Raw genomic sequence first — 57,671 nt, forward strand, 5'->3', positions numbered from 1 at the left:
TTCACTAACCTTGTAATTGATTTCGCATAATGTATATTATGTTAAATTAAATATATAAATTATGTCACAAATCAATATGGGTGACTATCCTATTTCATGCACTACTTAAAATAAGGTGAGTTTTGGTTTATGGATAAGAAGAAATAAATGGATGTCTTTGTGATGGAATAATTAAATTAGAATGAAATTTTGAGATAACGCTACGTGAATTCTGAATACAATTGCATACATCAATTCAGCAGATTTCATCATTCTTGATCTGATAATGAGAATTTATTTTACACATGTCACATAAATGAGAATAATTAACATTGTTTTTTCTTTTATTATTAGTGACTTATAAAAATAATTTTAAAAAAACACTTGACCATTCTCATTTGCGAGATTAGAATGCACACCGATGACAAGTTAAGCAGTCTTGTTTTTATTTTTAATCTCTACTTAATAAGGAAAGGAGTTAGTTATGCTTAATAAAGCAATCGCAGATAAGTTAAATGAACAAATCAATTTAGAGTTCTACTCTTCTAATGTTTATTTACAAATGAGTTCTTGGTGTAGCAAACACGGTTATGAAGGTGCTGCAGCATTTTTACTTCGTCATGCTGATGAAGAATTAGAACACATGCAAAAATTATTCAAATATGTGAGTGAAACAAGTGGTATGCCACTTTTAGGTAAAATTGATGCGCCTAAGAATGACTACAAATCACTTAAAGAAGTATTTGAAACCACACTTGAACATGAAAAACTCGTTACTTCTAAAATTAATGAATTAGTTGAAGTGACTTTTGCAAACAAAGACTATTCTACTTTTAACTTCTTACAATGGTACGTTGCAGAACAACACGAAGAAGAAAAATTATTCAATAGCATTATTGATAAATTTAACTTGGTGGGTGAAGACGGTCATTCGCTTTACTTTATCGATCGTGATTTAGCAACATTATAATTTTAGAAGGAGAATACAAAATGTTATCAGCAAACGTAATCAAATTATTAAATGATCAAATGAACCTTGAGTTCTACTCTTCAAACCTTTACTTACAGATGAGTGCATGGTGCGAACAAAATGGTTTTGAAGGTGCAGCTAAATTCTTATCAGAACACGCTGCAGAAGAAATGCAACACATGCGTAAATTATTCACTTATTTAAATGAAACTGGTGCATTAGCGGTAATCACTGCAATTGAAGCACCAGCGCATGAGTACAAATCATTAAAAGAAATCATTGAATTAACTTACAAACACGAGAAATTAATCACAAGTAAAATCAATGAATTAGTGGGTAAAACTTTTGAAGAAAAAGACTACTCTGCATTCAATTTCTTACAATGGTATGTTGCAGAACAACACGAAGAAGAGAAATTATTCAGCGGTATTTTAGACAAATTAAATCTTCTTGGCGAAGATGGCAAAGGCTTATTCTTAATCGATAAAGATTTAGGAAACCTTGCTGGTCAAACCGCTTAATTAGATAATCATAAAGCTTAGTAGAAATACTAAGCTTTTATTTTACTCATAAATTGTGACAGCGTATCAAAATATTTTAAACTTCCCTTTTATCTTTGAATGCAAGTTGATGAAATTTAAAACAACTACACGTTTTTAATGAAATTTTACTTGCAACGAAGTAAGATAAACGTATAATTCAGAACAACCCAAATGCCTGGGTGGCGAAATTGGTAGACGCAGCGGATTCAAAATCCGCCGGTGAATAACCGTGTCGGTTCGAGTCCGACCCTAGGCACCACAGAATTTATAAGCTCTGAAGTTATTCAGGGCTTTTTTATTAGCTAAAGTAAATCAATATGACAGAACAAAACCAAGATAAAAAACAGACTTATAATTTCAATAAATTGCAAAAACGCCTTCGCCGTAATGTAGGCAATGCAATTGCTGATTTTGGCATGATTGAAGATGGTGATAAAGTAATGGTTTGTCTTTCTGGTGGTAAAGACAGCTATACACTTCTTGATATTTTGTTGAATTTACAACAAAGCGCACCGATTAAATTTGATATTGTAGCCGTCAATTTAGACCAAAAACAACCTGGTTTTCCGGAGCATGTTTTACCTGAATATCTGCAAAGTATTGGTGTGGATTATAAAATCGTTGAAGAAAATACTTATGGCATCGTAAAAGAGAAAATTCCAGAAGGCAAAACAACGTGCTCTCTCTGCTCTCGCCTACGCCGTGGTATTTTATACCGTACAGCAACTGAACTTGGCGCAACAAAAATTGCACTTGGACACCATCGTGATGATATGCTGGCTACCCTGTTTCTGAATATGTTCTACGGTGGAAAATTAAAATCGATGCCACCGAAATTAATTTCAGATGATGGCAAGCAAATCGTGATTCGTCCATTGGCTTATTGTAAAGAAAAAGATATTGAAAAATATGCCGTAGCGAAAGAATTTCCAATTATCCCTTGTAATTTATGTGGTTCTCAACCTAATTTGCAACGTCAAGTGGTGAAAGAAATGTTGAATATTTGGGACCGTCAATATCCTGGACGCTTAGAAACCATGTTCAGTGCAATGCAAAACATTACGTTGTCACATCTATGTGACCCAAAACTCTTCGATTTCAAAGGCATTAAACATGGTCAATCACTTGATGGCATTGAAGGGGACACCGCATTTGATGAAGAGCGTATCGAGCCAATGACATTTGATGATGAAGATGCGTCAGATTATTCCGATAATGAAATGATCAGCTTTAAAGAAGTGAATTAATATGATTACTGTGCAAGGAAAACAAATTGAAACTGACACCTCTGGCTATTTACTTAATATTGCTGATTGGAATGAAGAGGTGGCAAAATACATCGCTCAGCTAGAAGGTGTAGAATTGACCGACGCTCACTGGGAAGTGATTTATTTTGTGCGTGATTTCTATCAAGAATATAACACTTCCCCTGCGATTCGGATGCTAGTAAAAGCAATGTCAGAAAAGTTAGGTGAAGATAAAGGTAATAGCCGCTATTTACAACGACTCTTCCCTGATGGACCAGCTAAACAAGCAACTAAACTGGCTGGTCTGCCAAAACCGGCTAAATGCTTATAGAATAATATAACCGCGCGATAAAGTGCGGTTATTTTTTTACTCAATTTTCGCTATATACAAAAAAATACAATCGCTATATACTTATAAAAACAACGAATTTTAAGTATATGAAGAAATCCTCTCTTACCTTTCCCCTTTTACTTTGCCTACTTATTGGACTCATTTTATGTTCACTCTCTTGGGGGCGTTTTGCGATTCCGCTTGAGAATGTCGTACAAAGTCTTATTGGTAATAATGTCAATGATGTGCAAAACAACATTATTTTTAATCTTCGTTTACCTCGTGTGATTGCAGCCATACTTGTCGGTGCTTCATTAGCTATTGCGGGTGTGGTGTATCAAGGTATTTTCCGCAATCCTTTGGTTTCACCTGATATTTTAGGCGTGTCTAATGGTGCTTGTGTCGGTGCTGCATTGGCGATTTTAATCGGTTCGGGGATGCTGGGCATTCAAGCCTTTGCCTTTGTCGGTGGTTTGATTGCCGTCTTGCTCACCATGAATTTACCACGTTTAATTCAGCGAGACTCCACCATTGTTTTAGTGCTTTCTGGCATTATTGTTTCAGGCTTTATGATGGCGACATTAGGCCTCTTGAAATACCTTGCTGATCCCGAAACCCAGTTGGCTGACATTGTTTATTGGCAATTAGGTAGCCTAACCAAATCTAACTACGACAACTTGCTTATCCTTTCTCCTATCATTTTGCTCACTACCCTTGGCTTATTTTTAATGCGTTGGCGTATTAATGTGCTTTCATTAGGTGATCGTGAGGCAAAATTAATCGGAGCCAATATCCGATTAGAACGAGGTTTAATGGTGGTTTGTGCCACATTGCTGACGGCTTCATCGGTTTGCTTAAGCGGGAACAATTGGTTGGCTAGGTTTAGTGATTCCGCATTTAGCGCGTCTTTTCATTGGTGATAACAATGTTAAAAGTTTACCGCTAGCCGGACTTATCGGCGCGATTTTCTTGCTCGTTATCGATACCCTCGCCCGTAATTTATACATTCAAGAAATTCCACTCGGCATTCTCACCGGCTTTATTGGTGCGCCATTCTTTGCTTGGGTTATGATTAAACAAAAGGTAGTGGACTAATGCTGAAAATTGACAATCTTTATTATTGGCATAATGTTGAACATTCGCTACTCAATGGTATTGATCTAACCTTACAAAAAGGCGAATTGCTGACTATTCTTGGTGCAAATGGTCGTGGTAAATCAACGTTATTAAACTGTATCGCGGGGCTTTTGAAACCAAAGAGCGGTCAGATTTTGCTGGATAATTGCAAATTAAGCGAAATGAGCAGTAAGCAAATTGCTCAGAAAATTGCTTATGTCTCGCAACACAGCCCACAAACCTATCAATATCGCGTGCGTGATTATGTGGTATTAGGACGGGCTTCACATCTTGGTGTTTTTGATAAGCCAGGTGAAGCTGATTTTGCATTAGTTGACGAAGCCTTAAAGAAACTCGGCATTAGCCATTTTGCTGACCGAATTTATATGCAAATGAGTGGCGGCGAAAAGCAGTTGGTCAATCTTGCGCGTATTTTGGTGCAACAGCCTCAACTGATTTTGTTTGATGAACCCACTTCGGCATTAGATTACGGTAATGTGTTTAAAACCTTAAGCCTAATAAAAGAGCTCTCACTACAAGGCTTTACCATTATCATGACAACACATAATCCCGATCATCCCATGTTGTTACATAGCGCACTGCCTCACAGCCGAGTAAGCATCTTAAACGAGCATGGCAAGTTACAAACAGGTTTGACACCGGAAATCATTACCGAAGCCAACTTAAAAGCACTTTATCAAACGGATTTGCGCTTAGTTGATGTACCTGCGTTACAACGTCAAATTTGTGCAATTACCCATTTATAAACCCACTAGAAGGAAATTCATATGTTGAAACATTCTCTAAAAAAAGGCTTGATTGCCCTTTCTCTTGCAGCCTGTTTTGCCCTACCGCTACAAGCGAAAGTTATCACGGATGTTGAAGGAAATAAAATTGAACTGCCAGACAACGTTCAACGCGTTGCGGATCTTTGGCATGCGAATAACCAAATTGTTTTGTTACTAGGTGGTGCGAATAAATTAGTCGGTACCACTACGACCATCGCCGCAAACCCTTGGTATAGCGCAGTATATCCAAATATCAAAAATGTACCGGTATTAACCAACGGTGAAACCATTCAAACGGAAGAACTGTTAAGTCATAAACCAGATGCGGTATTGCTCTCGAAAAAATCCATGTTAACTGAAGTGGAGCAAGCAGGCTTGAAAGGCGTGCGTGTAAGCTTCCAAGATTTTGATGGTTTGAAGAAAACCGTACGCATTACCGCTGAAGTTTTAGGTGATAAAGCCCCTGAAATCGCAGAAAACTATATCAAAGAATTAGAAGGCAATATTCAATTTGTAGAAAGTCGTCTTAAAGGCTTAAAAGATGAACAACGCCCAACGGTGTTACATATCACTAAAGGCTCTGATTTGTTGATGATTGATGGTGGAAAATCCATGATCGGCGAATGGATTAAATTAGCAGGCGGTAAAAGCGTGTTACCCGATGAAGCCAATATGGTGACCGTCACCGTAGAAAGCATTATTCAAGCGAATCCAGATGTCATTATTATCGGCAGCAGCGGTAATAAAGCGCAAGCAGCAATCGAAAAAATCAAAGCTGACCCAGCATGGCAATCAATAAGTGCGGTCAAAAATAATCGTATTTATGCTAATCCAACCGGCACATTCCCATGGGATCGCTACAGTGCAGAAGAAGCTTTACAAATTCTTTGGGCGGCTCAGCTCTTCCATCCTGAACAATTTAAAGATTTGAATATGGTGGAAAAAACACAAGCTTTCTATAAAAAATATTATGGTTATGCGTTAAGCAAAGAAAATGCTGAGCAAATCTTAAAAGGGTTATCACCTATTAAGTAGTATTTTCAATTTATATATTTATCTATATAATACCCACTCTTTTTTAACTTAAACATAAGGAAATGCTAAATGAAAATTAGTGCAAGAAACCAACTTAAAGGTACTGTAAAATCAATCGAAACTGGTTCTGTGAACGCAATCGTACACATTGATATCGGTAACGGTAACATCATTTCTTCTACCATCTCTATCGATGCAGTAAAAGAATTAGGTTTAGCTGTTGGTAAAGAAGCATATGCGATTATCAAAGCAACTTCTGTAATGGTTGGTGTTGAATAATCTCAACTGAACTGTTCAGAATTCTATATAACCGCGCTTTAAAGTGCGGTTATTTTTTTGTCTTTTTTCTCTCTAATCTCTTTATTCCCCTTCTAATAAAATGCATTTTATCCTTAACCAAAATGAAACAATCTTTGCTACATCTTGTTATTTATTGACTTTTAATTAATTATATTATATAATTTTCACATATTATCAATTTTTAGTTAATAATCTAGTTTCGGATTATTCTGTTAAACTTAGGAGAGCAAATGACAAATCAACGTTTTATTACTATTTTAGGCTATGTCGCAACATTTACTTCTGTTTGCATGTATGTCTCTTATTTACAACAAATCGGTCTAAATCTATCAGGTCAAAAAGGTGGCTGGCTACAACCTTTTGCCACGACTATCAACTGTAGTTTATGGGTGGCTTACGGCTTACTAAAAGAAAAACGCGATCTGCCTATTTCATTAGCAAATGCGCCTGGTGTCATACTTGGTTTGATTACTTTCGTTACCGCCTTATAACACTATAAAATCTCATATAAAAAAGACCGCACTTTTTAAAAATCTTAAAGTGCGGCCTTTTTATTTATTAATTTAATTCATTTAAAACCTGAAAATTATGATATTGTCTAATTATAAATTCTATTGCATTCTATATATGAACAGACGTTTAGACGTCTAAACCAAATAAAAACAATAGAAGGATTCATTATGACAACATTTCATTTAGCAGGATTTCCGCGCGTAGGCGCAAAACGTGAACTTAAATTTGCTCAAGAGCGTTATTGGCGTGGCGAAATTGCAGAAGCGGATTTATTAGATATCGCCAAAAGATTACGTGAACTAAACTGGCAACACCAAGCCAAGGCAAATGCTGATTTTGTCGCGGTGGCTGATTTCACACTTTACGATCATATTTTAGATTTACAAGTGGCAACAGGTGCGATTCCAGCTCGCTTTGGTTTCTATAGTCAAAACTTAACGCTCGATCAATATTTCCAGTTGGCTCGTGGGAATAAAACACAATTTGCGATTGAAATGACAAAATGGTTCGATACCAACTACCATTATCTTGTACCAGAATTCCATAAAGAGGCACAATTTAAAGCCAATCCCGCACATTATGTGACACAAATCCGCGAAGCTAAAGCGCTTGGGTATCAAGTTAAACCAACAATCGTTGGTCCACTCACCTTCCTTTGGTTAGGTAAAGAAAAAGGCGCTGCATTTAATCGCTTTGATTTATTAGCAAAACTCGTGCCAGTTTATGTTGAAATTTTAAATGCGTTAGCTGCAGAAGGTGTGGAATACATTCAAATTGATGAACCCGCTCTCACCTTAGATTTACCGGCAGAGTGGATTGCCGCTTATAAAACGGTTTACGCCACTTTTGCTGAACAAGTGAAAGCGAAATTATTGCTTGCGACTTATTTTGGTTCTGTGGCAGAACATGCTGATTTGTTAAAAGCCTTACCTGTTGCAGGTTTACATATTGATTTAGTACGTGCACCTGAACAACTTTCTGCCTTTGCGGATTATGACAAAATCTTATCTGTGGGCATCATTGATGGTCGTAATATTTGGCGTGCAAACTTAAATCAAGTGTTAGATGTGGTTGAGCCATTAAAAGCGAAATTAGGCGATCGTTTATGGATTGCGCCAAGCTGCTCTCTCCTTCATACACCTTATGATTTAGAAGTCGAAACACAGCTACAAGCCAATAAGCCTGAGCTTTATCAATGGTTGGCTTTCACGTTACAAAAAATTCAAGAATTACGCATTATTAAGACTGCGCTAGAGCAAGGCCGTGAAGCGGTTCAAGCTGAATTAGCAGCTTCTCAAGCTGCTGCGGATGCACGCAAAAACTCGCGTGAAATTCACCGCACTTGTGTCGCAGAACGATTAGCAAATCTACCAAAAAATGCTGACCAACGTAAATCGCCATTTGCGGAACGCATTAAATTACAAAATGCGTGGTTAAATTTACCACTTCTACCAACCACAAATATTGGTTCTTTCCCACAAACGACCGCTATTCGTCATGCCCGTGCCGCCTTCAAAAAAGGCGAACTCAGCCTAGCTGATTACGAAGCTGCAATGAAAAAAGAAATTGAATTTGTTGTACGTGAGCAAGAAAAATTAGACTTAGATGTATTGGTACACGGCGAAGCTGAACGTAATGACATGGTGGAATACTTCGGCGAACTACTTGATGGTTTTGCTTTCACCAAATTTGGTTGGGTACAAAGTTATGGTTCACGTTGTGTGAAACCACCTGTGATTTACGGTGATGTTACTCGTCCAGAACCAATGACGGTACGTTGGTCGCAATATGCCCAAAGCCTTACCAATAAAGTGATTAAAGGCATGCTGACTGGTCCGGTGACGATCTTACAATGGTCTTTCGTGCGTAACGATATTTCTCGTGAAACGGTCTGTAAACAAATTGCGGTAGCGCTTTCTGATGAAGTATTAGATTTAGAAAAGGCAGGCATCAAAGTGATTCAAATTGATGAGCCAGCTATTCGTGAAGGTTTACCGTTAAAACGTGCAGATTGGGATGCTTATTTAAAATGGGCAGGCGAAGCCTTCCGTTTGAGCTCAATGGGTTGCCAAGATGATACTCAAATTCATACACACATGTGTTATTCCGAATTTAACGATATTCTACCGGCTATTGCCGCCTTAGATGCCGATGTCATTACTATCGAAACCTCGCGTTCTGACATGGAATTACTCACCGCATTTGGTGATTTCAAATACCCGAATGATATTGGCCCAGGTGTATATGATATTCACAGTCCACGCGTGCCTGCAGCAGAAGAAATTGAACATCTTCTTCGTAAAGCATTACAAGTGGTGCCGAAAGAACGTTTATGGGTAAACCCAGACTGTGGTTTGAAAACACGCGGTTGGCCAGAAACGATTGCAGCATTAAAAGTGATGGTTGATGTCACGAAAAAATTACGTGCTGAATTAGCATAAAATCAGTAAAAAGAAAGGCGAACATGAGAGATTATCTCTGTTCGCCTTTTTCTTTTACTTCAAAAACACATTCATTTTTAACCTCACTTACAGGCTAATATATTCCATTTTCACCTTGCAGAGGCTCTTCAATAACTGCTCTGCCATCTTGCGATGACTTAGACGCAACGGTTTCTCTGCAAATACTACACGCTCAATTTTTGATACATCTAATTGATTTAAATAAGCAAAATTAATGGCGGTTTGCATAGCCGGTAGGCTTGGGTTAAATGCCGCATTTTCTGCATATCGACCACAAATCATTTCTCCATTTTTAAATAAAATGCCTACACCATGAGGGCTTTTAGAATAAGGTGAATGAGCTCGGTTTGCCCCTAAAATGGCTTTATTTGCCACTTCATCTTCTGTTGTTAATGTAAAACCTTGTTCTTCTTTGTTTAATAGAAGCAAATCAACCCCTAAATCTTTTGGGCCAAAGCTATCGGGTAAATATTGGGGAAGTGGATTATTTTGGCTATGTGGCAAATGGATTTTCAAATCTTTCGCTTGATAAAGCTCATTCATAAATTGACGACAGTGACCACAAGGCGTGTAATTCACCACGATATCCGTGATGCGAGGTTCATTGCGTAACCATGCATGGCTAATCGCACTTTGTTCAGCATGGATGGTTTGAGCCATGCTACTACCCTGAAATTCTTGGTTCGCACCAAAGTAAAAATCACCACTTTCACCAATCGCAATCGCTCCAACATGAAATTCTGAAATGGGTGTATGGCTATAACAAGCCGCTACGGGCAAAAGCGTCAAACCTAATTGAACAGGCGTAAGCTTAAATTCATCACAAATTGACCGCACTTTTTCAGCTGGTAAAAAACCTTTCCATTCTTGTTCTTCTAATGCAGAAAGAATTGCATTTGAAAGTGGTGAATCGGCTAATGCTTGTTGAATTTTTTGTTGCATATTAAATCTCCTTATTTTTATATGCCCATTCTACGCTATTTGAGAAAAAACCTAAACGCTAAAAGCATTTCGGAATATGTTTCCAATCATTTATCAACATTAAAAATAAACAAAAAAATAACCGCACTTTTACAGTGCGGTCATAAATTAAGATGTTTTATTCACTTGTTTTATAACAACGATGGTGCAACACCAAGTAATTTTCGGGTGTAATCCACTGTTGGGTGGTTGAAAATATCTTCAGTGCTACCTGTTTCCAAAATTTGACCGCCGTACATCACGACAATGCGATCAGATACTTGGCGTACGGTTTGGATATCGTGAGAGATAAACACCATGGCAAGATTGAGTTCTTTTTTCAAATCCGCCAATAAGTTTAGCACTTGAGCACGAACAGATACGTCTAATGCAGAAGTCGGTTCATCCGCAACAATCAGTTTTGGATTCAGCGCTAAAGCACGTGCAATCGCCACACGTTGTTTTTGCCCGCCCGATAAACGAGTTGGCTCAACTTGTGCCGCAGAACGAGGTAAACCGACGCGAGAAAGTAAGTCATATACACGTTTTTCCCGTTCGTGTGGTTGTAACACATTGTGAATATCCATTGGGTCACGCAAAATATCCAACACTTTCATACGAGGATTCAGTGCGGTTGCAGGGTCTTGGAAAATGACCGACACTTGGCGACCGAATTGTTTTCTCGCTTCTGAGCTGCCATATTGCATTTGTAAACCGTTGAATTTCACTAAACCTGATGTCGGTTTAAGCAGTCCAATAATCACGTTGGCTAAGGTAGATTTCCCACAGCCAGACTCCCCAACTAACCCAATGGTTTCCCCTGCTTTAATACCAAGACTCACATTGTTCACCGCAGTGAATTTTTTACGACCAAACAATGAACCGTCGCGAGAAGGAAATTGCACCACGATATTTTCTAAATCGATGATGTTTTGTTCTTTAATGACTTTAATACTACTGCTCATATTATGCTCCTTTCACTTCCGTTACAGGCTTAGCTAGATGAGAAGCCCACAAGTGAGACGGCTCGCCTTCCACGGCGGTTAATATCAATTTTTGGTCCGGATTTGCATCTGGTCGTAATGAACGACTTGCGAAACGGTCACCCACAGCAAAATCGTAAGGTGATGGTACGCTGCCCGGAATTTGATATAAACGTTTCGCACGGACTTCAGTTGAAAGTACAGAGCCCAATAAGCCACGGGTATATTCATGAGTTGGATTAGCAAGCAATAAGGATGTTGGTGCCATTTCAACCACTTGTCCTGCATACATTACCGTAATGTGGTGAGCTAACTGTGCAACCAATGCTAAATCGTGGCTGACAAACACCATCGCAAACCCAAGCTTTTCACGTAGTTCATTCAATAATTTCACCACTTCTGCTTGAACTGTTACGTCTAATGCGGTTGTTGGTTCATCGGCGATTAATAATTTCGGCTCACGAGTTAATGCCATTGCAATCACCACACGTTGACGTTGACCACCAGAAAGTTCATGCGGATAACGGTTCAATACTTTTTCAGGATCAAGGTGTACCCATTCTAACAATTTTTCTGCGGTATGGTGACTGCCACGTTTAATGAGCTGTGCCATTTGATCTTTGATACGCATTGAAGGGTTTAATGCACTTAAAGAGTCTTGGTAAATCATCGCAATTTCAGAACCACGCAATTCACTTAAATTGTTAGAATTAAGTAAGCTGTGTTGTTTACCACTGCGGTCGGTGAAAAGCACTTCCCCAGTGATTTTGGCTGTTTTTGGTAACAAGCCCATGATAGAGAATGCCGTAATAGATTTACCACAACCAGACTCACCTACTAACCCCATGGTTTCCCCTTCATTTACGGTGAAGCTGATATTATCGACCAATGGAATGTCACCATAACGATTTGGGAAACGAATAGATAAGTTTTTCACTTGTAAAATCGGTTTTGCATTAGGATCTAATTGCATACGATTTGTACGCGTGATTTCTTTTTCATGTAATTTGAGTAAGTAACGTTTTAATGCAAGGCCTTCAGAAAGTGCTTCTTGTACGTCGGTAGAGAGACGTTCATCTGATTTGCCTTCTGGTTTTTTACCGCCTTTCAAACGAGGGTTAACCAAGGCATCAGTAAGACCTTCCGCCAAAATATTTAAGGCTAATACAGTTAAAAGAATCATCACACCGGCAAAGGTTGTTGCCCACCATGCACCGTTTAATACGATGTTACGCCCTTCAGAAAGAATGTTACCCCATGAAGGATGTGGTGGTTGTACACCTGCGCCTAAGAAAGAAAGCGAGGCTTCGAATACAATGGCATCTGCCACCATTACAGTTGCGAATACTAAAACTGGTGCGGCAGTATTGCGCACAACGTGTTTGAGAAGAATATAAGTACGGCTACCACCAATAACACGTTCAGCACGCACATAGTCTTCATCCCATTGTGATACCACATTCGCACGAACTACACGAGCAAGTTGCGGAGTATAAACCACGGCAATGGTGATAATAATAACCGGCACAGAGTTACCAAAGGTTGCTAATAACACAGCCGCTAATGCGATACCTGGGAACGCCATTAAAATATCCATTAAGCGCATGATAATTTCATTGCCCCATTTCTCGGATGTGGCTGCAGTTGCACCTAAAACACTACCGAAAATAATGGCACAAGCTACCGCACCTAAACCGATAAATAAGGACGTTTGGGCACCGTAAACAATACGAGAGAAAATATCACGACCAAGTCGATCAGTCCCAAACCAATATTCCGCACTTGGAGCACGCATACGTGCGATCACTTCTAATGGATCATGTGTTGCCACCCAAGGGGCAAACACCGCCACTAAAGCAACGAAAACTAAGAATAATAATGAAATTTTTGATGCGGTGGAAAGTGCTCGGAATCTCGCACCGCTTGCAGCTAATCGATCTGCTAAACCTTGACGAAACATTATAGACTCCGAATTTTAGGGTTAATCAATACATAGAGAATATCAACGATAATATTCACTAAAACGAAGGTAAAGGCGATTGTCAGAACCACACCTTGTACTAAGTGTAAGTCGTGATTGACGATACCGTTAAAGATCAATTTACCCATACCTGGTAAGTCAAAGATTTGTTCGATAACTACCGCACCACCAAGTAAGTAACCTACACGTAAACCTAATACAGTGACTGGCGTGATTAAGGCATTACGTAATACGTTGTGACGAATAACAGTTGCATAAGGTACACCATTACCAATCGCCGTTCTCACATAGTCTTTATCCATTTCTTCAACCATGGTTGTACGCACCACACGAATTAATGACGCACATACTGGCACGGCAAGCGCAAGAGATGGCAAAATCATGGAATTGATATACCCTATTGGGCTTTCGCTGAATGGTACAAAACCACCAGAAGGCAACCAATCTAATTCCAAAGAGAACCATTGAATAAGTAAGATACCTAACCAGAATGAGGGGGTTGCAACCGCAGCAACAGAGATTAAACGAATCACTTGGTCTACCCAGCTATCACGATAAAGCGCGGCTAGTACACCTAATGAGAAAGACACGACTGCCGCAAACACCACACCAATTAGGGTAAGCTGTAAAGTGATTGGGAAAGATTTCGCTAGCATGCTACTGATGGGTAATTCTGGTGGCATCGTTACACCAAAATCCAACACAAGTAAGTTGCCTAAGAAACGAAAATATTGAACAAAGAGTGGATCATTTAAGCCATGTGATTCGCGGTAAAGTTGTTTTGCCGCTTCACTAGCACTTTCGCCTAATGCCACTGTAGCAGGATCACCTGGCGTGAATTGAAGCACTACAAAGACGAGTGCTGTTACACCCAGTATCATGACTGGCAAAGCCATCAACCGGCGTAACAATAATCGAAGTATCATTTCCATCTGACCTCTCCTATTCTATTTTGAGAAATTCATTAAATTAAAAATGAAGTGAAATAATCAAATTAAAAAACAAAATGATTTATACAAATCATAATGTCAGCTCTATACCCTGTCAATCCAAGTAACTAGGGCAAAGTTCAAATCTGTGATCGGCTTCACAAAGATTTTTTTGAAATAAAATAGAGAGCAGAAATGATTGAAAAACAGAGGAAAAAATGACCGCACTTTGGTGTTAAAAAGAAAGAAAAAAGGCTGTTGATTGCTCAACAGCCCAAACATTTAAAAAGTACTTTTATTTGCGGCCCACACCGAGGAAAGATAAACCGGTTGTCGCCAATGGTTGATAGCCTTCAAGACTACTATCATCCCATGCGGAAGGAAGTTTACGATGAACAATCGGATAAAGTGGTACTTCAGCCGCAATAATGTTAATCGCTTCTTCCCATGATTTTTTCGCTTCAGCGTGATCTTTTGCTCTCACTGCAGCATTGAGCAATTCAGTCACTTTCGCAAATTCAGGGGTATTGCTCCAGCGGAAACGACGTTTCGGCCATACATCACCACGATACCACCAGCTTAAAAGCAAGTCTAAGTCATTACCAAACACGGATGGGTCACCCGGCGCGATTGCCACTTCATACACACCTGGGTCTACGTTGTTACTGTATAACGCACCTGATTGTAAGTGTTGTAAAGTCACTTTCACACCTGGAATCTTGTTCCAAGATTCTAAAATTAACGGTGCAGATTCTTTCACCCAGTCGTGGTCGGTTGCGAGCAATTCAAATTTAAGCTCAGTCACACCAGCTTCTTTTAATAATGCTGCTGCTTTTTCCGGATCATAAGGATATTGAGTTGATGCCTTAATATAATCTGGGTGAGTGGTTTGTAAGTATGATGTTGCAGCTTCCGCATTACCATCAAATACAATATCAACAAGTTTGTCTGTGTTTAAACCATAGTGCAACGCTTGACGTACTTTTGGATTGTTAAACGGAGCTTTCTCACAGTTAAACATTAAGAATAGCAAGCCGAAAGATTGAACGGATTGCACTTGTTGTTTTTTATTTTTCAAACGGCTAATGTCTAAATAAGGCACACTTTCCATTGCTTGAGTACGTTTAGACTCTTGTGCAGTTACACGAGCTGCGGCATCAGAAAGTAATAACCAAGACATTTTTTCAACTTGTGCTGGATATTTACCATTGTAAGGTTCATAAGCTTCAAAGACGATTTTGTCATCTTTCACTGCTGAAACAAATTTGAATGGACCAGAACCAATTGGGTGTGCATCAAATGCAGATTGTCCCACTTTATCGATCACATGTTTCGGTACAATTTTCACACAAGTTAAGCGGTTAGCGAATAAAGCAAATGGATATTTCAATTTGAATTCCACCACTTTATCATCCACAGCTTTCACACTTTCAATGAAATCAATAAACATCACGAATAAAGATTTATTGGCTGGATCCATAATACGATTGAAAGAATACACAACGTCTTCAGTCGTGACCGGTGCGCCATCATGGAAAGTTGCGCCTTCACGTAAAGTAATACGCCATGTTGTTTCATCAACTTGCTCAGGCTCTTTTCCTGCTAAAGCAAGATAAGGTTCACGAGTTGCAGGATGCAAATCCACCAAACCTTCAAAAATATGCAAGTTTGCGGCATAAGGTGAAGCACCGCTTGATGTCATTGGGTCAAAACCGGTAGAAAGTGGATAAGCAATCCCCGCTTCAATGGTTTTACCTTTAATATCTGCAGCAAAGGCTTTTGGTGCAAATGTGCCTAATGTGCCACTAAATGCAATACCTGCCCCCACGCCAGCCATAAGCTTCATAAAATGACGACGAGATTCATTTGTTTCAAAGGAAAAATGCTTTGTCATACTAAACTCCTGATGAGTAATAAAATCATATTTTGGTTTTTTAAACCTAGCCAAACATTTCATTCGAAAATGAAGTAAAGCAATCAAATCTTAGAATAAAATGATTTGTATCAATCATAATCATCTTCGATTCATTCTGTCAAAGGGGAAATATTGAATGTGTGATCTACTTCACAGAGTTTTTTGCAACTTGAGATAAAAGATTTTAACTATGTATAATTTATTATGAATAGATTTTAACTATTAAATCGTTAGATAATATGAAATAGCCATCAGAAAAAACGATGCTTATAATGACCGCACTTCCCAAGCAAGGGAACAACATTTTAATCAACAATAAAGAGGAAAATACTATGTCAAAAACATCAATCGGTTTAGATAAAAAAGCATCTGAAAAATTAGCAGCAAAATTAAACGAATTATTAGCAACCTATCAAGTCTTCTATACTAACGTGCGTGGTTACCACTGGAACATCAAAGGCGTAAACTTTTTTGAATTACACGCAAAATTTGAAGAAATCTACACAGATTTAGTAGAAAAAGTTGATGAAATCGCAGAACGTATCTTAACTTTAGGTTACACACCACATAACGGCTATTCACAATATTTCAAAGACTCACGTATTAAAGAAGAGTTAGGTGTATCTGATGCACACTCTTGCTTAAAAGGTACATTAGATGGATTAAAAGTATTACTTGAACAACAACGCGAAATTCTTGAATTAGCAGGTGAATCTGATGATGAAGGTACCGCTTCTCAAATGAGCGACTACATCAAAGAACAAGAAAAACTTATTTGGATGTTCCAAGCCGCTTGCCAAACTTGCCATGCTTAATTAAATATAGATTAAATGCGAAAGCCGACTGATGTCGGCTTTTTTATTATCTACACGACCGGTTTTTGTCGATAGAACAATAGCCCTGGTAAAGCTAAGCCCAAAACAAGGGCTCCCAAAATAAAGCTGGTATTGATAAAAGAGCTGATCATTTGCTCAAATAATGTATCGGAAAAGCCATAATGATGAATTTGTACGATAGCAATCATCGCTTTATAAGCATGAACCCCCGGAATCATTGGAATAATTGCCGCAACGGTAAAGACTTTTGGATGGGCTAAATAGCGATGAGATAAATGCACACCAATAAAACCAATCACACAAGTGGCAAAAAAAGTGGCAAAAACAATCGGGACTCCAAAGTGTAATAATAAAGTTCTCGTGACATGCCCAAGCGCGCCTAAAATAGCACAATACTTTAAGGCTTTAGGCGGAACATTAAATACTAAAGCAAATCCTACTGCTGGAATGGCGGCAAAAAGCATATCGTCGAGTAAATTCAGTAAAAACATCCTATTACCCCACCCACGAAACAATATTTAAAAGATCTAATGCAAAGACAATACCTAAACAAGCACCAAAAGTGAGAACCGTAGCGATGGTCCATCGTCCTATTCCCATATTGACATACCCTTTTAAAATATCTGCAAGTGAATTAATTAATGGGAATCCTGGGACAAGTAATAAAACGCTAGAAGCTAATGCGATATGAGGATCATTGCCTAAACTATATTTCAAACTGACACCGGAAATCAGTGAGGCAACAAAAGCGGTAATGGCAAAAACGATGAGTGGATTGTAATGACGTTTAGAAATTTCTTGTCGAACAAACATGGCAATGGCAGAGGCAATAAAGGTGATTGCACAAATTGTGATATCTCCGCCAGAAAGGTGAGCAAAAGAGGCACAAGATAAACCAATCATAAACACCACCAAATAACGGTTATATTTTAGTGGTTTTAATTTATCCAGTTTCTTTTGAGCCATGGACAAATCATACAAGTGATGCTCTACGGCAACCACAATGTGCTGAACATCCGTAACGATTTGCATATTAATGCCTTTATCGACATTCTTCCGCACGGTGGTAATACAATGTTGCTTAGAAAGTGTGGTCAACAAGACGGCATTTGCCGTTAAAGCACACTCTACGCTTTCAATGCCTAAAGCTACACCTAATCGCTGTGCCATTTGTACGACGACAGCACTTTCTGCTCCATGCTGTAACAATAACAAAGCGGTTTCCACACAAATACGGGTAACCGCTCGTTGGTATTCCTGATCCATATATCTGTGCTCTTATTAAAGTAAACGTTAGATATTATAGATCGATGAATAAAAAATACTGAAAAAATGACCGCACCTATGATCCAAGTCAAAACTTCAGTATTTCCAAACCCTATTAATCAGCTGAGATTAAATAGCTTTATCAAAATACAATGGCACATCGCTTAACTTAACCATATTCGTGATATAAGCTAAAACCGCTGGTGGGAATTCGATTCCTTTCACACAAGTCAGATTTCGTAATACCGGGAAGACGATAATATCTTCAAGAGAAAGTTTTCCGTTTAATGCATTTTCAGATTGAATTAATACCGCCAATTTCTCTAAATCGCCTTTTAAGCGAGCGAGATAGGTTTCGGTCTTCGCAATATTTTCAGCAAAATCACCAATAAATTCCGTTTTCTTTTTAGTGAAATAATCGACCGCACTTTGGGTTTCAAATTCAGCTAAACCAATTTGCGTAAAGCGTGCAGTCGTAAGATGGCCATAATAACTGCCGACTTCTTTTAACCATGCTTCAATTTCAGGACGAACGTGTTCAGATAAGATTTTTTCACCAAAATGCTCATCTACATAATGCACGATATCCAAACTTTCCGGCATCGCAGTACCATCTTCTTTGACAAGAATTGGCACAACCTTTTTACCCACTAAACCAATTGGCGTTGCTTCATCATCATTTGCCAGCACTACAAGTTCTACTGGTAAATTTTTTAAACCAAAAATCATGCGAGCTCGCACACAAAACGGGCAATGATCGTAAACATATAATTTCATTTCTTACTCCTCTTTTTCCTGTAATAACTTTCCTAAACCACTTTGTCTTTTTACCGTATTTCTGACCGCACTTTGCCAGATTTTTTCATTAGCAAATACGGAAAGTTGATTTTTCGCACGGGTAACACCGGTAAATACCAGCTCTCGTGAAAGCACTGGATTGGGTTCTGTTGGTAATACCATGACGGTATGATCAAATTCTGAACCTTGGGATTTATGAATCGTCATCATAAATGCAGGCTCGTGAGCGGGAATACGACTGGTCGAAACTTCTCGATTGCCGAACCACACTTTGCCTTTAGCTAAACACAAGCCAATATCACCGTTATACAGTTTCACATTATGATCATTTTCCGTAATCATAATTGGTTTACCAATATACCAATCGTCCTCTTGACGGAACCAAAGTAATTTCTCAGCACGCAATGCCAAAGCAATTTCTCGATTTAACTCTTCTACACCTAATGCCGAAGCACGAAGTGCGGTCAAAAATCTCACCGAATTAAAACGGTCTAAAATTGCTTCTGAATAAGTTTTTTCGTTGCCCTTTTCATCTATAAATTTTGCATTGAGATCTTTCTTCTGAGCAAAATAAGTTTGAAGCTGGGTTAAATAAACACGGTAATTATCGACCGCACTTTTCACCACTTGGCGAACAGATTCTTTAACGTCTTGTTCTTCATTAAAATGATGGAAATGCAACTCTTGTGGATATTCCGCAAAGGTTGCTACACTGCCCTCACCTTTTCCTTGTTGAATTTGCTCAGCAAGTTGTTTAATGCCCGAATCATCTCGGAAACGACGACTAAAGGTTAAATGGCAAATGGCATCACGCAACGGACTATGTTCATCTGAAGTTGGAACGGTATAGCCTGTTGTTGCATGGATATAATCGGCTTGAGCAGGGCTATAATCTTGCGTTAAAAACTGTGCTATTTCCCCTAATACCGCTCCCGCTTCCACTGAGGCTAATTGAGCTTGGTCACCCAATAAAATCAAACGTGTTTCGGGTTTCAACGCTTGCACCAGTTTCGCCATCATCGGCAAATCAATCATCGAGGTTTCATCCACTACTAATACATCAATTTGCAGTGGATTATGAGCATGATATTTCACGTTATCGGTAAAAGGTCGAACGCCTAGTAAGCGATGCAGCGTTTCTGCGGTTTTAGGAATCGATGCACGTAACTCATCTGAAATCGGCATTTGTGCCAAGGCATTTTCAATGGATTCCGTTAAACGAGCCGCGGCTTTCCCCGTTGGTGCAACCAATTTAATATGAAGTTTTCCACCAAATAATTCCTGTAATACACATAACAAGCGAGTAACAGTCGTGGTTTTCCCTGTTCCCGGTCCACCTGTAATCACAGAAAATGGACTTTTTACCGCCGTTGCGACGGCTACTTTTTGCCAATCAACTTGCGCTTGTTGCTGAGGGAAATAACGATCCAATAAGGTTCGAATTTGTTGCGGTTCTACTGATAAAGTGCGGTTATTTTTCAAGGCATTTTTAATATATTGCGCCACGCGGAATTCATCTTGCCAAGCTCGATAGAAATAAATAGCCCCAAATTGAAATGCGAGAGGCGCAATCTGATTTTCAGGATCTTGTGTAAAAGCAATATGCCCCGCTAAGGCTGATTGCCATTTTGATACAGGAAGCGAACCAATCTTTTCATTGATAAGCGACAAAAAATCCGTTTCAGTATGACGATAAGCCAAACCAAATAAATTACGTTCTAAGAAACGATCTAACACACAACAAGTATTGCCTTGTGTATAGCTCCAGTTGCAAAGTGCGGCTAATAAAATCGCTAAATTTTGTACGGGTTCGGCATAGCCTTTATCTTTTTGTTTATCAGCAATTAATTGAGCAAAATAATAATCGCCTTGAGTAATCACACCTTGTTCTTGCAAGGATTTTAATAGGCTTAACATTAAAATAATTCCTCTAATTGTTGGATTAATTGCCAATCTGGTTTATCAAAAAAGATGCCCGATTGTGGCGAACCATTCATTCCTCGTAAAAATGCATAGACCACACCACCAAAATCTCGGTTGTAATCGTAGTGAGGTAAACGTGTTTTTAAATAACGGTGTAATGCCACCACATACAACAAGTATTGCCAATCATAGTGATGCTCTAACATGGCTTTTTTCAATGCAGCTTGATCGTAATCCTTTAATGTCTCACCCAAGAAATTCGATTTGTAATCAAGCAAATAATATTTACCTTGATGGCAGAAAACTAAGTCCATTGTGCCTCGCACCATGCCTTGAATATCATCAAACTGTAACGGTTCTGATGGCAAATGATGTAAGGTTGCTAACGCTCGGTTAAAACCTGCGACATCAAAATGGCTTGTGATATTGAGATAAAACGCCAACTCTTTTAAGCATTGTTTTTCGTTAATTTGAGCAAGGGTAAAATCATCGCTTGGCAAAATTGGCGTGCTGAGTATTTGTGCAAACCACTGTTGAACTGCTACAAATTGCTCTTCTGCAAGATTTAAATCCTGACATAATTTTTCAATGTTTTCTTTCTCAGAAAGTTGAGCAAAAGGCACCTTTTCAAAATAACGATGCAATAACGTACCGATTTGCGTTCCCCGTGGAAAATCTAGAACCATTTCATCGTGATCATGAGCAAGTGCGGTCAGATTTTCAGGGATATTTTCTGTTGAAATCGATGCATCATAATCTTTCGCATCATCAAAAATGAGCGATTTTTTCACCGCACTTTCATTCAAATAAGCTTTGCGTTGATGTGTTTGTTCGATGCCACTAAAGCTGGTCACTCGCCAATCTTGTTCAATTTCACCTTGGAAAATTTCCGCACTTAAATTTTCTTGAGAAAGATTTAAGGTAAGTGGTTCACTGGCTTGTAACACATCGGTTAATTCAATCGCTACATCATTGGGTAAAAGCTGCTTAAACTTTTCCAATAATGGCTGCGTGTCCCAATTATTTGGCAAATCGAGTTTTCGACCAATTTCACCTTGCGTTAAAACATACAATAAAGCATTCCATTTTTTATCAAAGGCTTTCGGTAACACAAAGGCCATTTGATATTTTGCTCGGGTTAATGCTACATAAAGCAAACGCAATTCTTCCGCAAAAACTTCTTCTGTTAAATCATCCAAGTGTTGATCTTGCATATCCCACAAGATTTTCTCTTCGTCACTGTCATAATATAAATTAAACAGTTTCTTCTGATTGCCTGATTTTGTTGGGTCTTTTGCTTCATTACCTAAAAATGGCAACCAAACCAAATCATATTCCAAGCCTTTGGATTTATGGATAGTCACAATCTTCACTAACTGACGTTCGCTTTCTAAACGAATTTGTGCTTCTTGACGACCTTCATCTTGAATTTGCTTTTCAAACCAGCGCAATAATGCCGCTTCACTTTCATTTAATGCCGCTGCTTGCTGTAAAATTTCAGCTAAATGTAACAAATCCGTCAGTTTTCGCTCGCCATCAGGCCGAGATAAGAGTTTTTCTGTGATATTTTCAGCTAAAAGTAAATGATGCAACATCGGCAAGACGCCTTGGCGTTGCCAAATTTGTTGATATTCTGCAAATTTTTCAGCCCAACGTTGCCACTGAATTTCATCATGATGAATTTGGTGAATTTCAGCTGCATTTAAGCCGAAAAGTGCGGTCGCAATTGCATTTAAAATTGGACGTTCCGTCACACTCAAACAGGCTTGCAAAATCAGGGCCAGTTCTTTTGCTGTGTTACTCTCAAAGACATTTCCTCTATCCGAAAGGTAAACCGAAGCAATACCGAGTGCTTGCAATTCTTTTTTCACTAGATCCGCTTCGGTATAACCACGCACCAAAACGGCAATATTTTCTGCTCGCAATGTTTGATTTTCCGCTTTACTTTCATTTGGAAAAACAACCGGATTTTCAGCCGCACTTTTTAACCATTGCTGAATCGATGTTGCGCAAGCTTTCGCATAATCTTGCTGGGTGGATTCGTCTTTATCATTAATGTAAAAACGGAAGGCTGGCTCAGGCTGATTATTTAGCTGAAAAACAAGATTTTTCTTGGCTGCGCCTACATTTAAAAATTCTATATTTTCATAAATAAAGGGATCATTTTTAAAATCAAATAATCGATTTACCCCTTCCACTAAAGGTTGAGAAGAACGATAATTTATGCCTAAATTAAAACGTTCATTGGCTTCTTTTGCTGCTTTTAAATATGTAAAAATATCGGCACCACGGAAGCGATAAATCGCCTGTTTTGGATCCCCGATCATCATAAAGCCAACATTGCCAGACGCGGTTTCATTACGATAAATTTTAGAGAAAATTTGATACTGCAACGCATCCGTATCTTGGAACTCGTCAATCATGGCAAAAGGATATTGAAAACGAATTAATTCCGCTAACTGTTCTCCGCCCTCACCATGTAATGCCTCTTTCAATAAGCGTAATAAATCATCAAAGGATTTTTCAGGGTGATTTGCTTTGTATTCAAGAAGTTTCTTTTGAATACCTTGACGATAGTGATAAAGAATGATTTTTTTTAATAAATCACTTGGTTGATGTTTTTCAACCAATTCTTCAAGTTCCGCAAAAATTGGAGCATAAAACGGTATAGCCGCTTTTTTATTTTTCGTTTTTTCTGTCGGCTTTTCGTATTTTTGTTCAATCGAAGATTGTAAAAAATACTTCCTTAATATTTCATGAATTTCATAGTCTAGTGGATTATTTGCCCATTCATTAATCTGTTCAATCCATGTTTTAAGACGTTCTTTTTGGTAGCTTCTACGACTGAGAGATGTGAGCTGATCTTTTGGATAATCTTTTGTTATTTCCTCCATGATAATGGAGGAAATTTTATCTACATTTTTTAACCAAAAAACTTTTAAAGCTTCAACAGCTTTTAATCGCTCTCCCACACTTTTCTGTAAAAATTCATCAATTGACAACGACAAGCTTTGTTGGTTGTCCGTCGCTACCGATACATCTTTGTTTAAATCCGATTCTAAAATACTTAGCACATCATCAGGCGAACCTAACTCTTTCGAGATAAAATTAGCAATCTCGAAAGGTTGGGAATAAAAATGCTCCCGCCAAAATTCATTTGCAAATTGTTTGAGTAAATCAGACTGATCTTTGAGAAGTTTTAAATTGAAATGTACGCCTGAATTAAAAGCATGTTGCATCAGCATTCGGCGACAAAAACCGTGAATGGTATAAATAGAGGCTAAATCTAAATTTTGTTCGGCCAGCTTTAAGCGGCGAAGTGCAGTGGGAACATCCTCTAAATAAGGCAACAACTCCGCTAAAAATTGATGTTCCCCAGTAAAAATCGCCTTATCTTGCTTTTCATAATATTCAGAAAAAACCAAAATTGCCGCCGTTAAACGTTCCCGAATTTTGCGTTTTAAATCTTCCGTCGCCATTTCAGTAAAGGTTACGACCAAAATCTCTTCCACATTCAACGGACGAGAAAAACAATTCTCACCAGCCTGTAAAAGTAAACGAAGATAGATAGAACCGATGGTATAGGTTTTCCCTGTACCGGCAGAGGCTTCAATTAAATTGACTTGATTTAAGGGTAATGAAATGGCATTAAGTGCGGTTGATTTTGGGCTCATTTTTTATTTTTCTGTAAACATTAGAGTGCCCCTATTGTAGGGATTTAGCTGAGGGATTTCCATAAAAAATGCGGTGAAATTTCACCGCACTTTAATCTTTATCTTATTATTTTAGAACGTTAAAACTTTATCCGCCCATAATGTCCACTCGGATACATCATCTAAGGTACCAAGGGTCACGCCGTCAATTAATTTAGCGTCTAATAAACCACGTGCTTTTACGCAGCTGGTGCATAATTTAATTTCAGCACCTTGTGCCGCTAAGATGTCGATAAGCTGTTGGATATTGAAACCTTCATTTGGGTTTTGCCCAGCAATACCGCATAAAATCGCATCAGAAAAGCAGAATAATTTAATATTCACATCCTTGCTGTGCTCTTCTTTCATATTAATGGCGAAACGAACAGCATTAAACGTTTTTTCTCCGCTATATGTGGAATCATTGACGATAAAAAGAATATTTTGCATGACGCACTCCTTGTTACAATGCTATAAGAATGAAGGCGTAATAAATTACGCCTTTATGAAATCAGCCAACCCAAACGAACTTGGCTACAAATAATAAAGACACCACCCACACAGGGGCATTGATCTCGCGTATTCTACCTGTACAGGCCTTCATGACGCAATAGCTAATAAAACCAAATGCGATACCTTCAGTAATAGAATAAGTAAATGGCATCATCGCTGCAGTGATAAAAGCAGGTGTTGCTTCAGTTAAATCATCCCAGTGTACACGAATAAGACTGGATGCCATTAAAATCCCTACATAGACTAATGCCCCTGCGGTTGCATAAGCCGGCACGACACTAGCAAGCGGCGAGAAGAAAATAGTAAGTAAGAATAAAATACCAACTGTTACTGCCGTTAAACCTGTTCTACCACCGACTGAAACCCCTGCGCCACTTTCAATATAGGTACTGATAGCTGAGGTTCCGATATAAGAACCAACCACAGCACTCACGCTATCCACATAAAGGGCTTGTTTCATTTTCGGGAAACGACCTTTTTCATCACTGAAACCTGCTTTATCGGTTACGCCTAATAAGGTGCCTGATGAGTCAAATAGGTTTACTAAAAGGAAAGAGAAAATAATGCCGAGCAAAGCCGTATCTAAAGCACCAGCAATATCGACTTTTCCTACAACCGCACCTAAGCTTGGTGGCATAGAAACAATGCCGTGGAAGGTAACTTGGTCATCAATTAAAAGCGCTAAACCAGTGACTACCGCAATAGAAATTAAAACCCCAGAGAAAATATTACGTGCAGCTAAAACTACGATAATAAAGAAACCTAATACGCCAAGCAGAATTTTCGGATCATGTAAATTGCCTAATGCCACTAAGGTTGCAGGATTCGCGACAATCAATCCCATATTTTTAAACCCAATTAAGGCAATAAAAAAGCCGATTCCTGCACCAATTCCTACGCGCAGTGAAAGCGGAATCGAAGCCATTAACCAATAACGGATTTGGAATAAGGTGAGAACAAATAAACCAATCGATCCCCAGAAAATGGTACCCATGCCCACTTCCCATGAATAACCGAGTTTACCGACTACCACATAGGCGAAAAACGCATTTAATCCCATAGCAGGTGCAAGGGCGATAGGTAAATTACTGAATAATCCCATCGCAATGGTACCCAGTGCAGCAATTAAACACGTGGTAACGAAAACAACTTGTTTATCCATTCCCGCATCACCCAATACGGATGGGTTTATAAACACGATATACACCATGGTAAAGAATGTTGTGATACCAGCGATAATTTCGGTTTTGGTGGTACTGCCCTTTTCTTTAATCGAAAAAAGGCGTTCAAGTAAAGATTGTTGCATTGTTTCCCCCTTAATAGCCTTGGTGATAAATCGATTCAAGTAGCTTCACTCCTAACAAGGCAATATTGAAACGTTGTTCATCGGCAACTGTCCAAAATTCGACGCCATTTTCAACCGCACTTTGTTGGCTGATATGCAATTTTACGCTTTCTTCACCATTTTCGTTTTCACCATTAATCACGGGCGTAATAAGGCTATCGTGTAATTCAATTAATTCGCTTTGTTGTGGTTGGAAATCAAATTCATAATCTGAAAGTGCCGTCACTTTTTGTGCCATGCCGTAGAAGACAGGCACTTGAATTTGATGGAAAATGACATTGTCTAACTGCGGGAAGATTTTTTGTAATTGCAGATTTAAATTAGCCGCTTGTTGTGGAAACACATCAAAGGCAAAACGGGTTTCACCTTCTTCTAATGGCATACCATTCAGTAAACGAGCAGTTTGTCCAGCAAGTTTATTCACGGTTTCACCATCTGTATAAGAAGCTGGTAAAAGTGACGTTGCAAAGACTTGAGTTAAATTTGTTTGTTGAACGATTGGTAATAGAGATAAAGCTAATTGACTCACTTGTGGATCGGGTAAACTCACAATGTTACGTTGTCTTAATTCAGTCAGATTTTCTTCATTGATTGTTGGGACAACAACAGGAACATCAGATAATGCAGAGCAAATCCCTTTTAAATCAATCACCACACAGCCACTTTCTGCGGCTTGAGCTAATAAGGGGGCTTGGTCAATTTGGCCTGCGAAGAAAAGATAATTAATGCTATCCCACTCAATCTCATCAGTGGCTAATTGAGCAACGGCTTTATTGCGAAAACGCACCGCTTGCTCTTCTTCAAAAGGATAAATTTCTACGATAGAAATTTTGCCTACATCTAGCTCACTTTGTTCAAGTGCTTCGGCAATTTTTTCACATAGATCAAATTCTGCTGCAATAGCAATATTTAGGCTTGCGTCCATTTTTCTCTCCGCTGTAAAATGTTCTGAACCGATTCATTCTACAGAAAAAAGACGCATAAATACATAAGGAAATCAGATGACACCAGCAATTGATTTACTAAAGAAAAATAAAATTCCTTTTACTCTCCATACTTACGATCATGACCCTAACAATACGCATTTTGGCGATGAAGCTGCTGAAAAACTTGGACTTGATCCGCACCAATCCTTTAAAACACTTTTAGTCGCCGAAAATGGTGATCAGAAAAAATTGGCGTGTTTTGTGCTTTCCACGGCAAATATGTTGAGTTTAAAGAAAGCCGCAAAATCAATTGGTGTGAAAAAAGTTGAAATGGCCGATAAAGATGCCGCACAAAAAAGTACGGGATATTTAGTCGGTGGCATTAGCCCATTAGGTCAAAAAAAACGGGTAAAAACAGTGATAAACTCGACCGCACTTGAGTTTGATACGATTTTTGTTTCAGGCGGGAAACGTGGATTAAGCGTTGAATTATCCCCACAGGATTTAGCCAAATTACTGAATGCTGAATTTGTCGATATTATTGACGAAGAATAGAAAAAGAAAAGCCCGATTAACTCGGGCTATTTTTATATGATGTTGTGTTTATTTGAATTAGAAGCTTGATGTATCTTGGAATAAACCAACTTTTAAATCAGTTGCGGTGTAGATAACGCGACCATCTACTTCCACTTCACCGTCAGCCATTCCCATTACTAATTTGCGATTAATTACGCGTTTCATATTGATGCGATAAACCACTTTTTTCGCGGTTGGTAAGATTTGTCCAGTAAATTTCACTTCACCTACGCCTAATGCACGGCCTTTACCTTTACCGCCTACCCAGCCAAGGAAGAAACCCACTAATTGCCACATCGCATCTAAACCTAAGCAGCCTGGCATGACTGGGTCACCGATAAAGTGGCAACCGAAAAACGGTAAATCTGGATGAATATCTAATTCCGCTTCAATATACCCTTTACCAAACGCACCGCCATCTTCGGTCATTTTCACAATGCGATCCATCATCAACATCGTTGGTGCTGGAAGTTGCGGGCCTTCTTTACCAAATAATTCACCACGACCAGAAGCTAATAAATCTTCATAGGTGTAGCTGCTTTTAATGTTTGGTGTACAGGTGTTTTCCATTTTTCATTTCCTTGTATATGTAGTTTTGCTTGGTTACAAACAATAAGTGCAGATTCTATGGGGATTTATAAGAAATGTAAACAGCGAACACTTGTTAGCTCAACTTGTCGGATCAGTCAGTAAAATTAAGATAAAAGAAAAGCGAACTCAAGGTTCGCTTTAAGAAATTAAGATTTAAAGAAATCTAACCAGTTTTTTTTCGGCGTTTCCGAACGGAAAGCAATTCTATTTTGAATTAAACGTGCAATAGGCTCTTTGCCCTTCGCATATTCTTCTTTCTCTTCCAATAAATCGCGGCCAAATAGAATTTTGGCTGTTTGATAAATATCCTCGACTTGATAGATAAAGAACTGCTCATTTTTCACCGCTTCAACCACTTCATCAGATAAGCTTAGTTGTTGAATCGTCGTCGCAGGAATAATCACACCTTGTTTACCCGTCAAACCGCGACGTTGGCAAATGGTGAAAAAGCCTTCAATTTTATCATTCACTCCACCTACCGCATGCACCAAACCAAATTGGTCAATGGTACCGGTAATGGCAATATTTTGTGGCAACGGCAAATCAGATAACGCGCTGACTAATACGGAGAAAATAGCTAGAGACGCACTGTCACCATCAATTTCACCATAAGATTGCTCAAACACTAAAGACGCAGAAAATGGTAACTGTGATGGCAACTCTAAGATACTAGCCAAGCAAGCTTCAGAAATCATCATGCCTTTTCCGTGAAGGTTACCCGCTAATTCGTTTTTACGTTCCACATCCACGACTTCACCATCACCAAACTGCACTAAGCAACTGATACGAGAAGGTTCACCGAAACAAACGGGGGTGCCTGGATATTCAATCACAGACAAGCCATTAATCTGCCCAACAATTTCACCGTTGGTTTCTACATAAATTTGTTCGTTCAGGATATCCGCATAAGTACGTTCACGTAAAAAACCGTGCTGTTCGTTCTTTTGTTTAAAAGCTTGCTCAAAATCAACCGCACTTAAGGTTTGTTTTTGTGACAACGTCGCAGCGTTGAGTAACATTTCTGTTGTTTTTAACGGTGAAATGTTAATTAAAAAGCGATCTTCACTCTCACGCACCAGTAACTGATAGAATTTATTTAATGCAGTTAAATCTAAATCGAGCTCATATTTTGAGGCTAATGCCAACACATAATTGGCCCAATTTTCTTGTTCTTTAGGTTGTGCAACAGAATAATAGCTTTCAATTTCCGCGTAATCAGCCAAGCTATAAAGATCTTCTTCTAACTCACCTAAGGTCGCAATTTCAGTGCGATTGCCTAAAATCACTACTTTTAAATTAAGTGGATAACTTGGAATATCGCAAGGCAAGGTTTTAAATGGATGGGCTGAATACCAATCAAAAGTTTGTGTTTGTAAAATATGTTTTAAGCGTTGCCATAAATCAAATTGGTTTAGCATCGTTGCTGCACTTAAAATCAAAACGCCACCATTGGCTTGATGCACTAAACCTGGTGTAAGCAAAATATCTTGCGAACTTGGATGAACACGTACACTACCAAAAAGGCTAAATTGATCAGCGTGTAATGCCTTCAACACATCACCTTGTGCGGCGAAATTATCAGCAAGAGATTGAGCTGGCTCGGTATAAATACGAGGGAAAGAAAAAGAATCTCCTTGCTCAACCACATAATTTACCCCAAAAACTGACCGCTCTTTTGGCTGTTCTTTTCGAATAAGTTCTGCCAATAAATCTGCATATTCTGCTTGATCATCGGCTTTTAAAATCAACAAAGAACGACGAGGTTGTTTTAAGAATAAAGAAATCGCTTTTGTGGCATGTTTTTGTAATGACCAAAAATCAGCCTTTTCAGCTGAAAGTTCAGTAATCGATAATTCTGGTTGTAAGGCTTGCCAATTTAAGGCTTGTTCCGAAGATGTTGAAGTCACGACATATCTCGCTTTAATTAAATTGGCGGTATTATCGCACACTTCACACTGAGTGAAAATCCGTTATAAAAATCTACTGGAAAATTTTGTTTAAAGCGCGTATATTTATGAGGTTACCACGTCACTAAAAAGCATAATAAAACGATGAAATATCAAAAATTAGAAAACCAAGAAGCAAACTGGAAATGGATTTATCTCATTCGCAAACATCGCGAAGGGGAAAAAATTACCCGTTACGAAGAAAAAAGCTTAGAAGAAAGCAAAGTTCAAGAATTAATAGAATGTCAGAATTATCCTGAAAAAATCGAGGAATGGATTAAAAATCACCTTTCTCTTGATTTACCTATTAAGCTTGATCAGGCTATTCGTGCAAGACGTAAACGCTTTTTTAATGCAGAAAAACAATCAACGAAGAAAAAATCTATTGATTTAGAATATGGCGTTTGGCTTCGTTTGTCTAAATATTCAAGAAAAATGAAAATGACACTTTCTGAAACCATCACTTATATGATTGATGAACGTGAAAGCAAAGCATTATATGAAAGCCAAATGACAGCAATGAAAGCCGGTTTGAAAAACTTACTCAATAAATAAGATGAAAAAAAAGCCAAGGCCGAAACCTTGGCTTTTGATTATGCTAAATAGAGAAGATTTTGAAACGTTTTAGCGTTTCGCTTATTCCGCAATCGGAATTATTTTTGTGGCGTGAGATCCTTTGTCGCCGTGAATCACTTCAAATTGCACGCGTTGTCCCGCTTTCAATGAACGGTAACCATCCATTTCAATTGCTGAATAATGTGCAAAGATGTCTGTATCCACGCCTTCTGCAGAAATAAATCCAAATCCTTTTGCGTTATTAAACCATTTTACTACACCAATTTCCATAGTAGACCTCTATTAGGCTTCGCCCTTAATACTTAAAAACAATAAGACTCATGCCTTATCACCTCAATTGGAAATATATTCAAACATTTTATTTTTTTATGCAACAAGGAAACTTTAAAAATGATACATTGATCACAAAAATTTTTATTTATTCACTGTCAGAAGCCTCTTTCTCACCTTTTTGATGAATTTCACGCAATGCTTTTGCCACAATTTGAATGGCCTCACCGCTGCTCATTCCTTGTGCCATTAATTCCTGAATTTGCTCTACTGCTTTTTGTTGCTGTTCGTGGGTTAAATTAATATCTAACATTATTTCTTCTCGTTAAATAGACCAATTAAATAATTCCATCACTTTCATCCATTGTTCATCTAAATTAGCTTTAATTTCTATTTTTATTGAATGAATAGGATGTTCAAAAATAAGTGTATCTGCGTGTAAAAATAAACGCTGGCAGCCTGAATGTTCCGTCAATGCACGATTTTGATGTAAATCACCATATTGCGTATCCCCTAAAATAGGATGAAAGATATGTTTCATGTGACGTCGTAACTGATGTTTTCTGCCTGTTTGGGGGGTTAGCTTCACTAAGGAGTATCTCGTGGTTTGATAACGCCCTACCGCATAAGGCATTTCCACAATGTTTAAGCCCTCATAATCCGTCACTGCCTCTTGAGGCGCTTTATCTTCTTGCGCAAACTTATCCGCAATCTTATCTAATTGAATTTTAAGTGGATAATCAATTTGTCCTTTGCCTTGCAAATACCCTCGCACAATCGCTAAATAAGATTTTTGCACTGTTTTCTGTTCAAATTGCTGACACATTAAATTTGCTATTTCACTATTTAAAGCAAACAGCAAAACACCTGATGTAGGTCGGTCTAATCGATGAATCGGAAAAACATGCTGCCCGATTTGATCGCGCAAGGTTTGCATCACAAATTGCGTTTCATGAGTATCAAGCCAGCTACGATGTACCAATATGCCTGCAGGCTTATTAACGGCGACAAGATATTCGTCTTGATATAAGATTTCTAACATTTATTGATTTTGTAATAAGGCTTCTAATTCACGTAACGGTGTTAATAATTCAACTAAAAAATCTTCTTCTGCTTCTTTAAATGCTTCCTCTAAATAAGGTGACACCGCAATTTTTGAAGGTAATTCAGCACCACTTTCAAGTAAGGCAAACATTCTTGGAATAAAAATCCATTGCAACCATTCTTCTGGTGACATAGTATCAATAGCAAAAGGCTCTTCACTTAAAAAGGCATCTTGTGAAGGTGGAACCGCTTGCCATAAATCAAGTTTTTGCATAGCAAGTTGTAATTGTTGAAGATGAAGTTTTGTTTGATTACGCATGATTTTTCCTATCTATAAATAAGCGGCGTATTCTACGAGCATCAATTCACACTGTAAAGTGCGGTCAGTTTTAACGATGAATAATCGAAAAGTCAGGATATCGTTTATCTTCAATATTATCGACTAAGACCCGTTCAACACTTGCGGTTCTTGGCCCGACGTTTAACCAATCATAAAAGTGTTGCAGTTGGTCATCATTGCCTTCCGCAATGATTTCGACACTGCCGTCTGTACAATTTCTTACCGTGCCTTTAATACCAATTTTCTCTGCTTCTTTCCATGTAAAATAGCGAAACCCGACACCTTGAACTCGACCATATACGACAAATCGTTTTGCCATGATTTGCTCCTTTGTTACAAAAACTTTTTAAAAATTAACCGCACTTTCCTATTCCCATTTTTTAAAATTTAGCATAGCATTACAATCATCTAATTTCATTCAAAAAATAAAAGGAGTAATTATGAAATTATGTCAGTTTGCATTAGGTGTTGTTGCCTTTGCAGTCAGTGCGAGCAGTTTAGCCGGTACGGTCACCACGTCATCAAACCTTGAGTTTCTTGCAATCAACGGCCAAAAAGCCAGCAAATCCCTTCTAAAAGAAAAAAAATCATTCAATGCTGAAGCTGACCAAACACAACAAGTTGTGGTACGTTTAGGTGAAATCGTCGGTACTGGTTCTAGCCAAGGACTTTTTGAGTCTAATCCTATTATTGTGACCTTCAAAGGTACGGCTGATGATGTTGTGTTATCTGCAGAAAAAATTCGTTCGCAAGAAGATGGCGAAAAATTTAATGCACAACCACAAATTACCGTTAAAACTAAATCAGGTAATGTGATTGATGCTAAAGTGGATACCTTAAAACAAGAAGGTTTATTCCCATCAGCGAATATTGTTAATGACCTCGCTGAGTATAATGCATCTAATGCACCCGCAGCGGTTTCAGCTTTAGCAGTACCTGCAGTAGGTATGATGCCTGCAGCATCAGGAAAAGCAGCGAAAGGCAAAGTTGTTGTGCAAGGTGAAAACGTTGCTGAACAACAATTACAATACTGGTTCCAACAAGCCGATAAAGAAACCCAAACTCGTTTCTTAAACTGGGCAAAAAAACAAAAATAATCGTTTTTTTAACCGCACTTTGATAAAGAAGTGAGCCTTCCCGCTCACTTTTTTGTCATTCATTTTTTAGTCATTTAAATAATAAGCAAGGATATCAACATGAACCAATGGCTTAATGCAAAAGTAATCGCTTCAATACCTATTTTTATTGCAGTGAATATCGCAGCGTTCGGCGTCTGGTTTTTTGATATTTCCACGCAATCTATGCCCTTAATTTTAGGGATTATTGCAGGCGGTTTAGTGGATTTAGATAATCGTCTTACCGGACGATTAAAAAATATTTTTTACACATTAATTGCCTTTTCTATTTCAACCTTCATCGTTCAACTCAATATTGGTAAACCCATTCAATACGTATTGCTGATGACCATCATCACCTTTTTATTTACGATGGTTGGCGCCGTAGGTGAACGTTATCGCACCATTGCTTTTGGTACGCTGGTGGTAGCCATTTATACCACCCTCACTTATACACCGGATAATTCTGCGAGTTGGTTTATCAATCCTGTAATGATTTTATTAGGTACTTTGCTCTACAGTATTGTGACCATCATCGTCTATCTCTTTTTTCCAAATCGTCCTGTACAAGAAAGTGTGGCAAAAGCGTTTTGTGCCTTAGGCAATTATCTAGATGCAAAATCAGAATTTTTTGATCCTGATGAGATTGATGAAATCGAGAAAAAACACCTTAATTTTGCGATGAAAAACACCAATGTGGTGGATGCCTTCAATCAAGCGAGAACAGCTCTTTTCTATCGTATTCGTGGGCAACATCGCCATGCTCGCACACAACGCATGATCCGCTATTATTTTGCTGCGCAAGACATTCATGAGCGTGCAAATTCGACACATTTTGATTATCGACAAATTGCAGAACAACTCAAAAATACAGATTTAATTTTCCGTATTCAGCGCTTGCTCGAATTACAAGCGCAAGCCTGTCACGATATTACGGCTTGCCTGCGTCAAAATACGCCTTATCACTATAATATTCGCGTAGAAAAAGCATTAATGGGGACAATTCAATCCCTTGAGCTTTATAGTAAAGAACATACCAATCAAAACAATGTGTTGCTTGCCCTTCAAACACTTATTGATAACCTGCAAAGCATTAACTGGCAGTTACGTCAGCTTGAGCAAGAAACTACTGAAAATGAGCAAACTGCACAGATCCATACCGAACAAATTACGGGCTTAAAAAATATTCTTTCTGTTATTGGAAGTAACTTCACTTTTGAGTCACCACTTTTCCGTCATGCTGTACGTTTGTCTATCGTGGTATTTTTGTGTTGCGCAATTGTTGAATTTTTCCAATTTAATTTGGGGTACTGGATTTTACTTACTGCAGTCTTTGTGTGTCAGCCAAACTATTCTGCAACCAAAGTACGATTACGCCAGCGTATTATTGGCACGATTTTAGGGGTAATTATTGGCTCCTTATTGCCATATCTCAACCCAACATTAGAGATGAAACTAGGCTTAATGGTGGTGACCAGTACGCTCTTTTTCTTCTTCCGAAGTAATAATTACAGTTTCTCCACGTTCTTTATTACCTTGCAAGTATTGATCAGTTTCGATGTAATGGGATTTGACACACAATCAGCGCTCTTCCCTCGCCTCATTGATACTGTATTAGGTTCAGCCATTGCATGGTTTGCCGTTTCTTATCTATGGCCGGATTGGAAATATCTGCAACTCGATAAAGTGAGCCGTCAAGCGATTCAAAGTGATGCACAATATTTCTTGCACATTATTAGCCAACTGCAATTTGGTAAAAGCGATAATTTAAAATACCGTATTGCACGCCGTAATGCCCATCAATATGCGGCAGCATTAAGTACCACACTTTCCAATATGAACAACGAACCGAAGAAATATCAGGCTTATTTGCAGGAAGGTTTTGACTTGTTAAAAATGAATTATTCCTTATTGAGCTATATTTCTGCTTTAGGGGCCTATCGCAATAAAATGGCGCAATTAGAACAAACTACCGAATTTTTGTCAGATTTTTATCCTGTTGCGAAAAAGGTTTTATATGCACTGGAAAATATTGAAAAGCTTCGTCCAGAAATCTTTGAAAAGCTCCAAAATAGTATTGAACAGAGCCTAAAAAAAATTCAATGGGATGAAACGCAAACTAAAAACAATGCGGTCTTTGCGTTACCATATCAGCAGCTTAATTTGATTTCTCAATTGCTACCGCAGCTATATCGCTATTTCCAACATAGTCAGAAAGAATCGATTACCAAATAAAAAACAAAGGAAAAACTGACCGCACTACCCCAAATTTTTTATTGTTCTCAGTGCGATAAATAGAGATAATACGCCACTTATGTAAAATAAATTTAGACGCAATGACACATTACATTCTACTCATTATCAGCACCGCATTAATCAATAACTTTGTTTTGGTCAAATTCTTAGGACTTTGTCCATTTATGGGCGTATCCAAAAAGATTGAAACGGCGATTGGTATGGGGCTTGCTACGACGTTCGTATTAACCGTAGCTTCATTGTGTTCTTATTTAGTCGATAATTATATTTTAATGCCACTAAATGCCACCTTCTTGCGCACATTAGTGTTCATTTTAGTAATTGCCGTCGTGGTTCAATTTACTGAAATGGTAATCAATAAAACGAGTCCATCACTTTATCGCTTACTAGGGATTTTCTTACCACTGATTACCACAAACTGTGCGGTACTCGGTGTGGCATTATTAAACGTCAATTTGGCACACAATTTAACCGAATCCGTTATTTATGGTTTTGGCGCCTCTTTAGGTTTTGCGCTGGTTTTAGTTTTATTTGCCGCATTGCGTGAACGCCTTGTTGCTGCAGATGTGCCTATTACATTTCGTGGCTCGTCTATCGCATTAATTACGGCCGGTTTGATGTCTCTCGCCTTTATGGGCTTCGCCGGATTAGTAAAATGATTTATCTCTTAATGTTTATTACTGTAACAGTGATTTTTCTCGGATTATTTTGGAATAACACTAAAAAATAATGTTTATCTTAATTTCAGTAACCGTTCTCGCTTTAATTTTTGGTGCGATTTTAGGTGTTGCTTCGATTAAATTAAAAGTCGAAGCTGATCCTATCGTCGAAAAAATTGATGCCATCTTACCGCAAAGCCAATGTGGGCAATGCGGCTATCCTGGCTGTAAGCCTTATGCTGAAGCGATTGCTAATGGTGACGTTATCACAAAATGCGTGCCTGGTGGTCGTCCAACAGTCGTAAAAATTGCCGAAATCATGGGCGTTGATGTGCCTGCAATGGATGATGTCGCTGAACCAGAAGAAATGGTTGCCTTTATTGATGAAAATATGTGTATTGGCTGTACCAAATGTATTCAAGCCTGCCCTGTTGATGCCATTATTGGTACAAACAAAGCCATGCATACTATTATTCCCGATCTCTGTACAGGCTGTGAACTTTGCGTCGCACCTTGTCCAACAGATTGTATTTCCATGATTAAAGTGAAAAAAGATATTGATAATTGGAACTGGAAGTTTGATCCTAAATTAGTCATTCCGGTTGTAAACACCACAGAAATCGAGAAAAAATTAGTGGTTGGGGAGTCGGAATAATATGGCTGATGTATTAACAAGATTTAACTCCGGCAAAATTTGGGATTTTAAAGGCGGGATTCATCCACCTGAAATGAAATCTCAATCAAACCAATCCCCTATTCAGCAATCAGAACTGGCTCATGATTTTTATGTACCAATTAAACAGCATGCTGGTTCAGCGGGTAATGTATTAGTCAAAGAAGGCGATTATGTGCTTAAAGGCCAACCTTTAACACAAGGTGATGGCTTAAGAACCTTGCCTGTTCACGCCCCAACTTCTGGTATCGTAAAATTTATCGGGAAACATGTCGCACCCCATCCTTCTGGTTTAACCGAGGATATGATTCATATTCAAGCGGATGGTTTAGATAAATGGCGTGAGCAATTTCCACTTGAAGAATTTTTCACACAACCTGTTGAACAACTCATTGATCGTATTTATCAAGCAGGTGTTGCCGGCTTAGGTGGTGCGGTATTCCCGACTGCCGCCAAAATCCAATCAGCTGAAAAGAAAGTTAAACTCTTAATTATTAACGGCGCGGAATGCGAACCTTATATTACCTGTGATGACCGCTTAATGCGTGATTACACCGATGAAATGATCGAAGGGATTCGCATCTTACGTTATATCTTACGCCCTGAAAAAGTGGTGATTGCGGTTGAAGATAATAAACCTGAAGCCATTCAAGCTATTCAACAATCACTGCATGGCGCAAATGACATTGAATTGCGCGTTATTCCGACTAAATATCCATCTGGCGCAGCCAAACAGCTTATTTATTTACTGACTGGTATGGAAGTACCAAGTGGCGGACGTTCTTACGATATTGGCGTATTAATGCATAATGTCGGTACAGCTTTTGCGGTAAAAAGAGCGGTCATTAATGACGAACCTTTAATCGAGCGTGTCGTCACGCTTACGGGCGATAAAATTTCAGAGAAAGGTAACTACTGGGTACGATTAGGTACACCGGTTGACCACATCTTGGCACAAGTTGGCTATCAATATGACGAACGCTTCCCGGTTTTCGCCGGTGGACCAATGATGGGATTACAACTTTCTGATCTCAACGCCCCCGTCACAAAATTAATTAACTGTTTATTAGCACCCGATCATTTTGAATATGGTGAACCCGAACCGGAACAATCTTGTATCCGCTGTTCAGCTTGTTCTGATGCTTGCCCTGTCAATTTAATGCCACAGCAACTTTATTGGTATGCTCGCAGTGAGGATCACCAAAAATCAGAAGAATATTGCTTAAAAGATTGTATTGAATGTGGCGTGTGTGCTTATGTTTGCCCAAGCCATATTCCGCTTATCCAATATTTCCGTCAGGAAAAAGCCAAAATTTGGGAAATTAAAGAAAAAGCGAAAAAAGCCGAAGAGGCTAAAATCCGTTTTGAAGCCAAACAAGCTCGAATGGAACGTGAAGAGCAAGAACGTAAAGCACGTTCACAACGTGCGGCAGAAGCTCGTCGAGAAGAACTTGCAAAACAAAAAGGTGAAGACCCGGTTAAAGCGGCGTTAGAACGCTTAAAAGCTAAACAAGCAAACTCATCAGTAACCAAAGAAACAAAAACTATCGTATCTGAGAAAGGCGAAATCTTACCGGATAACCATGACCTTATGGAGCAACGTAAAGCTCGCCGTCTTGCTAAACAACAAGCGCAAGTAGATACAGGCACTGTGACGGATACAACACCGTCACAAACTGATGAAAAAGAGGCGAAGAAAGCCGCTGTTGCTGCTGCTCTAGCAAGAGTGAAAGCTAAGAAAGCAGCTCAAGGTGAAACAGTTGCGACAAATGCAACTGAACGTGCGGTAGAAAAAACAGATGAAAACTCAACCGCACTTGATCCGAAAAAAGCCGCAGTAGCTGCAGCCATTGCAAGAGCTAAAGCGAAGAAAGCTGCCGCTCAAGGTGAAACAGTTACCACAAATGAAACTGAAAGTGCGGTTGAAAAAACAGATGAAAATCCAACCGCACTTGACCCGAAAAAAGCAGCAATAGCTGCAGCTATTGCAAGAGCTAAAGCGAAAAAAGCCGCCGCTCAAAGTGAAACAGTTGCAACAAATGAAACTGAAAGTACGGTTGAAAAAATAGATGAAAATCCAACCGCACTAGATCCGAAAAAAGCCGCAGTAGCTGCAGCCATCGCGAGAGCTAAATCCAAGAAAGCCGCGGCTCAAGGTGAAACAGTTACGACAAATGCAACTGAAAGTGCAGTCGAAAAAACAGATGAAAACCCAACCGCACTAGATCCGAAAAAAGCCGCCATCGCAGCAGCTATAGCAAGAGCTAAAGCAAAAAAAAGCAGCTGCTGAAGCTGCCAAAGAAACAGAATAACGCAGGAAAAGATTATGTTTAAGAAAATGGTGAGTTCGCCTCATACTCATTCAGGCAAATTAACCGCCCGTATTATGTTATGGGTGATTGCAGCCATGCTGCCTGCTCTGCTCACACAGATTTATTATTTTGGAATGGGGGTTCTGGTGCAATCCGCTTTAGCTATTTCTTTCGCATTATTGCTTGAGTTTATTGTGACCAAATTACGTAACAAGCCAAATCTTGTCTATATTTCAGATTTTAGTGTGGTGCTTACTGCCTTAATTTTAGCCATGGCGATTCCGCCTTATGCACCTTATTGGGTGATTTTAATTGGTACGCTTTCCGCTGTTATTTTAGGTAAACATGTTTATGGCGGTTTGGGACAAAACCCTTTCAATCCAGCTATGGTGGGTTATGTGGTGCTATTGATTTCTTTCCCACTACAAATGACAAGTTGGATGCCACCGATTTCATTATTAAATGAACCACCAACATTTGCAGATTCTCTTTCTTTAATTTTTACAGGCTTAACCACTGACGGTTTTAGCTTAAGCCAACTCGTCCATTCCATTGATGGAATTACACAAGCGACGCCATTAGACAGTGCCAAAATCTTCTATAACTTGCATCAAGGCGATGAAAGCGTATTCCATGATTTTGTAAAATTACCGATTTTATTACAAAACGGGACTGACTTTGCTGAAGGTTGGTGGCAAGTCAATCTAGCATTCATGATTGGTGGAATTATATTAATCTTAAAGAAAAAAATTCACTGGCAAATTCCCGTTTCAATGCTCGTGACCTTTGTAACCTTAGCGACTATCACTGCGATGTCAGGCCATCATCATTTAAGTATGATTAGCCAACTCTTTAGCGGCGCGATGATGTTTGGCGCGTTCTTTATTGCGACTGACCCTGTCACAGCGTCTATTACACCTCGCGGCAAGCTTGTATTTGGTTCCTTGGTCGGATTATTGGTCTACCTCATTCGTTACTTTGGAAACTACCCTGACGGCGTGGCATTTGCGATTTTATTAAGTAATATTTGTGTGCCACTTATCGACTACTACACCCGTCCTCGCGTAGCGGGACACTTTACAAAAGGGAGAAAATAATGGGTATTTTTAAAGTCACCTCCCGTTTTGGTTTGTTATTAGGTTTTATTGCGCTTACATGCACCGCTGTTTCTGCAGGCATTTATATGCTGACAAAAGATAAAATTGATGAAGCCATGGCTGAACAACAAAAAGCGTTATTACTCCAAGTGATCCCTCAAGATTATTTTAATAATAACTTGCTTGAAAGCGTAGAAACACCTGAGCAAGATAAACTCAAAGGCATTCAAAAACTCTATTTTGCTATTAAAGATCATGTACCAACTGCCTATGCTTATGAAACAACGGCACCAGATGGTTATTCAGGGAATATCCGTTTATTAGTAGGTATCACTCCAAAAGGTGAAGTTTTAGGTGTGCGTGTCATCGAACATCATGAAACCCCTGGATTAGGCGATAAAATCGAACTTCGCATTTCTGACTGGATTTTAAGTTTTACAAACCAAGTTATCGTACCGGAAAGTCTAAAAGATTGGGCAGTCAAAAAAGATGGCGGTAAATTCGACCAATTTTCTGGCGCAACGATTACGCCACGCGCGATTGTGAATCAAGTAAAACGCTCTGCTCTCGTGATGCTCGAAAATGAGGCATTACTCAACGAGATGGCAAAAAAATATGCGCAATAGGATATTTATTATGACTGATTTAACCGAAAAAACGACCGCACTTGATGAGCAAAGTGCGGTTAAAAATTCAGAAGAAATAACGCAAACGCCTTCTGTTTGGAAAGAAATCTTTATTCAAGGCGTATGGAAAAACAACTCTACCCTCGTGCAATTATTAGGGCTTTGTCCGCTGTTGGCTGTTTCAAGTACTGCAACAAATGCATTAGGTTTAGGTTTGGCGACTATGTTGGTTTTAACCTGTACAAACACCGTTGTTTCACTCTTTCGTAAGCAAATTCCTCATGAAATCCGTATTCCGATTTATGTGATGATTATTGCCACCACCGTAACCGTGGTGCAACTATTGATGAATGCTTATACCTATACACTCTATCAAGCACTTGGGATTTTTATTCCTTTAATCGTGACTAACTGTATCGTCATCGGTCGTGCAGAAGCCTTTGCCTCTAAAAATAGCGTAGCACATGCTGCCTGGGATGGTTTTTCGATGGGATTAGGTATGGCATTAAGTATCACCGTATTAGGTGCATTACGTGAAATCTTAGGCCAAGGTACCCTTTTTGAAGGCATTGAAAACCTATTTGGTCAAGGCGCCAAATTCCTGACATTACATATTTATCACGCTGACAGCAGCTTTTTACTCTTTATTCTTCCGCCAGGTGCGTTTATTGGATTAGGCATCCTACTGGCGATTAAAAACCGAATTGATATGAAAAAATGAACCAAGCTAAACGAATTGAAATCCTCACTCGACTTCGGGAGCAAAACCCGCATCCCACTACGGAATTAGAGTATAATTCGCCTTTTGAACTACTCATCGCGGTGATCTTATCGGCTCAAGCGACCGATAAAGGTGTGAATAAAGCGACGGCAAAATTATTCCCTGTGGCAAATACCCCACAAGCTATTTTAGATCTCGGCTTAGAGGGGTTAAAAGAATACATTAAAACCATCGGGCTTTATAACAGCAAAGCAGAAAATATCATTAAAACCTGCCGTGATTTAGTTGAAAAACATAATGGTGAAGTACCCGATAATCGAGAAGCCTTAGAAGCTCTTGCAGGTGTAGGTAGAAAAACAGCGAATGTCGTGTTAAATACCGCTTTCGGTCACCCGACTATTGCAGTGGATACCCATATTTTTCGCGTATGCAACCGCACAAATTTCGCCCCTGGCAAAGATGTGGTAAAAGTGGAAGAAAAACTACTCAAAGTTGTGCCAAAAGAATTTAAAGTGGATGTACATCACTGGCTTATTTTACATGGGCGCTATACTTGTACCGCGCGCAAACCTCGATGTGGGGCTTGCATTATTGAAGATCTCTGCGAATACAAAGAAAAAACAGAATATTAAACGAATAAAATCAAACGGAATATATTATGACAACAAACAATCAATCTCGCCAAACGTGGTCTAGCCGACTAACTTATGTGCTCACCGTTGCGGGTGCGACAGTTGGCTTTGGGGCAACGTGGCGCTTTCCTTATTTAGTGGGTGAAAATGGCGGTGGTGCCTACGTACTCCTCTTTTGTATCGCGATGATTGTCATTGGTATCCCGATGATTTTAGTAGAAAATGTTATCGGACGCCGTTTGCGTGTGAATTCCATTGATGCCTTTGGCGACAAAATCCAGGATAAAGGTAAAAACATCTCCAAATATTGGAAGATTCTTGGTTACATGGGGCTTCTTGGTGCATTTGGTATCATGGCTTATTACATGGTATTAGGTGGTTGGGTAATGTCTTATATCATCAGTCTGATGAATAACACCCTTGATATTAGCGCCCCAATTACAAAAGAAGTGGCCAAAGATTTCTACGATTTACATATCAGCAACAGCCCATGGGAAATCATGCTTTACACCTTCTTGTTCGTGGCGGTGAACTACATTATTTTGGCGAAAGGTATCATTGGCGGGATTGAACGTTCCGTGAAATACTTAATGCCACTACTCTTTATCTTCCTAATTGGTATGGTAATTCGTAACCTCACCTTACCTGGCGCAATGGAAGGGGTAACTTTCTACTTAAAACCTGATTTCAGCAAAATCACACCTAAACTTTTCATCTTCGTATTAGGCCAAGTATTCTTCGCATTAAGCCTTGGTTTCGGTGTATTAATTACCCTCTCTAGCTATTTGAACAAAGAAGAAAACCTTATTCAAACAGCGGTTATTACAGGTTTCACCAATACCATTATTGCTGTGTTATGTGGTTTTATGATCTTTCCGTCATTATTCACATTCGGCATTGAACCTAACGCAGGGCCAACCTTGGTTTTCCAAAGTTTACCAATTGTATTCTCACATTTATGGGCGGGTAAATTCTTTGCTATCGTATTCTTCGGCTTATTGCTTATTGCGGCATTAACCACATCAATTACGATTTACGAAGTCATCATCACCGCATTGCAAGAAAAGCTCAGAATGCGCCGTGGTAAAGCGATTTTTGTTACCTTAATGGGGATTTTCTTATTAGGTAATGTACCCTCTATTCTAGGTGATAATCTTTGGAAAGACTTCACCATCTTCGATAAAAGCATTTTCGATGCCTTCGATTTCGTCAGCGGCAATATTCTCTTTATGCTGACCGCACTTGGTTGTGCCATTTTCGTTGGTTTTGTGTTAAAAGACGATGCAAAAAAAGAGCTATCACCAACGCCAAATTCACTTTTCACCACAATTTGGTTTAACTATGTGAAATTTGTGGTTCCAGTGATTATTTTGGTGATTTTTATTAGTAATATGTAATAAAAAAACCGAGCTATTTAGCTCGGTTTCTTTTTACCTATACCCTATTTTGCTTCAGCTTGGGTCTTTTTCTCTTCAAGTTCTTCCCATCGCATAAATGCCGTTTCAAGCTCCGCTTCCGTATCCGCTAATTCTTTTAGCTTCGCATCCGTTACATCATGAGCTTGTTGGAAAAAGTGAGGGTCACCAATTTCAGCTTGAAGTGCGGTAATTTTCCCTTCCAATTCTTCCAACAATTGTGGTAGCTGTTCTAACTCACGTTGTTCTTTGTAAGAAAGTTTAACGGATTTTGGCTTTTGAGAAACAGCGTCATTTTTAACCGCACTTTCCTGTGCTTTTGGTGCTTCTTTTTTGGATTTTTGGGTCTCTTGCTCTGCTTTCATGGCAAAGTAATTAGCTTGTTGTCCTTTTGCATCAAAGAAACCGCCTACGTATTTATTCAATACGCCGTCACCTTCAAAGAAATAACACTCCGTTGCGACGTTATCAATAAACTGACGATCATGGCTGACAATCAATAAGGTGCCTTGATAATCCGTGAGAATTTCCTCTAATAATTCTAAGGTTTCTACATCCAAGTCATTGGTTGGTTCATCGAGAATCAATAGATTATTAGGTTTCAGTAATAATTTAGCCAATAACAAACGGTTACGTTCACCACCTGAAAGGGCTTTTACGGGTGTCATAGCTCGTTTGGGTGGAAATAAGAAATCCTGCAAATAGCCCAAGACATGACGTTTTATGCCATTGACTTCAATATCCTGTTTGCCATCTGCAACGTTATCCATCACCGTTTTTTCCGGATCGAGATCGGCACGATATTGGTCAAAATAAGCAATGTCTAATTTTGTACCACAATGAATGCGACCGCTGGTTGGCTTGATTTCACCTAATAAAAGTTTAATAAACGTGGTTTTTCCGCAACCATTTGGGCCAACCAATGCAATTTTATCGCCACGTAAAATGGTCGTGCTGAAATCTTTAAGCAGCTGTTTGCCTTCAATTTCATAACTCACATTTTCCATTTCAAACACGATTTTGCCTGAACGACTCGAGTTATCTAATTGTAACTTGGCCGTACCCATCACCTCACGACGTTGGCGACGTTCTTCACGCATCGCTTTTAAAGCTCGCACACGGCCTTCATTACGCGTACGACGAGCTTTAATACCCTGACGAATCCAAACCTCTTCTTGCGCTAAACGCTTATCGAAAAGCTCGTTCTGTAACGCTTCGACACGTAAGTTTTCTTCTTTCGTGGTGAGGTATAAATCATAATCACCAGGATAAGACACTAATTTACCGCGGTCTAAATCCACAATACGAGTCGCCATTTTGCGGATAAAAGAACGGTCATGAGAAATAAACACAATACTTCCGGTGAATTCTAATAAGAAGTTTTCTAACCATTCAATTGCATCCACATCCAAGTGGTTAGTCGGTTCATCTAATAACAAGACATCAGGATTACACACCAACGCACGAGCAAGAGCGGCTTTACGCAACCAACCACCCGATAAATCGGCTAATTTAGTATCGGGATTTAACTCGAGCTTTTGCAGGACTTCATTGATTTTATTTTCAAACTGCCAACCGTTGGCATGCTCTAATTTGGCTTGCACTTGTGCTAGTTGATTAAGAATTTGTTCGCTGTAATTTTGTGTCAATTCTTGCGAAATATGGTGATATTCCTTTAACAAATCCGCTAAATGCTCAATCCCTTCCGCCACATAATCGAAAACATTGCCTTCGGCGTGGCGCGGTGGGTCTTGTTCTAAACGTGAAACCACTAAATCTTTTTCATACTGCACTTTGCCATCATCCATCGTGACTTGCTGTGCAATAATTTTTAATAGCGTAGATTTACCGGCGCCATTACGCCCCACCAAACACACACGCTCATTTGGTTCAATATGCAGTTCTGCCTGATCAAGTAAGGGATGATCACTAAAAGAAAGATAAGCGTTAGTTAAACTAATTAATGCCACAAAATTGTCCTATAAATTCAAAATATCAATAAAAATAACCGCACTTTAGAGCTGATGATAAACCTTTAAGGCATAGGCATCAGACATACCCGCAATATAGTCACAAATAATACGTTTTTTGCCCTGCTCCGGTGCATTTCTCCAGCGATTAGCGGTATTCGTTGGCAATAAACGTTCTGGGTCAGACTCAAAAATCTGGAACATTTCGGTGAGAATGCGTTGGCCTTTATATTCAATACGTTGCGTTTCCACATGGCGAATCACGTATTTCCACACAAACTTTTTGAATACATTTAATGCGGCAATCACATCTTGCGGCAGTTCTGCGTTATAACGTAACAAAGGCTCATCAAAATTGCCGGTGACTTTCCAACGTACATGAGTGATAAAGAAATTCACTAATGCACCAATGGCATTTTTACGCTCGAAATGATGGTTGGAAAATAATCGTTGGCTGACTTGTTCTATATTTTTTGCCAACCAATCTGAAGGAATCGTTTTAAGTTCAGCCAATGCTTCTTGCCATTGATGTTGATTTACTACACCGGTCACAATCGCATCTTCTAAATCATGCACGCCATACGCAATATCATCCGCCAATTCCATAATGCTGCAATCTAACGATTTAAATTGTGTTTTTAAAAACTCAGCAGGATTTGACCGCACTTTTTGAAATGAGCCAAACAAAGTGCGGTCATTTTCAGAAAGGTTTTGCAACAGCCACGTAAACATTGTGACGTCATCACGGAATAACCCTTTTCCAGGCTTCCAGTCGCTAATTTTGACATAACGAGGATCAGCGTTTTCAGTATGCGGCAACTGGGCATATTGTGGTGAAGATAAGTCTAAAATATTCGGATATTTCACCAAGCCTAAAATAGCACGACGCGTTAAATTCATCCCTGCTGTTTCAGTATAAGGCTCAAGTTTAGTAATAATACGAAATGTCTGCGCATTGCCTTCAAAACCACCGTGGTTACGCATCATATAATTAAGCGCCACTTCCCCACCATGACCAAACGGTGGATGACCAATATCATGTGCAAAGCACAAACTTTCAATTAAATCATTGCTTGGTAATAAAGGTTTGAGTTGTTTCTGTAATTCACTTTTTTCGATATTAAGCTGGTCTGAAATAGCAACATAACTTTCCGCAAATTTTAATTGGGAAACCAGGCTGCTACCGATTTGTGCCACTTCTAGAGAATGAGTTAGACGTGTACGATAAAAATCATTTTCGCCCACCGCATGAATCTGTGTTTTGGCTTGTAAACAACGGAAAGCGGCAGAATGTAAAATCCGCCCGCGATCACGACGAAATGGTGGTCGATGATCTTTTTCGCGAGGCGGATCAGGAAGGAAACGTTCAGTCCAAAAATCAGCTAATTGGGTTCTCATAAAAATAGACGAATAATATGGAATACTAAGGGTGCTAAAATGGAGCTCATAATACCGCAAAGTACCAAAGAAATCGAACTATAACTCCCCGCTTTTGGATCAGCTTCCATACAACTTACCGTACCTAATGCGTGAGAAACCGCACCAACAGATAAACCGACTGCTTCTTGTTGTTTAATCCCAACTTTTTTCAAGATGAGATAACCAAAAACCGACCCTTGTAAACCGGCGACAACCACACCTACCGCCGTCACGGCAGGAATGCCGCCTAAATGTGAAGCTACTTCCATTGCAATTGGCGTAGTAATTGATTTTGGTAATACCGTCGCAACCATTTCAGGGCTTGCACCTAAAATAATGGCAAAAATAGCCCCGGTAAACATTGAAAATATTGAGGCCAATGCGACTACTGAAAGGATAATTTTCCATTGTTTCGCAATTTGACGAATTTGTTCATACAACGGTAATGCCAGTGCGACAATACTCAATCCTAATAAATTATTAATCGGCGCATTACCTGCCATATAATCATCATAAGGAATACCGCTAACCACTAAAATCAGCACAAGAATGGATACCGTTAGCACAAAAGTATTGAAAATCATCGATTTCCAACGTTTACTGATTTGTAGTGCGAGCCAAAATCCGAAAATCGTTAAACCGGTATAAAGATAAATTGCATACTGCATAATAAAACCTTAGTCTGCTTGAAGATTACGTTTTTCCAATACTTTTTTACGTTTATGGCTAAAAGATTGTTTGTAAAATAAATAGTTTCCTATAAATGCAATCACAAAAAGTGTTAAAAAGGTACTAAGAATATTTGGAATGAGTAAAATTTTCCATTGCGCAACGAGTAAATCATAATACTTGATAATACCAACACTCACCGGTACAAAAAGCACCGCCATGTAGCGGATTAATAAGCTCGAACCGAAATAAATCCATTCCAGATGAATCACATGGGTTGTTAAACCTAAAAAAAGTAATAATAACCCCCAAATACTGCCAGGAATCCCCACTGGAATGTAGTGAGAAATCAAATTGCCGAGTAGTAACATAATGTATAAAATGATGAGCGAACGAGCGAGTTGAACGCCTTTTTGGAGTAACATATTTCCTCTATCAACTTTTTTAATAATAATTAAAAATTATTTTACGCTTTTTTGTTAAAATTACCCATCCATTTTAGCGAAATTTTACGATGCAGATCAAAGAAATTCCAAATGATTAGAAAATTCTTCTTATTTTTAACCCTAATTTTAACCGCACTTTGGACGCCATTTTCAATAGCGGCTGAACGCCAAATGGCGTGCTGGGTCGTTGGTGTAAGTGATGGCGATACCTTAACTTGCCTCTTACCCACTAAAAAACAACTCAAAGTGCGATTACAAGAAATTGATGCTCCGGAAAAAGGCCAACCATTTGGAAAGAAAGCCAAACAATATCTTTCACAACTGGTTTTCAAACAAAATGTGACGTTGTCTGTTTCTGGTTATGATCGCTACCAACGTATTTTGGCAACGGTTTATCTGCAAGAACAAAATATCAACTTAGAAATGGTAAAAAATGGTATGGCGTGGGTTTACCCGCAATTCGCTAAAAATCCACTCTACTTCCAGGCACAAGATTTTGCTCAGCAACAAAAAATTGGCTTATGGTGTGAGCCCAACCCTGTTGCTCCTTATGAATGGCGCAAACAGAAAAAAACAGTTAAACACGGAGATAACCATGGCTTTTGATTACCAATCATTTAAAAATGAATTTCCTTATTTTAAATCTCCAAATGCCGTGTTTTATTTGGATAATGCGGCGACAGCATTAAAACCTCAAGCACTAATTGATGCAACGAGTACTTTTTATCAATCGGCAGGCTCCGTGCATCGTAGCCAGTATGAAGCTGCACAAACAGCACAATATGAAAATGCTCGTCACTTAGTTAAAGCCTTAATTAATGCGGAAGATGAAAAAGCGGTGATTTGGACGTCTGGAACAACTCATAGTATTAATTTGGTTGCCAACGGTTTACTCCCCTCCTTGCATGCAGATGACGAAATTTTAATTAGCCAAGCAGACCATCATGCTAATTATGTTACTTGGCATGAAACAGCGAAAAAATGTGGTGCGAAAATTCAAGTCCTGCCTATTTTGGATAATTGGCTAATTGATGAAAATGCCTTAATTGCAGCATTGAATAAAAAAACCAAATTAGTGGCACTCAATTTTGTTTCCAACGTAACGGGAACGGAACAACATATCCAGCATTTAATTCGATTAATCCGCCAACATAGTAATGCGCTCGTTTTAGTGGATGCTGCTCAGGCTATTAGCCATATACAAATTGATTTGCAGGCATTAGATGCGGACTTTATTGCCTTTTCTGCACACAAAATTTATGGACCTAACGGCATTGGTATACTAAGCGGAAAATTAAGCTCACTTTCCCTGCTACAACCGCTTTTTTACGGTGGAAAAATGATTGAGCATGTATCCCATGAATGTATTACCTTTGCCGATTTGCCTTATCGATTAGAGGCTGGCACACCTAATATTGCCGGCGTGATTGGTTTTGGAGCAGTGCTAGATTGGCTCAAAAAATGGGATTTTCAGGCAGCCGAAGCTCATGCCGTTGCACTTGCCGAACAAAGTAAAGTGCGGTTAAAAAACTATCCGAATTGTCGTTTATTCAATTCACCGCAGCCAAGTTCTGTAGTCTGTTTTGTTTTTGATGGGATTGCAGCTTCAGATCTTGCTACCCTGTTAAGCGAACAAAAAATTGCGTTGCGTGTTGGCGAGCATTGTGCACAACCTTATTTAGCCCGCCTTGGCGAGCGTACCACATTAAGACTTTCTTTTGCGCCTTACAATAGCCCGCAAGATGTGGATGCTTTTTTTGCGGCATTAGATAAATCCTTAGAGTTATTAACATGCTAGAAAACATTAGACAGGCAAAAAATTGGGAAGATCGTTACCGTTTTATTATTCAAGCCGGTAAACATCTTCCTCAACCCTCTCCAGATGAATTGGCTCAAATGCAATCGGTTCAAGGCTGTGAAGCGGGACTTTGGTTTATGGCCATTCCACAATATGACGATACGTTTCAATTTCAAGCTTACAGCGAAGCACGCATTATGAATGGTTTATTATGGTTGTTGCTGCAAAACATCAATGGACAAACCAATAATCAACTACAACAATTTAATATCAGTCAATTTTTTGATGAACTTGGTATTGCTTCTCGCTTAAGCGAAACCCGCTTAAACGGTTTAAAACAAATCGAAGAAATCTTGCACAATCTGTAATTATGTATCTGATCGAGCCTTTTTTTAAATTAACCGCCTTAGAAAATGACATCGGCCAACAAAGCCATTTGCTCAATGCAATCATCGACCAATGGCGTTATAACGGACAAATTATCGGCCGTGAAATTCCTCTTTATTTGACGGAGGAAGACGGCGAACAAGGTTTTGCAATGCGCGTTATTTGCCCTGAGCAAGATAGCCTTTTACCCGAAAACAATAATCAATCCGTGAATCTGGTGATGGAAAATGCAGAAAAGTGCGGTCTAAATTTTCAAGGTTTTCAAATCATTGCCGATGATTTAAATGCAGACAGCACCGCAGAATGCAGCCATCCTGCATGGCAGATACTTTATACCACACATTTGCAATCTTGCTCGCCATTACATAGCGGAGAGGATTTCTCCCCAATTCCACTTTATAAACATCTAAAAAATCAACCGCACTTAAGCCAAGATTTGATTAAATGGCAAGAGAATTGGCAGGCTTGCGATCAGTTGCAAATGAATGGTTCGGCTTTAGAAAAAGAATCATTAAGCGAAATCTCCGAGGTTAATAGCACGCTCAGTAAACATGGGCGCTACCTTGCCGCTGAAATCGAAAAAGAAAGCGGCATACCAACCTATTATTATTTATACCGTGTCGGTGGCTATTCTTTAGAATCGGAACAGCAACGCTGTTGCCCGCAATGTGGTGGTACTTGGGCATTAGACGCGCCACTCTTTGATATAATTTGCTTTAAATGCGACCAATGTCGATTAGTCTCAAATGTGTCGTGGAATTTTTTATAACGCTTTCGTCATTTAGGAAAACAAATGAACTATCAAGATAAAAGCCTTCAATCCTTAAAACTCGGTCAAGCAACAGAATATGCTGCGAATTATGACCGCACTTTGTTACAACCCGTGCCTCGTAAACTCAATCGAGATGGCTTAGGTATAACCGAACAACAGCCATTTACCGAAGGAGCCGATATTTGGACGGCCTATGAAATTTCTTGGTTAAATCCAAAAGGTTTGCCTCAAGTGGCTATTGCCGATGTGGAAATTGATTATCGCAGTGAAAATTTAATTGAATCAAAAAGCTTTAAACTCTATTTAAACAGCTTTAACCAAAGCAAATTTGCTGATTTTGCTAGCGTAGAACGCACGATGCGTGAAGATCTAAGTGCTTGTGCTCAAGGTGAGGTCAACGTTCGTTTACATTCATTATCCCACTATCAAGGGCAAAGTATCGATACTTTAGCTGGTGATTGCATTGACGAACAGGATATCGAAATTCATAGCTACGAATTTAATGCGGACATTTTGCAAAATTGTACGTCCGATAATGTGGTAGAAGAATCCTTAGTGAGCCATTTATTGAAATCTAACTGTCTTATCACCAGTCAACCCGATTGGGGAACTGTGCAAATTCATTATGTGGGCAAACAAATTGATCGAGAAAAACTTCTCCGCTACATCGTATCTTTCCGTCAACATAATGAGTTTCATGAGCAATGTGTCGAGCGTATTTTCTGTGACGTGATGCATTACGCCAAACCAGAAAAACTCACCGTCTATGCGCGTTATACGCGCCGTGGTGGATTGGATATCAATCCATTCCGTTCTAACTTTGAGACAATTCCACAAAATTTACGCTTGGCAAGACAATAAGTAAAAAGAAAAAGTGCGGTGAAAATTAACCGCACTTTTAGCTTTATACATGACGTAAATCGTGAGCTTGTTGTAATAACTGACGACTTTCTTGCAAGAATTGGTCTGAATATTCTCCAAACCATTCTCTCACTTGATGGAAAGCATCAATAAACCCTTGGCGATCGCCTTTTTCAAAGAATTGTAACGCCTCTTCATAAGTTTGTTTCAAGCTTTCAATCACATCTAAATTTTCTGGCTTATCCATAATAATATCTGCATAAAGTGCCGCATCTTGAGCAAATAGACGACCAATCATAGCTAATTCCAAACGATAAATCGGGGAAGATAGCGCCAATAAATTGCTTAAATTGACGGGCTGTTTAGAAAGATGCAGACCATTCGCAAAGGTAGAAAAGTGACGTAATGCTTGAATGTACGTCATATTGTGATCATGCTCAGCTGCATCAATTTGGTAAATTTTTGCACCCCAGATTTGAATTTGCTCCAGTAACCATTCATAACACTCACTAAAGCGCCCATCACAACACACAACCACTTGTTTTGCCATGCTCGCAATATCAGGGCCAAACATTGGATGCAATCCAACTACCGCCCCTTTATGCACCTCTAACATTTTAGCTAATGGAGCACGTTTCACGGAGGTGAGATCCGCCAGTAGCATATTTTCCGTTAAATAGGGTTTTAAACGTTCTATGGTTTCTAACGTGTGATCAATTGGCACGGAAACAATGACAACATCTGCATTCGTTAAAATGCGTTCTGCCACATCCCAATCATCCAGATCTAAAATAGAAATAGGATAACCAGAAGCGCGCAAATAGCGGGCAAGTAATTGCCCCATTTTTCCGTAACCGCCGACAATAACAATTTTGTTAATGGCTGGATTCAGGGTTTTAAAACCAAACTGATTTTCATTGGAATACGATTCACGCATGAAACGACGCAGCACATCTTCGATAAGTTGTGGAGAGATTCCCGCTTTCATCGCCTCTTCTCGGCGCGCTTGTAGCATTGCTAATTCACGTTCTGGCGCATAAATTGGTAAACCTTTTTCATGCTTAACCTCTCCTACCTGGCTTACCAGTTCGAGGCGTTTAGCAAAAAGTTGAATCAGTTCACGATCGAGCGCATCAATTTCCTGACGTAAATGGTTAAGGACATCCATAATTCACCTGTAATATCTTATTTACATTGATTGCAATTAAAAGGTTACAGGTGAGATTACTGGAATTAAAACAGAAAGGCAAATGGTTAGAGAGATTGTGTAATCAAACGTTGCGGACGAATTACATTGTTATCATCGATAAGTGCCACGCCTAAAAAGATATTCTTGTCAGAAAACAACCGCACTTGACCACGCAATTTTGCTTCATTAGTAAATTTAACGCGCTGTCCAAAGCCTATACTTTTACTTTGCTCTGCGTTTAACTTTAATGCAGGTAATTTACTGACTGCTGTATCTGTCGGTAAAAGATGTTGATCAAGTTGTGCAAGATTGCCTTGCTCTGCAAGCGCCTGCAAAGCATCCCATGTCATCATCTTTTCTGTTGGATAATCCGCAACCGCAGTTCGACGTAACACTGTCACATGAGCGCCACAACCTAACACTTCACCTAAATCATCCACTAATGTGCGGATATAGGTTCCTTTCGAACAATGCACTTCTAAAGTTAAAGAAGGTGCTTGATACTCGATAAAGTTTATCTCAAAAATCGTGATAGGACGGGCTTCACGTTCTACGGTAATGCCTGCGCGAGCATACTCATACAACGGTTTTCCATTGTGCTTTAATGCAGAAAACATGGTTGGTACTTGCAAAATATCACCACGGAATTGTTCAAGTGCGGTCAAAATTTGTGATGTTTCCACATTGACAGGGCGCGTTTCGACCACTTGCCCTTCAGCATCTGAGGTATCCGTACGTTCACCTAATTTTGCTGTAACCACATAGCGTTTATCTGCATCTAACAAAAACTGAGAAAACTTTGTAGCTTCACCTAAACAAATAGGCAGCATACCGGTTGCTAATGGATCGAGCGCACCGGTATGTCCTGCTTTATTCGCTTGGAATACGCGTTTCACCTTTTGCATAATGTCATTCGATGACATGCCTTGTGGCTTATCTAATAAAAATACGCCATCAATATCACGTCCACGCTTACGAGGTCTCGACATTAGTCATTTTCCTCAACGTGTTTTTTCTCGTCTTCACGTACTACGTTTGTTACTAAATTAGACATACGCATCCCTTCAACTAAGGATTGATCGTAGAAGAAACGAATTTCCGGCACAATGCGTAAGCGCATCGCTTTACCCACTAATGAACGGATATAAGGTGCTGCTTTTTCTAACCCTTTCATGCCTTGTGCGATCGCTACTTCATCATGATCAAACAAAAATGTGACAAACACTTTTGCATAAGCTAAATCGCTTGATACCTCCACATCAGACACGGTTACCATGCCAATACGGGGATCTTTCACTTCACGTTGCAAAATGATGGCGATTTCTTTTTGTAATTCCTGTGCAACGCGATCGCTGCGTTTAAATTCTCTTGCCATAATATTTCTCTTATTAAAAAGCGGTCAAAAATACGTTGAATTTTGACCGCTCTTTTTATCGATTAGATTGAACGTTTAACTTCAACGACTTCAAACACCTCGATTTGGTCGCCGACTTTCACGTCATTGTAGTTTTTAACGCCGATACCACATTCCATACCATTACGGACTTCAGAAACGTCATCTTTAAAGCGACGGAGAGATTCCAATTCACCTTCAAAAATTACCACGTTATCACGTAATACACGGATTGGGTTGTTGCGTTTTACTACACCTTCAGTCACCATACAACCTGCGATTGCGCCAAATTTCGGATGTTTAAATACATCACGCACTTCAGCCAAGCCAATGATTTCTTGTTTGAATTCAGGTTGTAGCATACCGCTCATCGCTGCTTTCACATCATTTAATAGTTCATAAATGATAGAGTAATAACGAAGGTCAATATTTTCTGCTTCGATAATACGGCGAGCAGAAGCGTCCGCACGTACGTTAAAGCCAACAATAATCGCATTAGAGGCTGCCGCTAGGGTTGCATCAGTTTCAGAAATACCACCGACACCAGAACCCACAACTTTCACTTTCACTTCATCAGTAGAAAGATCTTGTAACGATTGAATAATCGCTTCCACAGAACCCTGTACGTCTGCTTTCACGATGATATTCAGTTCAGCAACATCACCTTCAGCCATATTACTAAACATATTTTCAAGTTTCGCTTTTTGCTGACGAGCAAGTTTCACTTCACGGAACTTACCTTGACGGTGTAATGCTACTTCACGTGCTTTTTTCTCATCACGTACTACAGTTGCTTCATCACCCGCTGCTGGCACGCCCGAAAGACCTAACACCTCAACAGGAATAGATGGGCCGGCTTCATCGATTTCTTTACCGTTTTCATCGCGCATTGCACGAACACGACCGTATTCAAAACCGCAAAGTACGATATCACCTTTACGTAAAGTACCAGATTGAACAAGAATTGTCGCAACCGGACCACGACCTTTATCAAGGTAAGATTCAATCACTACACCGCTTGCCATACCGTCTTTTACAGCCGTTAATTCAAGTACTTCTGATTGAAGCAAGATGGCATCTAATAAGTCATCAACACCGGTACCTTTCTTCGCAGAAACAGGAACGAATTGCACATCACCACCGAATTTCTCAGAAATCACTTCGTGTTGAAGTAATTCTTGTTCTACTCGGTCTGGATTTGCTTCTGGTTTATCAATTTTGTTCACTGCAACCACTAAAGGCGCACCTGCTGCTTTCGCGTGTTGAATCGCTTCAATGGTTTGAGGCATCACACCATCATCTGCCGCAACAACAAGAACGACGATATCTGTTGCTTTCGCACCACGTGCACGCATTGAGGTAAATGCGGCGTGTCCTGGCGTATCTAAGAAGGTGATCATTTTGCCGTCATCCATTTCTACGTGGTACGCACCGATGTGCTGAGTAATACCACCCGCCTCACCTGCTGCAACTTTCGCTTTACGAATATAGTCAAGCAATGAGGTTTTACCATGGTCAACGTGCCCCATGATCGTTACAACTGGTGCACGAGTTACTTTTTCAGCATTAACATCGCGATCGCCTAATACTTCTTCTTCAAGTTCATTTTCATTGCGAAGAATCACTTTGTGACCTAATTCTTCAGCCACTAACTGTGCTGTTTCTTGGTCAAGCACTTGGTTAATGGTTACCATTTCGCCCATCTTCATCATAGCTTTGATGATTTCAGTCGCTTTGGTTGCCATTTTGTTTGCTAATTCCGCAACGGTAATGGTTTCACCAATAACAACATCCTGTTTCACAACCTGAACAGGTTTTGTGAAGGCTTGTTGTAATGCTGCACCTTTCTTACCATTTTTACCTTTACCGAATTTACCGTCTTTTTGATTTTTACGGTTAGATTCACGCTCATTTTTATTACCGCCCTTCACGTCATCGCGTTCTTTTTTCGCTTTAGCCACTTTATTTTTGCCGCGACCACGATTTTCATTACGGCGTTCTTCTTCATCTTCTGCTTCTAAAGCATAACGAGAGCTTAAATTGTAATCAGTATAATCTTCTGATGCGCTTTCATTGCTTGATGTATCCGCTTCAGCATAACGTTTAGCATCTTCAGCTGCTTTACGTGCTTGCTCTTCAGCCTTTTGACGAGCCAGCTCTTCCGCTTTGCGACGAAGTTCTGCTTCTTCCGCTTTACGTTTTTCTTTTTCTGGATCAACCGATTTAGGTTTATTTTCAACCGCACTTTGTGCTGGTTTCGCTGCTTTTTCTGCTTCAACCTTAGCTTTTTCGGCTTTCGCTTTTTCCGCTGCAGCTTTTTCAGCAGCTAAACGTGCTTTTTCTTCTGCCGCTTTCTTCTCTGCTTCTTGCTGTGCTTTTAATTTTTCTGCCTCAGCGGCTTTTCGCGCAGCATCTGTTGGCACAGTACGTTTTTTACGAACTTCAACTTGTACCGCTTTTGCTTTACCGCCAGCTGTTGTACTGCTTACGGTTGTTTTTGTTCTGCGTTGAATACTTAGTTTTTTCGGTGCATTCGCATCCGCATTTTTTACATCTTCAGTCATTATT

General features: G+C 39.2%; 55 protein-coding genes, 1 tRNA gene and 1 pseudogene. 29 read left to right on the forward strand and 28 right to left on the reverse strand.

What is annotated here, in order from left to right:
- The first annotated feature begins 463 nt into the window (after window positions 1–463).
- The 11 genes and pseudogenes from ftnA (HMPREF3020_RS01770) to metE all read left to right on the forward strand — a co-directional run bounded on the left by ftnA (HMPREF3020_RS01770) (window position 464) and on the right by metE (window position 9,262).
- Window positions 464–949 carry a non-heme ferritin gene (gene ftnA, locus HMPREF3020_RS01770; protein WP_070592092.1) on the forward strand — a complete coding sequence of 162 codons (486 nt, stop codon included), beginning with the start codon at window positions 464–466 and terminating at the stop codon, window positions 947–949.
- Window positions 950–969: 20 nt separating this feature from the next.
- Window positions 970–1,470, forward strand: a complete 501-nt coding sequence (gene ftnA, locus HMPREF3020_RS01775) for a non-heme ferritin (protein ID WP_014065386.1) — start codon at window positions 970–972, stop codon at window positions 1,468–1,470.
- 194 nt (window positions 1,471–1,664) lie between these two features.
- Window positions 1,665–1,750 (forward strand) — tRNA-Leu (locus HMPREF3020_RS01780).
- Window positions 1,751–1,808: 58 nt separating this feature from the next.
- Window positions 1,809–2,738: a tRNA 2-thiocytidine(32) synthetase TtcA gene (gene ttcA / locus HMPREF3020_RS01785; protein WP_070775357.1), complete on the forward strand. Its 930-nt coding sequence runs from the start codon at window positions 1,809–1,811 to the stop codon at window positions 2,736–2,738.
- Between the two features lies 1 nt (window position 2,739).
- Window positions 2,740–3,069, forward strand: a complete 330-nt coding sequence (locus HMPREF3020_RS01790) for a TusE/DsrC/DsvC family sulfur relay protein (protein ID WP_070775358.1) — start codon at window positions 2,740–2,742, stop codon at window positions 3,067–3,069.
- 107 nt (window positions 3,070–3,176) lie between these two features.
- Window positions 3,177–4,164: pseudogene (locus HMPREF3020_RS01795) on the forward strand (FecCD family ABC transporter permease).
- Complete coding sequence (locus tag HMPREF3020_RS01800; RefSeq protein WP_070775359.1) at window positions 4,164–4,952, forward strand: ABC transporter ATP-binding protein; 789 nt, start codon at window positions 4,164–4,166, stop codon at window positions 4,950–4,952. Before HMPREF3020_RS01795 ends, HMPREF3020_RS01800 begins: the two are co-directional and overlap by 1 nt.
- Window positions 4,953–4,973: 21 nt before the next feature.
- Complete coding sequence (locus tag HMPREF3020_RS01805; protein WP_070775360.1) at window positions 4,974–6,008, forward strand: ABC transporter substrate-binding protein; 1,035 nt, start codon at window positions 4,974–4,976, stop codon at window positions 6,006–6,008.
- 69 nt (window positions 6,009–6,077) lie between these two features.
- Window positions 6,078–6,287, forward strand: coding sequence for a TOBE domain-containing protein (locus tag HMPREF3020_RS01810; protein ID WP_005696093.1), 210 nt, complete (start codon window positions 6,078–6,080; stop codon window positions 6,285–6,287).
- A 251-nt stretch (window positions 6,288–6,538) separates the two neighbouring features.
- Window positions 6,539–6,799, forward strand: a complete 261-nt coding sequence (locus HMPREF3020_RS01815) for a SemiSWEET family transporter (RefSeq protein WP_049373448.1) — start codon at window positions 6,539–6,541, stop codon at window positions 6,797–6,799.
- A gap of 189 nt (window positions 6,800–6,988) precedes the next feature.
- Complete coding sequence (gene metE / locus HMPREF3020_RS01820) at window positions 6,989–9,262, forward strand: 5-methyltetrahydropteroyltriglutamate--homocysteine S-methyltransferase (protein ID WP_049373449.1); 2,274 nt, start codon at window positions 6,989–6,991, stop codon at window positions 9,260–9,262.
- 87 nt (window positions 9,263–9,349) lie between these two features.
- Here metE and cdd read toward each other — a convergent pair whose 3' ends face one another.
- From cdd to HMPREF3020_RS01845, 5 genes are all read right to left on the reverse strand, one after another.
- The gene (gene cdd / locus HMPREF3020_RS01825; protein ID WP_049373450.1) at window positions 9,350–10,225 is read right to left on the reverse strand and encodes a cytidine deaminase; all 876 of its coding nucleotides are present in this window, start codon (window positions 10,223–10,225) and stop codon (window positions 9,350–9,352) included.
- Between the two features lie 170 nt (window positions 10,226–10,395).
- A complete protein-coding gene (locus HMPREF3020_RS01830) occupies window positions 10,396–11,208 on the reverse strand; it encodes an ABC transporter ATP-binding protein (protein WP_005696082.1) in 813 nt (270 codons plus the stop codon).
- A 1-nt stretch (window position 11,209) separates the two neighbouring features.
- Complete coding sequence (locus tag HMPREF3020_RS01835; protein ID WP_049366569.1) at window positions 11,210–13,186, reverse strand: dipeptide/oligopeptide/nickel ABC transporter permease/ATP-binding protein; 1,977 nt, start codon at window positions 13,184–13,186, stop codon at window positions 11,210–11,212.
- Window positions 13,186–14,139: an ABC transporter permease gene (locus HMPREF3020_RS01840; RefSeq protein WP_049366568.1), complete on the reverse strand. Its 954-nt coding sequence runs from the start codon at window positions 14,137–14,139 to the stop codon at window positions 13,186–13,188. The genes HMPREF3020_RS01835 and HMPREF3020_RS01840 overlap by 1 nt, the downstream gene beginning before the upstream one ends.
- 292 nt (window positions 14,140–14,431) lie before the next feature.
- Window positions 14,432–16,030: an ABC transporter substrate-binding protein gene (locus HMPREF3020_RS01845; RefSeq protein ID WP_070775361.1), complete on the reverse strand. Its 1,599-nt coding sequence runs from the start codon at window positions 16,028–16,030 to the stop codon at window positions 14,432–14,434.
- Window positions 16,031–16,383: 353 nt separating this feature from the next.
- On the opposite strand from HMPREF3020_RS01845, the gene HMPREF3020_RS01850 reads away from it, so the two are divergent.
- Complete coding sequence (locus HMPREF3020_RS01850; protein ID WP_049366566.1) at window positions 16,384–16,866, forward strand: Dps family protein; 483 nt, start codon at window positions 16,384–16,386, stop codon at window positions 16,864–16,866.
- 50 nt (window positions 16,867–16,916) lie between these two features.
- On the opposite strand, the gene HMPREF3020_RS01855 is transcribed toward HMPREF3020_RS01850, so the two are convergent.
- From HMPREF3020_RS01855 to HMPREF3020_RS01890, 8 genes are all read right to left on the reverse strand, one after another.
- Window positions 16,917–17,378, reverse strand: a complete 462-nt coding sequence (locus HMPREF3020_RS01855; protein WP_049365508.1) for a threonine/serine exporter family protein — start codon at window positions 17,376–17,378, stop codon at window positions 16,917–16,919.
- A gap of 4 nt (window positions 17,379–17,382) precedes the next feature.
- Window positions 17,383–18,153, reverse strand: coding sequence for a threonine/serine exporter family protein (locus HMPREF3020_RS01860; RefSeq protein WP_014065357.1), 771 nt, complete (start codon window positions 18,151–18,153; stop codon window positions 17,383–17,385).
- 129 nt (window positions 18,154–18,282) lie between these two features.
- Window positions 18,283–18,930: a glutaredoxin 2 gene (grxB, locus tag HMPREF3020_RS01865; RefSeq protein ID WP_049366565.1), complete on the reverse strand. Its 648-nt coding sequence runs from the start codon at window positions 18,928–18,930 to the stop codon at window positions 18,283–18,285.
- A 3-nt stretch (window positions 18,931–18,933) separates the two neighbouring features.
- On the reverse strand, window positions 18,934–20,868 hold the full coding sequence (recD, locus tag HMPREF3020_RS01870; protein ID WP_070775362.1) for an exodeoxyribonuclease V subunit alpha: 1,935 nt from the start codon (window positions 20,866–20,868) through the stop codon (window positions 18,934–18,936).
- Window positions 20,868–24,548 (reverse strand): exodeoxyribonuclease V subunit beta, encoded by a 3,681-nt coding sequence (gene recB / locus HMPREF3020_RS01875; RefSeq protein ID WP_070775363.1) that lies wholly within the window; start codon window positions 24,546–24,548, stop codon window positions 20,868–20,870. The genes recD and recB overlap by 1 nt, the downstream gene beginning before the upstream one ends.
- Before the next feature lie 111 nt (window positions 24,549–24,659).
- Complete coding sequence (locus tag HMPREF3020_RS01880; RefSeq protein ID WP_005696059.1) at window positions 24,660–25,016, reverse strand: DsrE/DsrF/TusD sulfur relay family protein; 357 nt, start codon at window positions 25,014–25,016, stop codon at window positions 24,660–24,662.
- A 61-nt stretch (window positions 25,017–25,077) separates the two neighbouring features.
- Window positions 25,078–26,385: an NCS2 family permease gene (locus HMPREF3020_RS01885; protein WP_070775364.1), complete on the reverse strand. Its 1,308-nt coding sequence runs from the start codon at window positions 26,383–26,385 to the stop codon at window positions 25,078–25,080.
- Between the two features lie 10 nt (window positions 26,386–26,395).
- Window positions 26,396–27,349 carry an oxidoreductase gene (locus HMPREF3020_RS01890; protein ID WP_070775365.1) on the reverse strand — a complete coding sequence of 318 codons (954 nt, stop codon included), beginning with the start codon at window positions 27,347–27,349 and terminating at the stop codon, window positions 26,396–26,398.
- Window positions 27,350–27,425: 76 nt separating this feature from the next.
- Between HMPREF3020_RS01890 and ybaK the strand changes: the two genes are divergently transcribed.
- Window positions 27,426–27,905 (forward strand): Cys-tRNA(Pro) deacylase, encoded by a 480-nt coding sequence (gene ybaK, locus HMPREF3020_RS01895; protein WP_070775366.1) that lies wholly within the window; start codon window positions 27,426–27,428, stop codon window positions 27,903–27,905.
- Between the two features lie 57 nt (window positions 27,906–27,962).
- Here ybaK and fabA read toward each other — a convergent pair whose 3' ends face one another.
- Together fabA and HMPREF3020_RS01905 are read right to left on the reverse strand one after the other, a co-directional pair.
- The gene (fabA, locus tag HMPREF3020_RS01900; RefSeq protein ID WP_005698958.1) at window positions 27,963–28,496 is read right to left on the reverse strand and encodes a bifunctional 3-hydroxydecanoyl-ACP dehydratase/trans-2-decenoyl-ACP isomerase; all 534 of its coding nucleotides are present in this window, start codon (window positions 28,494–28,496) and stop codon (window positions 27,963–27,965) included.
- Window positions 28,497–28,663: 167 nt separating this feature from the next.
- Window positions 28,664–30,466: an AAA family ATPase gene (locus tag HMPREF3020_RS01905; protein ID WP_070775367.1), complete on the reverse strand. Its 1,803-nt coding sequence runs from the start codon at window positions 30,464–30,466 to the stop codon at window positions 28,664–28,666.
- A 102-nt stretch (window positions 30,467–30,568) separates the two neighbouring features.
- Here HMPREF3020_RS01905 and matP point away from each other — a divergent pair, with 102 nt between their 5' ends.
- Window positions 30,569–31,018, forward strand: coding sequence for a macrodomain Ter protein MatP (matP, locus tag HMPREF3020_RS01910; RefSeq protein ID WP_005696051.1), 450 nt, complete (start codon window positions 30,569–30,571; stop codon window positions 31,016–31,018).
- An 81-nt stretch (window positions 31,019–31,099) separates the two neighbouring features.
- On the opposite strand, the gene cspD is transcribed toward matP, so the two are convergent.
- From cspD to HMPREF3020_RS01935, 5 genes are all read right to left on the reverse strand, one after another.
- A complete protein-coding gene (gene cspD / locus HMPREF3020_RS01915; protein WP_005696050.1) occupies window positions 31,100–31,309 on the reverse strand; it encodes a cold shock domain-containing protein CspD in 210 nt (69 codons plus the stop codon).
- 148 nt (window positions 31,310–31,457) lie between these two features.
- The gene (locus HMPREF3020_RS09460) at window positions 31,458–31,622 is read right to left on the reverse strand and encodes a YoaH family protein (RefSeq protein ID WP_070775368.1); all 165 of its coding nucleotides are present in this window, start codon (window positions 31,620–31,622) and stop codon (window positions 31,458–31,460) included.
- A 12-nt stretch (window positions 31,623–31,634) separates the two neighbouring features.
- Window positions 31,635–32,351 carry a tRNA pseudouridine(65) synthase TruC gene (truC, locus tag HMPREF3020_RS09465; protein WP_070775369.1) on the reverse strand — a complete coding sequence of 239 codons (717 nt, stop codon included), beginning with the start codon at window positions 32,349–32,351 and terminating at the stop codon, window positions 31,635–31,637.
- Window positions 32,352–32,672: a YqcC family protein gene (locus tag HMPREF3020_RS09525; protein ID WP_005696046.1), complete on the reverse strand. Its 321-nt coding sequence runs from the start codon at window positions 32,670–32,672 to the stop codon at window positions 32,352–32,354.
- A 70-nt stretch (window positions 32,673–32,742) separates the two neighbouring features.
- The gene (locus HMPREF3020_RS01935) at window positions 32,743–33,012 is read right to left on the reverse strand and encodes an acylphosphatase (RefSeq protein ID WP_083315416.1); all 270 of its coding nucleotides are present in this window, start codon (window positions 33,010–33,012) and stop codon (window positions 32,743–32,745) included.
- Window positions 33,013–33,133: 121 nt separating this feature from the next.
- Here HMPREF3020_RS01935 and HMPREF3020_RS01940 point away from each other — a divergent pair, with 121 nt between their 5' ends.
- The 10 genes from HMPREF3020_RS01940 to HMPREF3020_RS01985 all read left to right on the forward strand — a co-directional run bounded on the left by HMPREF3020_RS01940 (window position 33,134) and on the right by HMPREF3020_RS01985 (window position 44,181).
- Window positions 33,134–33,790: a curli polymerization inhibitor CsgI-related protein gene (locus tag HMPREF3020_RS01940; RefSeq protein ID WP_070775371.1), complete on the forward strand. Its 657-nt coding sequence runs from the start codon at window positions 33,134–33,136 to the stop codon at window positions 33,788–33,790.
- Between the two features lie 99 nt (window positions 33,791–33,889).
- Complete coding sequence (gene yccS, locus HMPREF3020_RS01945; protein WP_070775372.1) at window positions 33,890–36,043, forward strand: YccS family putative transporter; 2,154 nt, start codon at window positions 33,890–33,892, stop codon at window positions 36,041–36,043.
- 101 nt (window positions 36,044–36,144) lie between these two features.
- On the forward strand, window positions 36,145–36,723 hold the full coding sequence (rsxA, locus tag HMPREF3020_RS01950) for an electron transport complex subunit RsxA (protein WP_032804147.1): 579 nt from the start codon (window positions 36,145–36,147) through the stop codon (window positions 36,721–36,723).
- 70 nt (window positions 36,724–36,793) lie between these two features.
- Complete coding sequence (gene rsxB / locus HMPREF3020_RS01955) at window positions 36,794–37,378, forward strand: electron transport complex subunit RsxB (protein ID WP_070775373.1); 585 nt, start codon at window positions 36,794–36,796, stop codon at window positions 37,376–37,378.
- 1 nt (window position 37,379) lies between these two features.
- Complete coding sequence (rsxC, locus tag HMPREF3020_RS01960) at window positions 37,380–39,686, forward strand: electron transport complex subunit RsxC (RefSeq protein WP_070775374.1); 2,307 nt, start codon at window positions 37,380–37,382, stop codon at window positions 39,684–39,686.
- 36 nt (window positions 39,687–39,722) lie between these two features.
- Window positions 39,723–40,805: an electron transport complex subunit RsxD gene (rsxD, locus tag HMPREF3020_RS01965; protein ID WP_070775375.1), complete on the forward strand. Its 1,083-nt coding sequence runs from the start codon at window positions 39,723–39,725 to the stop codon at window positions 40,803–40,805.
- Window positions 40,805–41,431 (forward strand): electron transport complex subunit RsxG, encoded by a 627-nt coding sequence (gene rsxG, locus HMPREF3020_RS01970; RefSeq protein WP_049371031.1) that lies wholly within the window; start codon window positions 40,805–40,807, stop codon window positions 41,429–41,431. The genes rsxD and rsxG overlap by 1 nt, the downstream gene beginning before the upstream one ends.
- A 10-nt stretch (window positions 41,432–41,441) precedes the next feature.
- Entirely contained in the window at window positions 41,442–42,152 is a 711-nt protein-coding gene (locus tag HMPREF3020_RS01975; RefSeq protein ID WP_070775376.1) for an electron transport complex subunit E, read from the forward strand.
- Window positions 42,149–42,784 (forward strand): endonuclease III, encoded by a 636-nt coding sequence (nth, locus tag HMPREF3020_RS01980; protein WP_049373472.1) that lies wholly within the window; start codon window positions 42,149–42,151, stop codon window positions 42,782–42,784. The genes HMPREF3020_RS01975 and nth overlap by 4 nt, the downstream gene beginning before the upstream one ends.
- Before the next feature lie 26 nt (window positions 42,785–42,810).
- Complete coding sequence (locus HMPREF3020_RS01985; RefSeq protein ID WP_070775377.1) at window positions 42,811–44,181, forward strand: sodium-dependent transporter; 1,371 nt, start codon at window positions 42,811–42,813, stop codon at window positions 44,179–44,181.
- 44 nt (window positions 44,182–44,225) lie between these two features.
- Here HMPREF3020_RS01985 and HMPREF3020_RS01990 read toward each other — a convergent pair whose 3' ends face one another.
- From HMPREF3020_RS01990 to HMPREF3020_RS02005, 4 genes are read right to left on the reverse strand one after another with little or no spacing between them, the layout of a single operon-like run.
- Window positions 44,226–46,169 (reverse strand): ABC transporter ATP-binding protein, encoded by a 1,944-nt coding sequence (locus tag HMPREF3020_RS01990; protein ID WP_070775378.1) that lies wholly within the window; start codon window positions 46,167–46,169, stop codon window positions 44,226–44,228.
- A gap of 45 nt (window positions 46,170–46,214) precedes the next feature.
- On the reverse strand, window positions 46,215–47,567 hold the full coding sequence (locus tag HMPREF3020_RS01995; protein WP_070775379.1) for an anti-phage deoxyguanosine triphosphatase: 1,353 nt from the start codon (window positions 47,565–47,567) through the stop codon (window positions 46,215–46,217).
- Window positions 47,564–48,259, reverse strand: a complete 696-nt coding sequence (locus HMPREF3020_RS02000; RefSeq protein ID WP_070775380.1) for a CidB/LrgB family autolysis modulator — start codon at window positions 48,257–48,259, stop codon at window positions 47,564–47,566. The genes HMPREF3020_RS01995 and HMPREF3020_RS02000 overlap by 4 nt, the downstream gene beginning before the upstream one ends.
- Window positions 48,260–48,265: 6 nt before the next feature.
- Entirely contained in the window at window positions 48,266–48,682 is a 417-nt protein-coding gene (locus HMPREF3020_RS02005; protein ID WP_070775381.1) for a CidA/LrgA family protein, read from the reverse strand.
- A 111-nt stretch (window positions 48,683–48,793) separates the two neighbouring features.
- Between HMPREF3020_RS02005 and HMPREF3020_RS02010 the strand changes: the two genes are divergently transcribed.
- Genes HMPREF3020_RS02010 through queF form a run of 5 tightly spaced genes read left to right on the forward strand, consistent with a single transcriptional unit; the run spans window position 48,794 to window position 52,521 of the window.
- Window positions 48,794–49,309: a thermonuclease family protein gene (locus tag HMPREF3020_RS02010; protein ID WP_070775382.1), complete on the forward strand. Its 516-nt coding sequence runs from the start codon at window positions 48,794–48,796 to the stop codon at window positions 49,307–49,309.
- Complete coding sequence (locus HMPREF3020_RS02015; RefSeq protein ID WP_070775383.1) at window positions 49,299–50,501, forward strand: cysteine desulfurase; 1,203 nt, start codon at window positions 49,299–49,301, stop codon at window positions 50,499–50,501. Before HMPREF3020_RS02010 ends, HMPREF3020_RS02015 begins: the two co-directional genes overlap by 11 nt.
- Entirely contained in the window at window positions 50,495–50,869 is a 375-nt protein-coding gene (locus HMPREF3020_RS02020) for a SufE family protein (RefSeq protein WP_070775384.1), read from the forward strand. The genes HMPREF3020_RS02015 and HMPREF3020_RS02020 overlap by 7 nt, the downstream gene beginning before the upstream one ends.
- Before the next feature lie 2 nt (window positions 50,870–50,871).
- Complete coding sequence (locus HMPREF3020_RS02025) at window positions 50,872–51,657, forward strand: Zn-ribbon-containing protein (RefSeq protein ID WP_070775385.1); 786 nt, start codon at window positions 50,872–50,874, stop codon at window positions 51,655–51,657.
- A gap of 24 nt (window positions 51,658–51,681) precedes the next feature.
- On the forward strand, window positions 51,682–52,521 hold the full coding sequence (gene queF / locus HMPREF3020_RS02030) for an NADPH-dependent 7-cyano-7-deazaguanine reductase QueF (RefSeq protein ID WP_070775386.1): 840 nt from the start codon (window positions 51,682–51,684) through the stop codon (window positions 52,519–52,521).
- A gap of 43 nt (window positions 52,522–52,564) precedes the next feature.
- Here the strand turns inward: queF and tyrA are convergent, their stop codons facing one another.
- From tyrA to infB, 4 genes are all read right to left on the reverse strand, one after another.
- Window positions 52,565–53,689 carry a bifunctional chorismate mutase/prephenate dehydrogenase gene (tyrA, locus tag HMPREF3020_RS02035; protein ID WP_049371047.1) on the reverse strand — a complete coding sequence of 375 codons (1,125 nt, stop codon included), beginning with the start codon at window positions 53,687–53,689 and terminating at the stop codon, window positions 52,565–52,567.
- A gap of 86 nt (window positions 53,690–53,775) precedes the next feature.
- A complete protein-coding gene (gene truB, locus HMPREF3020_RS02040) occupies window positions 53,776–54,699 on the reverse strand; it encodes a tRNA pseudouridine(55) synthase TruB (RefSeq protein ID WP_049371050.1) in 924 nt (307 codons plus the stop codon).
- Window positions 54,699–55,085 carry a 30S ribosome-binding factor RbfA gene (rbfA, locus tag HMPREF3020_RS02045; RefSeq protein ID WP_005696020.1) on the reverse strand — a complete coding sequence of 129 codons (387 nt, stop codon included), beginning with the start codon at window positions 55,083–55,085 and terminating at the stop codon, window positions 54,699–54,701. The genes truB and rbfA overlap by 1 nt, the downstream gene beginning before the upstream one ends.
- A gap of 62 nt (window positions 55,086–55,147) precedes the next feature.
- Window positions 55,148–57,667: a translation initiation factor IF-2 gene (gene infB, locus HMPREF3020_RS02050; protein ID WP_049371052.1), complete on the reverse strand. Its 2,520-nt coding sequence runs from the start codon at window positions 57,665–57,667 to the stop codon at window positions 55,148–55,150.
- Window positions 57,668–57,671: the final 4 nt, after the last annotated feature.

The sequence above is a fragment of the Haemophilus sp. HMSC068C11 genome, from assembly GCF_001815355.1.
In the GTDB taxonomy this organism is placed as follows: Bacteria; Pseudomonadota; Gammaproteobacteria; order Enterobacterales; family Pasteurellaceae; genus Haemophilus_D.

Excerpts from the sequence above, each read along its gene's own strand:
- ftnA (WP_070592092.1), top strand. The coding sequence starts at position 464 with ATGCTTAATAAAGCAATCGCAGATAAGTTAAATGAACAAATCAATTTA.
- ftnA (WP_014065386.1), top strand. The coding sequence starts at position 970 with ATGTTATCAGCAAACGTAATCAAATTATTAAATGATCAAATGAACCTT.
- ttcA (WP_070775357.1), top strand. The coding sequence starts at position 1,809 with ATGACAGAACAAAACCAAGATAAAAAACAGACTTATAATTTCAATAAA.
- HMPREF3020_RS01790 (WP_070775358.1), top strand. The coding sequence starts at position 2,740 with ATGATTACTGTGCAAGGAAAACAAATTGAAACTGACACCTCTGGCTAT.
- HMPREF3020_RS01800 (WP_070775359.1), top strand. The coding sequence starts at position 4,164 with ATGCTGAAAATTGACAATCTTTATTATTGGCATAATGTTGAACATTCG.
- HMPREF3020_RS01805 (WP_070775360.1), top strand. The coding sequence starts at position 4,974 with ATGTTGAAACATTCTCTAAAAAAAGGCTTGATTGCCCTTTCTCTTGCA.
- HMPREF3020_RS01810 (WP_005696093.1), top strand. The coding sequence starts at position 6,078 with ATGAAAATTAGTGCAAGAAACCAACTTAAAGGTACTGTAAAATCAATC.
- HMPREF3020_RS01815 (WP_049373448.1), top strand. The coding sequence starts at position 6,539 with ATGACAAATCAACGTTTTATTACTATTTTAGGCTATGTCGCAACATTT.
- metE (WP_049373449.1), top strand. The coding sequence starts at position 6,989 with ATGACAACATTTCATTTAGCAGGATTTCCGCGCGTAGGCGCAAAACGT.
- cdd (WP_049373450.1), bottom strand. The coding sequence starts at position 10,225 with ATGCAACAAAAAATTCAACAAGCATTAGCCGATTCACCACTTTCAAAT.
- HMPREF3020_RS01830 (WP_005696082.1), bottom strand. The coding sequence starts at position 11,208 with ATGAGCAGTAGTATTAAAGTCATTAAAGAACAAAACATCATCGATTTA.
- HMPREF3020_RS01835 (WP_049366569.1), bottom strand. The coding sequence starts at position 13,186 with ATGTTTCGTCAAGGTTTAGCAGATCGATTAGCTGCAAGCGGTGCGAGA.
- HMPREF3020_RS01840 (WP_049366568.1), bottom strand. The coding sequence starts at position 14,139 with ATGGAAATGATACTTCGATTATTGTTACGCCGGTTGATGGCTTTGCCA.
- HMPREF3020_RS01845 (WP_070775361.1), bottom strand. The coding sequence starts at position 16,030 with ATGACAAAGCATTTTTCCTTTGAAACAAATGAATCTCGTCGTCATTTT.
- HMPREF3020_RS01850 (WP_049366566.1), top strand. The coding sequence starts at position 16,384 with ATGTCAAAAACATCAATCGGTTTAGATAAAAAAGCATCTGAAAAATTA.
- HMPREF3020_RS01855 (WP_049365508.1), bottom strand. The coding sequence starts at position 17,378 with ATGTTTTTACTGAATTTACTCGACGATATGCTTTTTGCCGCCATTCCA.
- HMPREF3020_RS01860 (WP_014065357.1), bottom strand. The coding sequence starts at position 18,153 with ATGGATCAGGAATACCAACGAGCGGTTACCCGTATTTGTGTGGAAACC.
- grxB (WP_049366565.1), bottom strand. The coding sequence starts at position 18,930 with ATGAAATTATATGTTTACGATCATTGCCCGTTTTGTGTGCGAGCTCGC.
- recD (WP_070775362.1), bottom strand. The coding sequence starts at position 20,868 with ATGTTAAGCCTATTAAAATCCTTGCAAGAACAAGGTGTGATTACTCAA.
- recB (WP_070775363.1), bottom strand. The coding sequence starts at position 24,548 with ATGAGCCCAAAATCAACCGCACTTAATGCCATTTCATTACCCTTAAAT.
- HMPREF3020_RS01880 (WP_005696059.1), bottom strand. The coding sequence starts at position 25,016 with ATGCAAAATATTCTTTTTATCGTCAATGATTCCACATATAGCGGAGAA.
- HMPREF3020_RS01885 (WP_070775364.1), bottom strand. The coding sequence starts at position 26,385 with ATGCAACAATCTTTACTTGAACGCCTTTTTTCGATTAAAGAAAAGGGC.
- HMPREF3020_RS01890 (WP_070775365.1), bottom strand. The coding sequence starts at position 27,349 with ATGGACGCAAGCCTAAATATTGCTATTGCAGCAGAATTTGATCTATGT.
- ybaK (WP_070775366.1), top strand. The coding sequence starts at position 27,426 with ATGACACCAGCAATTGATTTACTAAAGAAAAATAAAATTCCTTTTACT.
- fabA (WP_005698958.1), bottom strand. The coding sequence starts at position 28,496 with ATGGAAAACACCTGTACACCAAACATTAAAAGCAGCTACACCTATGAA.
- matP (WP_005696051.1), top strand. The coding sequence starts at position 30,569 with ATGAAATATCAAAAATTAGAAAACCAAGAAGCAAACTGGAAATGGATT.
- cspD (WP_005696050.1), bottom strand. The coding sequence starts at position 31,309 with ATGGAAATTGGTGTAGTAAAATGGTTTAATAACGCAAAAGGATTTGGA.
- HMPREF3020_RS09460 (WP_070775368.1), bottom strand. The coding sequence starts at position 31,622 with ATGTTAGATATTAATTTAACCCACGAACAGCAACAAAAAGCAGTAGAG.
- truC (WP_070775369.1), bottom strand. The coding sequence starts at position 32,351 with ATGTTAGAAATCTTATATCAAGACGAATATCTTGTCGCCGTTAATAAG.
- HMPREF3020_RS09525 (WP_005696046.1), bottom strand. The coding sequence starts at position 32,672 with ATGCGTAATCAAACAAAACTTCATCTTCAACAATTACAACTTGCTATG.
- HMPREF3020_RS01935 (WP_083315416.1), bottom strand. The coding sequence starts at position 33,012 with ATGGCAAAACGATTTGTCGTATATGGTCGAGTTCAAGGTGTCGGGTTT.
- HMPREF3020_RS01940 (WP_070775371.1), top strand. The coding sequence starts at position 33,134 with ATGAAATTATGTCAGTTTGCATTAGGTGTTGTTGCCTTTGCAGTCAGT.
- yccS (WP_070775372.1), top strand. The coding sequence starts at position 33,890 with ATGAACCAATGGCTTAATGCAAAAGTAATCGCTTCAATACCTATTTTT.
- rsxA (WP_032804147.1), top strand. The coding sequence starts at position 36,145 with ATGACACATTACATTCTACTCATTATCAGCACCGCATTAATCAATAAC.
- rsxB (WP_070775373.1), top strand. The coding sequence starts at position 36,794 with ATGTTTATCTTAATTTCAGTAACCGTTCTCGCTTTAATTTTTGGTGCG.
- rsxC (WP_070775374.1), top strand. The coding sequence starts at position 37,380 with ATGGCTGATGTATTAACAAGATTTAACTCCGGCAAAATTTGGGATTTT.
- rsxD (WP_070775375.1), top strand. The coding sequence starts at position 39,723 with ATGTTTAAGAAAATGGTGAGTTCGCCTCATACTCATTCAGGCAAATTA.
- rsxG (WP_049371031.1), top strand. The coding sequence starts at position 40,805 with ATGGGTATTTTTAAAGTCACCTCCCGTTTTGGTTTGTTATTAGGTTTT.
- HMPREF3020_RS01975 (WP_070775376.1), top strand. The coding sequence starts at position 41,442 with ATGACTGATTTAACCGAAAAAACGACCGCACTTGATGAGCAAAGTGCG.
- nth (WP_049373472.1), top strand. The coding sequence starts at position 42,149 with ATGAACCAAGCTAAACGAATTGAAATCCTCACTCGACTTCGGGAGCAA.
- HMPREF3020_RS01985 (WP_070775377.1), top strand. The coding sequence starts at position 42,811 with ATGACAACAAACAATCAATCTCGCCAAACGTGGTCTAGCCGACTAACT.
- HMPREF3020_RS01995 (WP_070775379.1), bottom strand. The coding sequence starts at position 47,567 with ATGAGAACCCAATTAGCTGATTTTTGGACTGAACGTTTCCTTCCTGAT.
- HMPREF3020_RS02005 (WP_070775381.1), bottom strand. The coding sequence starts at position 48,682 with ATGTTACTCCAAAAAGGCGTTCAACTCGCTCGTTCGCTCATCATTTTA.
- HMPREF3020_RS02010 (WP_070775382.1), top strand. The coding sequence starts at position 48,794 with ATGATTAGAAAATTCTTCTTATTTTTAACCCTAATTTTAACCGCACTT.
- HMPREF3020_RS02015 (WP_070775383.1), top strand. The coding sequence starts at position 49,299 with ATGGCTTTTGATTACCAATCATTTAAAAATGAATTTCCTTATTTTAAA.
- HMPREF3020_RS02020 (WP_070775384.1), top strand. The coding sequence starts at position 50,495 with ATGCTAGAAAACATTAGACAGGCAAAAAATTGGGAAGATCGTTACCGT.
- HMPREF3020_RS02025 (WP_070775385.1), top strand. The coding sequence starts at position 50,872 with ATGTATCTGATCGAGCCTTTTTTTAAATTAACCGCCTTAGAAAATGAC.
- queF (WP_070775386.1), top strand. The coding sequence starts at position 51,682 with ATGAACTATCAAGATAAAAGCCTTCAATCCTTAAAACTCGGTCAAGCA.
- tyrA (WP_049371047.1), bottom strand. The coding sequence starts at position 53,689 with ATGGATGTCCTTAACCATTTACGTCAGGAAATTGATGCGCTCGATCGT.
- truB (WP_049371050.1), bottom strand. The coding sequence starts at position 54,699 with ATGTCGAGACCTCGTAAGCGTGGACGTGATATTGATGGCGTATTTTTA.
- rbfA (WP_005696020.1), bottom strand. The coding sequence starts at position 55,085 with ATGGCAAGAGAATTTAAACGCAGCGATCGCGTTGCACAGGAATTACAA.
- infB (WP_049371052.1), bottom strand. The coding sequence starts at position 57,667 with ATGACTGAAGATGTAAAAAATGCGGATGCGAATGCACCGAAAAAACTA.